Origin of the sequence: Streptomyces hygroscopicus subsp. hygroscopicus, from assembly GCF_030269125.1 — a bacterium.
Classification (GTDB): domain Bacteria; phylum Actinomycetota; class Actinomycetes; order Streptomycetales; family Streptomycetaceae; genus Streptomyces; species Streptomyces hygroscopicus_C.
On record NZ_BSSM01000017.1, the window covers coordinates 1 to 55,821 of the forward strand.

At 72.2% G+C, this 55,821-nt stretch carries 54 protein-coding genes and 1 rRNA gene (1 of these 55 only partly in view); 33 read left to right on the forward strand and 22 right to left on the reverse strand.

All coding sequences use genetic code 11. The features are described 5' to 3' along the window. The 10 genes from rrf to QSK45_RS30395 form a co-directional block, all read left to right on the forward strand. A 5S ribosomal RNA gene (gene rrf, locus QSK45_RS30350) occupies window positions 1–102 on the forward strand; the annotation flags it as partial. A 66-nt stretch (window positions 103–168) separates the two neighbouring features. Next, entirely contained in the window at window positions 169–825 is a 657-nt protein-coding gene (locus tag QSK45_RS30355; protein WP_285562094.1) for an HAD family hydrolase, read from the forward strand. A 116-nt stretch (window positions 826–941) separates the two neighbouring features. After that, a complete protein-coding gene (locus tag QSK45_RS30360) occupies window positions 942–1,733 on the forward strand; it encodes a VC0807 family protein (RefSeq protein ID WP_285562095.1) in 792 nt (263 codons plus the stop codon). Between the two features lie 23 nt (window positions 1,734–1,756). After that, window positions 1,757–2,968: an MFS transporter gene (locus QSK45_RS30365; RefSeq protein ID WP_285562096.1), complete on the forward strand. Its 1,212-nt coding sequence runs from the start codon at window positions 1,757–1,759 to the stop codon at window positions 2,966–2,968. After that, the gene (locus tag QSK45_RS30370; protein WP_285562097.1) at window positions 2,919–4,091 is read left to right on the forward strand and encodes an acetoin utilization protein AcuC; all 1,173 of its coding nucleotides are present in this window, start codon (window positions 2,919–2,921) and stop codon (window positions 4,089–4,091) included. The genes QSK45_RS30365 and QSK45_RS30370 overlap by 50 nt, the downstream gene beginning before the upstream one ends. A gap of 76 nt (window positions 4,092–4,167) precedes the next feature. Continuing rightward, window positions 4,168–4,965 carry a phosphatase gene (locus QSK45_RS30375; RefSeq protein ID WP_395483505.1) on the forward strand — a complete coding sequence of 266 codons (798 nt, stop codon included), beginning with the start codon at window positions 4,168–4,170 and terminating at the stop codon, window positions 4,963–4,965. A gap of 129 nt (window positions 4,966–5,094) precedes the next feature. Beyond that, a complete protein-coding gene (locus tag QSK45_RS30380; protein WP_046417307.1) occupies window positions 5,095–5,307 on the forward strand; it encodes a helix-turn-helix domain-containing protein in 213 nt (70 codons plus the stop codon). Window positions 5,308–5,440: 133 nt separating this feature from the next. Further along, window positions 5,441–5,539, forward strand: coding sequence for a 30S ribosomal protein bS22 (locus QSK45_RS30385; protein WP_003948845.1), 99 nt, complete (start codon window positions 5,441–5,443; stop codon window positions 5,537–5,539). Between the two features lie 238 nt (window positions 5,540–5,777). Continuing rightward, the gene (locus QSK45_RS30390) at window positions 5,778–6,836 is read left to right on the forward strand and encodes an NAD-dependent epimerase/dehydratase family protein (protein WP_285562098.1); all 1,059 of its coding nucleotides are present in this window, start codon (window positions 5,778–5,780) and stop codon (window positions 6,834–6,836) included. A gap of 24 nt (window positions 6,837–6,860) precedes the next feature. Next, complete coding sequence (locus QSK45_RS30395) at window positions 6,861–7,928, forward strand: lysophospholipid acyltransferase family protein (protein ID WP_285562099.1); 1,068 nt, start codon at window positions 6,861–6,863, stop codon at window positions 7,926–7,928. A gap of 74 nt (window positions 7,929–8,002) precedes the next feature. Here QSK45_RS30395 and QSK45_RS30400 read toward each other — a convergent pair whose 3' ends face one another. From QSK45_RS30400 to QSK45_RS30410, 3 genes are all read right to left on the reverse strand, one after another. Further along, window positions 8,003–9,262, reverse strand: coding sequence for a DUF5667 domain-containing protein (locus QSK45_RS30400; protein ID WP_285562100.1), 1,260 nt, complete (start codon window positions 9,260–9,262; stop codon window positions 8,003–8,005). Between the two features lie 247 nt (window positions 9,263–9,509). Next, a complete protein-coding gene (locus QSK45_RS30405) occupies window positions 9,510–10,298 on the reverse strand; it encodes an ECF subfamily RNA polymerase sigma factor, BldN family (protein ID WP_285562101.1) in 789 nt (262 codons plus the stop codon). 379 nt (window positions 10,299–10,677) lie between these two features. Further along, entirely contained in the window at window positions 10,678–11,604 is a 927-nt protein-coding gene (locus tag QSK45_RS30410) for an HAD family hydrolase (protein ID WP_285562102.1), read from the reverse strand. Window positions 11,605–11,713: 109 nt separating this feature from the next. Here QSK45_RS30410 and QSK45_RS30415 point away from each other — a divergent pair, with 109 nt between their 5' ends. From QSK45_RS30415 to QSK45_RS30435, 5 genes are all read left to right on the forward strand, one after another. Continuing rightward, complete coding sequence (locus tag QSK45_RS30415) at window positions 11,714–12,004, forward strand: glutaredoxin family protein (RefSeq protein ID WP_285562103.1); 291 nt, start codon at window positions 11,714–11,716, stop codon at window positions 12,002–12,004. A gap of 282 nt (window positions 12,005–12,286) precedes the next feature. Beyond that, on the forward strand, window positions 12,287–13,054 hold the full coding sequence (locus tag QSK45_RS30420; RefSeq protein ID WP_285562104.1) for a redox-sensing transcriptional repressor Rex: 768 nt from the start codon (window positions 12,287–12,289) through the stop codon (window positions 13,052–13,054). After that, a complete protein-coding gene (locus tag QSK45_RS30425; protein ID WP_285562105.1) occupies window positions 13,051–14,721 on the forward strand; it encodes a glutamyl-tRNA reductase in 1,671 nt (556 codons plus the stop codon). Before QSK45_RS30420 ends, QSK45_RS30425 begins: the two co-directional genes overlap by 4 nt. Further along, the gene (gene hemC / locus QSK45_RS30430; RefSeq protein ID WP_285562106.1) at window positions 14,718–15,677 is read left to right on the forward strand and encodes a hydroxymethylbilane synthase; all 960 of its coding nucleotides are present in this window, start codon (window positions 14,718–14,720) and stop codon (window positions 15,675–15,677) included. The genes QSK45_RS30425 and hemC overlap by 4 nt, the downstream gene beginning before the upstream one ends. Then, a complete protein-coding gene (locus QSK45_RS30435) occupies window positions 15,674–17,377 on the forward strand; it encodes a bifunctional uroporphyrinogen-III C-methyltransferase/uroporphyrinogen-III synthase (protein WP_285562107.1) in 1,704 nt (567 codons plus the stop codon). Before hemC ends, QSK45_RS30435 begins: the two co-directional genes overlap by 4 nt. A gap of 74 nt (window positions 17,378–17,451) precedes the next feature. Here the strand turns inward: QSK45_RS30435 and QSK45_RS30440 are convergent, their stop codons facing one another. Both QSK45_RS30440 and QSK45_RS30445 read right to left on the reverse strand, forming a co-directional pair. Beyond that, entirely contained in the window at window positions 17,452–17,634 is a 183-nt protein-coding gene (locus QSK45_RS30440) for a DUF397 domain-containing protein (protein ID WP_285562108.1), read from the reverse strand. After that, the gene (locus QSK45_RS30445) at window positions 17,631–18,464 is read right to left on the reverse strand and encodes a DUF5753 domain-containing protein (RefSeq protein WP_285562109.1); all 834 of its coding nucleotides are present in this window, start codon (window positions 18,462–18,464) and stop codon (window positions 17,631–17,633) included. The genes QSK45_RS30440 and QSK45_RS30445 overlap by 4 nt, the downstream gene beginning before the upstream one ends. 187 nt (window positions 18,465–18,651) lie before the next feature. Between QSK45_RS30445 and QSK45_RS30450 the strand changes: the two genes are divergently transcribed. Both QSK45_RS30450 and QSK45_RS30455 read left to right on the forward strand, forming a co-directional pair. After that, on the forward strand, window positions 18,652–19,137 hold the full coding sequence (locus QSK45_RS30450) for an ATP-binding protein (protein WP_285562262.1): 486 nt from the start codon (window positions 18,652–18,654) through the stop codon (window positions 19,135–19,137). Between the two features lie 21 nt (window positions 19,138–19,158). Then, window positions 19,159–19,587, forward strand: a complete 429-nt coding sequence (locus tag QSK45_RS30455) for a DUF5959 family protein (protein WP_285562110.1) — start codon at window positions 19,159–19,161, stop codon at window positions 19,585–19,587. 57 nt (window positions 19,588–19,644) lie between these two features. On the opposite strand, the gene QSK45_RS30460 is transcribed toward QSK45_RS30455, so the two are convergent. After that, on the reverse strand, window positions 19,645–20,730 hold the full coding sequence (locus QSK45_RS30460; RefSeq protein WP_285562111.1) for a lytic polysaccharide monooxygenase auxiliary activity family 9 protein: 1,086 nt from the start codon (window positions 20,728–20,730) through the stop codon (window positions 19,645–19,647). A gap of 194 nt (window positions 20,731–20,924) precedes the next feature. Further along, on the reverse strand, window positions 20,925–21,923 hold the full coding sequence (locus tag QSK45_RS30465; protein ID WP_285562112.1) for a phospholipase D-like domain-containing protein: 999 nt from the start codon (window positions 21,921–21,923) through the stop codon (window positions 20,925–20,927). A gap of 215 nt (window positions 21,924–22,138) precedes the next feature. Between QSK45_RS30465 and hemB the strand changes: the two genes are divergently transcribed. From hemB to QSK45_RS30480, 3 genes are all read left to right on the forward strand, one after another. After that, entirely contained in the window at window positions 22,139–23,131 is a 993-nt protein-coding gene (gene hemB, locus QSK45_RS30470; protein ID WP_285562113.1) for a porphobilinogen synthase, read from the forward strand. Between the two features lie 756 nt (window positions 23,132–23,887). Beyond that, window positions 23,888–24,910 (forward strand): LLM class flavin-dependent oxidoreductase, encoded by a 1,023-nt coding sequence (locus QSK45_RS30475; RefSeq protein ID WP_285562114.1) that lies wholly within the window; start codon window positions 23,888–23,890, stop codon window positions 24,908–24,910. Between the two features lie 26 nt (window positions 24,911–24,936). Continuing rightward, window positions 24,937–25,572 (forward strand): NAD(P)-dependent oxidoreductase, encoded by a 636-nt coding sequence (locus QSK45_RS30480; RefSeq protein WP_285562115.1) that lies wholly within the window; start codon window positions 24,937–24,939, stop codon window positions 25,570–25,572. 38 nt (window positions 25,573–25,610) lie between these two features. Here QSK45_RS30480 and QSK45_RS30485 read toward each other — a convergent pair whose 3' ends face one another. After that, a complete protein-coding gene (locus tag QSK45_RS30485) occupies window positions 25,611–26,384 on the reverse strand; it encodes a DUF4232 domain-containing protein (RefSeq protein WP_285562116.1) in 774 nt (257 codons plus the stop codon). Window positions 26,385–26,561: 177 nt separating this feature from the next. On the opposite strand from QSK45_RS30485, the gene QSK45_RS30490 reads away from it, so the two are divergent. After that, complete coding sequence (locus QSK45_RS30490; RefSeq protein WP_285562117.1) at window positions 26,562–28,094, forward strand: helix-turn-helix domain-containing protein; 1,533 nt, start codon at window positions 26,562–26,564, stop codon at window positions 28,092–28,094. Between the two features lie 28 nt (window positions 28,095–28,122). Here QSK45_RS30490 and QSK45_RS30495 read toward each other — a convergent pair whose 3' ends face one another. Next, window positions 28,123–28,950, reverse strand: a complete 828-nt coding sequence (locus tag QSK45_RS30495; protein WP_285562118.1) for a DUF4253 domain-containing protein — start codon at window positions 28,948–28,950, stop codon at window positions 28,123–28,125. A 306-nt stretch (window positions 28,951–29,256) separates the two neighbouring features. Between QSK45_RS30495 and QSK45_RS30500 the strand changes: the two genes are divergently transcribed. Both QSK45_RS30500 and QSK45_RS30505 read left to right on the forward strand, forming a co-directional pair. Further along, window positions 29,257–30,267 (forward strand): glycoside hydrolase family 11 protein, encoded by a 1,011-nt coding sequence (locus tag QSK45_RS30500; RefSeq protein ID WP_285562119.1) that lies wholly within the window; start codon window positions 29,257–29,259, stop codon window positions 30,265–30,267. A gap of 25 nt (window positions 30,268–30,292) precedes the next feature. Next, complete coding sequence (locus QSK45_RS30505) at window positions 30,293–31,264, forward strand: polysaccharide deacetylase family protein (protein WP_285562120.1); 972 nt, start codon at window positions 30,293–30,295, stop codon at window positions 31,262–31,264. Between the two features lie 10 nt (window positions 31,265–31,274). On the opposite strand, the gene QSK45_RS30510 is transcribed toward QSK45_RS30505, so the two are convergent. Continuing rightward, complete coding sequence (locus QSK45_RS30510; protein ID WP_285562121.1) at window positions 31,275–31,655, reverse strand: VOC family protein; 381 nt, start codon at window positions 31,653–31,655, stop codon at window positions 31,275–31,277. A 73-nt stretch (window positions 31,656–31,728) separates the two neighbouring features. On the opposite strand from QSK45_RS30510, the gene QSK45_RS30515 reads away from it, so the two are divergent. Beyond that, window positions 31,729–32,682: a helix-turn-helix transcriptional regulator gene (locus tag QSK45_RS30515; protein WP_285562122.1), complete on the forward strand. Its 954-nt coding sequence runs from the start codon at window positions 31,729–31,731 to the stop codon at window positions 32,680–32,682. Between the two features lie 58 nt (window positions 32,683–32,740). Here the strand turns inward: QSK45_RS30515 and argS are convergent, their stop codons facing one another. Beyond that, window positions 32,741–34,516: an arginine--tRNA ligase gene (gene argS / locus QSK45_RS30520; protein WP_285562263.1), complete on the reverse strand. Its 1,776-nt coding sequence runs from the start codon at window positions 34,514–34,516 to the stop codon at window positions 32,741–32,743. Window positions 34,517–34,726: 210 nt separating this feature from the next. On the opposite strand from argS, the gene lysS reads away from it, so the two are divergent. Next, entirely contained in the window at window positions 34,727–36,466 is a 1,740-nt protein-coding gene (lysS, locus tag QSK45_RS30525) for a lysine--tRNA ligase (protein WP_285562123.1), read from the forward strand. A 70-nt stretch (window positions 36,467–36,536) separates the two neighbouring features. On the opposite strand, the gene QSK45_RS30530 is transcribed toward lysS, so the two are convergent. The 6 genes from QSK45_RS30530 to QSK45_RS30555 form a co-directional block, all read right to left on the reverse strand. After that, window positions 36,537–37,400: a MauE/DoxX family redox-associated membrane protein gene (locus QSK45_RS30530; RefSeq protein WP_285562124.1), complete on the reverse strand. Its 864-nt coding sequence runs from the start codon at window positions 37,398–37,400 to the stop codon at window positions 36,537–36,539. A gap of 13 nt (window positions 37,401–37,413) precedes the next feature. Further along, window positions 37,414–38,022: a cell wall protein gene (locus QSK45_RS30535; protein ID WP_285562125.1), complete on the reverse strand. Its 609-nt coding sequence runs from the start codon at window positions 38,020–38,022 to the stop codon at window positions 37,414–37,416. 12 nt (window positions 38,023–38,034) lie between these two features. Beyond that, complete coding sequence (locus QSK45_RS30540) at window positions 38,035–38,457, reverse strand: RlpA-like double-psi beta-barrel domain-containing protein (protein ID WP_285562126.1); 423 nt, start codon at window positions 38,455–38,457, stop codon at window positions 38,035–38,037. 183 nt (window positions 38,458–38,640) lie between these two features. Further along, window positions 38,641–40,017: a DUF2637 domain-containing protein gene (locus QSK45_RS30545; RefSeq protein ID WP_285562127.1), complete on the reverse strand. Its 1,377-nt coding sequence runs from the start codon at window positions 40,015–40,017 to the stop codon at window positions 38,641–38,643. A 119-nt stretch (window positions 40,018–40,136) separates the two neighbouring features. Further along, window positions 40,137–40,979 carry a DUF3558 domain-containing protein gene (locus QSK45_RS30550; protein ID WP_285562128.1) on the reverse strand — a complete coding sequence of 281 codons (843 nt, stop codon included), beginning with the start codon at window positions 40,977–40,979 and terminating at the stop codon, window positions 40,137–40,139. Between the two features lie 140 nt (window positions 40,980–41,119). Further along, window positions 41,120–41,932: a DUF3558 domain-containing protein gene (locus QSK45_RS30555; RefSeq protein ID WP_285562129.1), complete on the reverse strand. Its 813-nt coding sequence runs from the start codon at window positions 41,930–41,932 to the stop codon at window positions 41,120–41,122. 228 nt (window positions 41,933–42,160) lie between these two features. Here QSK45_RS30555 and QSK45_RS30560 point away from each other — a divergent pair, with 228 nt between their 5' ends. From QSK45_RS30560 to QSK45_RS30570, 3 genes are all read left to right on the forward strand, one after another. Then, complete coding sequence (locus QSK45_RS30560) at window positions 42,161–43,354, forward strand: RtcB family protein (protein WP_285562130.1); 1,194 nt, start codon at window positions 42,161–42,163, stop codon at window positions 43,352–43,354. Between the two features lie 92 nt (window positions 43,355–43,446). Next, a complete protein-coding gene (locus QSK45_RS30565; protein ID WP_285562131.1) occupies window positions 43,447–43,737 on the forward strand; it encodes a hypothetical protein in 291 nt (96 codons plus the stop codon). Further along, entirely contained in the window at window positions 43,725–44,036 is a 312-nt protein-coding gene (locus tag QSK45_RS30570; protein WP_285562132.1) for a hypothetical protein, read from the forward strand. Before QSK45_RS30565 ends, QSK45_RS30570 begins: the two co-directional genes overlap by 13 nt. A 59-nt stretch (window positions 44,037–44,095) precedes the next feature. On the opposite strand, the gene QSK45_RS30575 is transcribed toward QSK45_RS30570, so the two are convergent. Genes QSK45_RS30575 through QSK45_RS30585 form a run of 3 tightly spaced genes read right to left on the reverse strand, consistent with a single transcriptional unit; the run spans window position 44,096 to window position 45,439 of the window. Continuing rightward, the gene (locus tag QSK45_RS30575) at window positions 44,096–44,275 is read right to left on the reverse strand and encodes a hypothetical protein (protein ID WP_285562133.1); all 180 of its coding nucleotides are present in this window, start codon (window positions 44,273–44,275) and stop codon (window positions 44,096–44,098) included. Then, window positions 44,275–45,051, reverse strand: a complete 777-nt coding sequence (locus QSK45_RS30580) for an SDR family NAD(P)-dependent oxidoreductase (RefSeq protein WP_285562134.1) — start codon at window positions 45,049–45,051, stop codon at window positions 44,275–44,277. The genes QSK45_RS30575 and QSK45_RS30580 overlap by 1 nt, the downstream gene beginning before the upstream one ends. 49 nt (window positions 45,052–45,100) lie before the next feature. After that, window positions 45,101–45,439: a YnfA family protein gene (locus tag QSK45_RS30585; protein WP_285562135.1), complete on the reverse strand. Its 339-nt coding sequence runs from the start codon at window positions 45,437–45,439 to the stop codon at window positions 45,101–45,103. Window positions 45,440–46,086: 647 nt separating this feature from the next. Here QSK45_RS30585 and QSK45_RS30590 point away from each other — a divergent pair. The 4 genes from QSK45_RS30590 (at window position 46,087) to QSK45_RS30605 (ending at window position 50,042) form a co-directional block, all read left to right on the forward strand. Further along, the gene (locus QSK45_RS30590; protein WP_285562136.1) at window positions 46,087–47,187 is read left to right on the forward strand and encodes an LLM class flavin-dependent oxidoreductase; all 1,101 of its coding nucleotides are present in this window, start codon (window positions 46,087–46,089) and stop codon (window positions 47,185–47,187) included. Next, the gene (locus QSK45_RS30595; protein WP_285562137.1) at window positions 47,184–47,783 is read left to right on the forward strand and encodes an FMN reductase; all 600 of its coding nucleotides are present in this window, start codon (window positions 47,184–47,186) and stop codon (window positions 47,781–47,783) included. The genes QSK45_RS30590 and QSK45_RS30595 overlap by 4 nt, the downstream gene beginning before the upstream one ends. Before the next feature lie 129 nt (window positions 47,784–47,912). Continuing rightward, window positions 47,913–48,629 (forward strand): response regulator transcription factor, encoded by a 717-nt coding sequence (locus QSK45_RS30600; RefSeq protein WP_285562264.1) that lies wholly within the window; start codon window positions 47,913–47,915, stop codon window positions 48,627–48,629. Between the two features lie 18 nt (window positions 48,630–48,647). Continuing rightward, window positions 48,648–50,042, forward strand: a complete 1,395-nt coding sequence (locus QSK45_RS30605) for a sensor histidine kinase (RefSeq protein ID WP_395483520.1) — start codon at window positions 48,648–48,650, stop codon at window positions 50,040–50,042. A gap of 35 nt (window positions 50,043–50,077) precedes the next feature. Here the strand turns inward: QSK45_RS30605 and QSK45_RS30610 are convergent, their stop codons facing one another. After that, window positions 50,078–50,248 (reverse strand): hypothetical protein, encoded by a 171-nt coding sequence (locus tag QSK45_RS30610; RefSeq protein WP_285562139.1) that lies wholly within the window; start codon window positions 50,246–50,248, stop codon window positions 50,078–50,080. A 179-nt stretch (window positions 50,249–50,427) separates the two neighbouring features. On the opposite strand from QSK45_RS30610, the gene QSK45_RS30615 reads away from it, so the two are divergent. Then, on the forward strand, window positions 50,428–54,873 hold the full coding sequence (locus QSK45_RS30615; protein ID WP_285562140.1) for a wHTH domain-containing protein: 4,446 nt from the start codon (window positions 50,428–50,430) through the stop codon (window positions 54,871–54,873). On the opposite strand, the gene QSK45_RS30620 is transcribed toward QSK45_RS30615, so the two are convergent. Next, on the reverse strand, window positions 54,842–55,821 hold the 3' portion of the coding sequence (locus QSK45_RS30620) for a phosphatidylglycerol lysyltransferase domain-containing protein (protein WP_285562141.1). It continues 832 nt past the right edge of the window; the window shows 980 of its 1,812 coding nt (coding positions 833–1,812); its start codon lies off the right edge, out of view — the gene reads right to left on this strand; its stop codon occupies window positions 54,842–54,844. The genes QSK45_RS30615 and QSK45_RS30620 overlap by 32 nt on opposite strands.

Genomic DNA, 55,821 nt, shown 5'->3' on the forward strand with positions numbered 1-55,821 from the left:
GTTAGGGAAACGCCCGGTTACATTCCGAACCCGGAAGCTAAGCCTTTCAGCGCCGATGGTACTGCAGGGGGGACCCTGTGGGAGAGTAGGACGCCGCCGAACAATTTTTGGGGAAACCCCCGCACCACTGGTGCGGGGGTTTTCTGCGTTTGCTCTTAGGGTTGGTCCATGCGCTATGACCTGATCATCTTCGACAACGACGGCGTCCTGGTCGACAGCGAGCCGATCTCCAACCGGCTCCTGGCGGCCCATCTGACCGAGCTGGGCGTCCCGACGTCGTACGAGGACTCCCTGCGCGACTACATGGGTTCGGCGATGCACCGGATCCACGATCTCGTCCTGGAGCGCACCGGGCGCCGGCTGCCGGAGGACTTCGACGACGTCTTCCACGCACGGGTCTTCGCCGCGTTCGAGCGGGAGTTGAAGCCGGTCCGGGGCGCGGCCGAGGTACTGGGGAAGCTGGCCGCGGACGGGGTCCCGTACTGCGTGGCCTCCTCCGGAAGCCATGAGCGGATCAGGGTGGGACACCGGACCACCGGCCTCGACCGGTGGTTCGAGGAGGAGCGGATCTTCAGCTCCCAGGACGTCGGCAAGGGCAAGCCGTCGCCCGACCTCTTCCTGCACGCGGCCGAGCGGATGGGCGTCGCCCCCGAGCGGTGCGCGGTCGTGGAGGACTCGCCGCTGGGCGTCCAGGCGGCCGTGGCGGCCGGGATGGACGTGTACGGGTTCACCGCGATGACCCCCGCCGAGCGCCTCACCGGGGCGACCCGGCTGTTCGCCGCCCTGCGGGAGCTTCCCGACCTGCTGGTACGACCCCTGATCTGAGCCCGCTCCGGGCCGTGGCGTGACCCCTGCCATCCCCCGGCGCCTGACATCCGTCATGCCGTCGTCCGGACGATCGTTTCTACCGGGGGACCCCCGCCGGCCGCGACGCTGAGGGCATGACGAAGAACACGGGGGCCCGGGGCCGGAGCACGCGGAAGAACCGGAAGCAGAATCCCGGCGTGCTGGACCACCTCAGACCGCTCCTCCTCGACGTGGCCCTGCCCCTCGGGACGTACTACCTGCTCAAGGACGGCTTCGGTGCGAGCACTCTCGCGGCGCTCGCCTGGAGCAGCGTGGTGCCGGCGGCGCGGACCGTGCGGGGCCTGGTGCGCGAGCGCCGGGCCGACGCGCTGGCCCTGCTCGTCCTGGCGGTCAACGTCGTCTCGCTGCTGGTGAGTTCCGTCGTCGGGGACCCCCGGCTGATGCTCGCCAAGGACGGCGCGGTCAGCAGCACCCTCGGCATCGGCATCCTGCTCTCGGTCCGGCTCGGGCGACCGATGATGAGCGCCGCGATGATGCCCTTCCTGGTCAAGGGAGACCCGGCGAAGGAGGCCGCCTGGCAGCGGCTCGTCTCCGGCGCCTCGGCCCGGTCCGCGGCCTTCCGGCAACGGGAGAAGGCGTTCTCCGCCGTCTGGGGCCTGGCGCTGCTCGCCGAGTGCGTCGCCCGGGTCGTCGGCGCGTACACCGTGCCCGTGGACACCATGGTCTGGCTCGGCACCGTCTTCCTGGTCGCCGCGATGGCGATCGCGTTCGTGGCCGGCGGCGCGCTGGCCGCCGAGCCCATGGCGAGGATGCTCGCCGCCGAGGTGACGGAGACGGCGGACGGCACGGCGCGCGAGGCGACCGCCTGCTGGAACTCCCGGGAAGCTGAAGGAAATTCATCTTTGGCGGTGTCTACCCACAAGTAGTGCGGGGCCCTACGCTCGCCGCCATGACAGATGTGCTGCGGCGCGGCAGGGCCTCGCTGGCGTTCGCGTTCTTCGCCCAGGGCGCCGCCTTCGCGCTGCTGGTGACGCGCATCCCCGCCATCCAGGACCGGTACGGCATCTCCGACGCGCTGCTGCCGGTCTTCCTGGCCGCCGTGCCGGTCCTCGCGGGCGTCGGCAGCGTCGTCACCGAGCAGTTGGTCAAGCGGGTACGGCCCAGCCGGCTGCTGCGCTGGTCCCAGCCGCTGGTGCTGCTCGCGCTGCTGGGCGCCGGTGCGGGCGGACGGGGGCAGCTGGCCGCCGTGGCCGTGGCGCTCGGGGTCTTCGGGCTGTCGGTGGGGGCGCTGGACGCCTCCATGAACATGCTCGGGGTGAGCCTGCAACGGGCCTACGGGCGCAGCATCATGCTCGGTTTCCACGCCACCTACAGCCTGGGCGGCATCGTCGGGGCGTCGCTCGCGTGGGCCGGGGCGCACTGGCAGCTCGCGCTGTGGGTCTCGTACCTGCCGGTGGTGGCCGTCCTGCTGCCGGCGACGCTCGTGGGCAGCCGGTGGTACGTCGAGGGGGACACGGGGGCGGCGGAGGGGAGCGAGGGCGGGGGCGTGGTCTTCCGGCTGCTGCTGCCGCTGTGCCTGGTGATGACCTTCGCCTACATCGGGGACTCCACGGTCTCCAACTGGAGCGCGAAGTACCTGAAGGACGTGCTGGGCAGCTCGGAGCAGCTGGCGACGGTGCCGTACAACGTGTACATGGTGACCACGCTCGTGGGGCGGGCCCTGGGGGACTTCGGGGTACGGCGCTTCGGCGCGGTGGCGGTCGTACGGCTCGGGGCGCTGGTGGCGGCCGGCGGATTCGCGGTGGTGGCCGCGGCGCCCGGGGCGTGGCCGGGGATGCTCGGGTTCACGCTTCTGGGCCTGGGGCTGTGTGTGCTGGTGCCGCAGACCTTCGCGGCGGCGGGGCGGCTGTTCCCGGGGGCCTCGGACGCGGCCGTCGCGCGCCTGAACGTCTTCAATTACGTCGGATTCCTGGTCGGATCGCCGTTGGTGGGGGCGGTGGGCGACGCATGGAGCTATCGCGGGGCGATGCTGCTGCCGATGGTGTTGGTGCTGGTGACGCTCGTGTACGCCAGGTCGTTCGCGACGAGTCCGGGCGGATACGGTGGCGGGCATGAGCGGCCGCGCACAGCTGATGTGGGACGAGGCAGTAACGGGCTATGACTTCGGCTCGGGCCATCCGATGGATCCGGTACGGCTGGCACTGACCCGGAAACTGGTCGGTGCCCTGGGCGTCGACCAGGAGCTGGAGATCGTCGCGGCGAAACCGGCCGGGGATTCGACGCTGCGGCTGGTCCACCGGGAGGACTACATCGACGCGGTGAAGGCGGCGTCGGCGGACCCGGCGGGGGCGGACGGGGAGTACGGGCTCGGGACGGTGGACGATCCCGCGTTCGCCGGGATGCACGAGGTGTCCGCGCTGATCGCCGGGCAGTCGGTGGCGGCGGCGGAGTCGGTGTGGCGCGGGGACGCGCTGCACGCCGTGAACTTCACCGGCGGGCTGCACCACGCGATGCCCGGGGCCGCCTCCGGGTTCTGCGTGTACAACGACGCGGCGCTCGCCATCGCGCGGCTGCTGGAACTGGGGGCCGAGCGGGTCGCGTACGTGGATGTGGACGTGCACCACGGGGACGGGGTGCAGGCCGCGTTCTGGGAGGACCCGCGCGTGCTGACGATCTCGGTGCACGAGCATCCCCGCACGCTGTTCCCGCAGTCCGGGTGGCCGCAGGAGACCGGCGGCGGGGCGGGGGAGGGGGCGGCGGTGAACCTGCCGCTGCCGGCCGGGACGGGAGACGCGGGGTGGGTGCGGGCGTTCCACGCGGTGGTGCCGGAACTGCTCGCGGATTTCCGGCCGCAGGTGCTGGTGTCCCAGCACGGGGCCGACACGCACTTCGAGGACCCGCTCGCACACCTCGCGGTCTCGCTGGACGCGCAGCGGGCGGTGCAGATGGCCTGCCATGAGCTGGCGCACGAGTACGCCGACGGGAAGTGGGTCGCGCTCGGCGGTGGCGGTTACGCGGTGGTGGACGTCGTACCCCGTTCCTGGACCCATCTCGTGGCCATCGCCGCGGGGCGGCCCGTCGCGCCGGAGACGGTGATCCCCGAGAGCTGGCGCCAGGAGGCCTACGCCCGCACCCGCCAACTCGGCCCCCAGCGGATGACGGACGGCCGCTGGCCGGTCTCCTGGTCCTCCTGGGAAGGTGGTTACGACCCCGCGGACCGCCTGGACCAGTCGGTCCTGGCGACCCGCCGGGCCGCGTTCCCGTTGCGGGGGCTGCTGCCCTAGGGGGCCGTTACGCCAACCGTGCGGAATACCCGGGTATCTCCCCTGCCCGGTCATCCCGTACGCCACCATCGCAAGCGTGTTGGCCTATCTGTCCGCCGCCCGGCTGGCCGGGGTCGTCGAGACCCCCCGGGAGCGGAGCCTGCGGAGGTACCGTCAGTTCGCGGCCCGCGATCCCCGCGCCCTGATCGGGATCGACCCGCGAGGGTCCTGGGGGCTGCCGGAGCTGCTCGGCCTGATGGCGGACAGGTGTGGTGTCTCGGCCGATCCCCGGTACCTTTCGGGGCCGGACGCGATCGACCCGGCACGGACGCTCGCCGCGCTGGACGCGTTCGCGGGGAGACTCGCGGTGGCAGCGCAGCGTCACGCTCCCGTGCTGTTCGGGACCGGCCACCCGCGCCCGCTGCTGGGCTTCTACGCCGCCCTCGCGGACGCCGTCTCGGCGGCGGGATGTGAGGTCCTCACCCCCGCGCAGGGTCGCTGTGTCGACATATTGACCCGGTTCGGTCTACGCACGCACCGCATCGACTACGTACGACGCGTCGCGTTGGTGCGGGAAACCGGCACCGGGCGCCCCGGTTGTGAGCCTGGCGCGCACTGTCATTCACCGCTGCCCGTGCGGGTCGTGCTGGAGGCCGCCGCGGCCGCCGGCGGCCCGCTGCCCGAGCTGGTCGTCGGTGATCACGGCTGGCTCTGCGGCGCAGGTCAGCTGGGGTTCGACGCGATCGGTCCGGCCGACGCCGACGATCCGGCGCCGTTCGTCGGCGAGGCGGAGGGCACCGTCGCCGTCGTCGTACCCCTGGACGACGGAGTCCGGTCTAGTCACTACCTGCCACTCACCCGCTACGTACTCAAACGCGCGTGTCTGTCACAGTAGGCCGCCGATGGGTGCACCTCTTCCCCACTCGCATCACCCGCCCCTAGTCTGGGGAGTGAGCACGCAGCGACGAAGAGTCACCGGAAGGGGAAGCCGGTGGCCGTCGAGTGCGGAAGGTGCAGGTGTGTGATGGCTGCAGCTGGCGAGAGGCCTCTGAACGAGGTCCAGTTCCTGACCGTGGCGGAGGTCGCCACGGTGATGCGAGTGTCGAAGATGACCGTGTACCGCCTGGTGCACAGCGGTCATCTGCCCGCGATCCGGGTGGGGCGGTCCTTCCGCGTCCCCGAGCAAGCGGTCCACGAGTACCTCCGCGACAGCTACGTGGGGGTGGAGACGGCCTGACGACCCCCTCCGGGGGATCCCGGAGACCCTCGATTACGACCTCGGCGCTCGGTTGGGTAGGCTAGCCCCTCGTAGGTCGTGTGGGCCCATGGCGCCCAAACAACCGAGTGATGAGAAGTGAGCGAGGGTAGTCGTGGGCTCTGTTATCAAGAAGCGGCGCAAGCGGATGGCCAAGAAGAAGCACCGCAAGCTGCTCAAGCGCACGCGCGTTCAGCGTCGCAACAAGAAGTAAGCACGGTCGCGTCCGCGCGGGCGCACCGTGAGCGACGCTCCGCGAGAGCGTGTCCTGTGGCCCTCCATCGGCAATGATGGAGGGCCACAGGCGTGTCCCGGGCCATCCGGCCGACTCCGGCCGGGGAATTTCCGTCACCTCGCGCATCGGGCAGTCACCGCAGTGCAACGTCCACCCGCTAAGTTGGCCTCCACGGGGAACGCGGAACGGGAGTCACGCGGGAAGGAAGGCGCTGATCTTGGGCAAGGTCGTGCTCGTCACCGGGGCGGCCCGGCAACTGGGCGGCCGGTTCGTACGGCGGATCCAGCGGGACCCGGAGGTCGAGCGGGTGATCGCGGTGGACGCGGTGGCGCCCGCGCACCAGTTGGGCGCGGCCGACTTCATCCAGGTCGACATCCGGCAGCCGACCATGGCCCGCGTCCTCGCCGAGACCGGCGCCGACACCGTCGTACACCTCGACGTGACGGGCACCGCGCTGGGCGGTGGCAGCCGGGCCACGGTCAAGGAGACCAACGTCATCGGCACCATGCAGCTGCTCGGCGCCTGCCAGAAGACGCCGGCGGTCCAACGGCTGGTGATCAAGTCCAGCACCAATGTGTACGGCTCCGCGCCGCGCGATCCCGCCGTGTTCACCGAGACCACCCCGGCCAAGTCGCTGCCCAGCGGCGGGTTCGCGAAGGACACCGTCGAGGTCGAGGGATACGTACGGGGGTTCGCGCGGCGGCGGCCCGACGTGGCCGTGTGCGTGCTGCGGTTCGCCAACATCCTGGGGCCGTCCGCGGACACCCCGCTCGCCTCGTACTTCGCGCTGCCGGTGCTGCCGACCGTGTTCGGCTACGACCCGCGGTTGCAGTTCGTGCACGAGGACGACGTGGTGGAGGTGCTGCGGCTCGCCTCGCACGAGCCGCGCCGGGGCACCCTCAACAGCGGGACGTTCAACATCGCCGGGGACGGGGTGCTGCTGCTGTCGCAGTGCTCGCGGCGGCTCGGACGGCCCACGGTGCCGCTGCTGCTGCCCGCGGTGACCTGGGCCGGCTCCCTGGTCCGTACGCTGGGTATGACGGACTTCTCACCGGAGCAGTTCCGGCTGCTCACCCACGGGCGGGTCGTGGACACCGTCCAGATGCGCGAGACGCTGGGGTTCACCCCCCGCTACACGACGGCGGAGGCGTTCGCGGACTTCGCCCGCGTCCAGGGCACGGGGCTGCTGCCGCCGGAGGCCGTCGCGGGAGCCGTCGACCGGATCGCCGCGCTGGCCCTGCGGGGCGGCCGGCCCACGACGCACAGCGCCGACTAGCGCCAACCGAGGAGCGCGGTAACGATGGCGGACGCCAAGGTCATTCCCTTCGACGACGACCGGTCCCGGGGGAGCGGGAGCGGTGGCGGCCCACAGCGGGCCGGGAGACGGCGGGGCGCGGGCGGCCGGCTCGGCGGTCGCGGCGACGCCGGGTCCGGGGAGATGGGTGAGGTGCAGCGGTTGCCGGTGCGGGAGGACGGGCCGGTGGGCGAGGACGACACGCCGGTGGAGCGGCCCGCGCCCCGTGAGGAGGGCGGCCTGGAGCGGTGGGTGGCGGCCGGGCTGGCGTTCCTGCGGCGACGGCTGACCGGGGACTACGAGGTCGACGACTTCGGGTACGACGCGGAGCTGACCGACCAGGTCCTGATGTCGATGCTGCGGCCGCTGTTCGAGAAGTACTTCCGGGTCGAGGTGAAGGGCGTCGAGAATATCCCGGACAAGGGCGGGGCGCTGATCGTCGCCAACCACTCCGGGACGCTGCCGCTGGACGGGCTGATGATGCAGGTCGCGGTGCACGACCACCATCCGGCCGACCGGCACCTGCGGCTGCTCGCGGCGGACCTGGTGTTCGTGCTGCCGGTGGTCAACGAGTTGGCGCGCAAGCTCGGGCACACCCTCGCGTGCGCGGAGGACGCGGAACGGCTGCTGGAGCAGGGGGAGCTGGTGGGGGTGATGCCCGAGGGGTTCAAGGGCATCGGGAAGCCCTTCAGTGAGCGGTACAAGCTCCAGCGGTTCGGGCGGGGCGGGTTCGTGTCGACGGCCATGCGGCAGGGTGTGCCGATCATTCCGTGCTCGATCGTCGGCGCGGAGGAGATCTATCCGATGATCGGCAACGCGAAGACGCTCGCGCGGGTGCTGGGCATCCCGTACTTCCCGCTGACGCCGACGTTTCCCTGGCTCGGGCCGCTCGGTGCGGTGCCGCTGCCGACGAAGTGGACGATCCAGTTCGGTGAGCCGATTTCCACGGACGGTTATCCGCCGGAGGCGGCCGAGGATCCGATGCTGATGTTCAACCTGACGGACCAGGTGCGGGAGCAGATCCAGCACACGCTGTACAAGCTGCTGGTCCAACGGCGGTCGGTCTTCTTCTGACCGGCTTCTGACGACCGGTCGTACGACGATGGGGGCGCCCACGCGGGATGGGGCGCCCCCTCGGTCGTACTGCCCTAGTTCGCCTCGTCGTCGTCGATCCCCAGGCCGGGTAGGAGGCCCGGCAGGAGCGGGGGAAGGGTGACGTCGGGGGCGGTGCTCGGGGGTTTGGTGGTGGACGGGGTACTGCTGTCGCCGCTGGACCTCGGCGGGTCCAGCAGACCGCCGGTGCTGCCGCCGAGCAGTCCGTCGCCCGTGCTGTCGGTGGCCGTGCCGGTGGGGTTGCCGGTACCGGTGCGACCGGCGGACGGGGTGCGGTGGCTGGGCTGGGTCGACCGGTGGGTGCCGGGGGACGCCGGGCCGGTGCCCCGGTGCGTGCCGTCGCCGCCCTGGGAGGGCTGCTGCGGCAGCAGGGACTGGAGCGGGGCGACCTCCTGGTCTATGGCGTCGAACACCGACGACACCTGCTGTTTGACGTCCCCGAGCTGCACCGGAAGCTTGTCGCTGAGCGCGCTCCACGCCTCGCGGTGGGACCGGGAGAACGTGGACAGCGCCTGGATCGGGCCCAGTTGGTCTGGGTCGGCCTCATAGGCCGCGTGCAGCAGCCGGTGGCCCTCGCTGACGTCGTGCTGCATCCCGGAGAGGGTGCGGCGGATCTCGCCGATGGACTCGTGGTCGAGGTGGCCGCCGCGGCCGCGCTCCATCAGCCGACGGGCCTCGCCGAGCCGGGTGGACGCCTGGTCGAGGTAGACCTGGCCGCGCTGGTCCTGGCCGTCACTGAGGTAGTTGAGCTTGAAGTCCTCGATGCCGCGTTTGAGTCCGTACAGCTGGTCGCCGGGCAGGGCGTGGGAGCTGGCGGCGGCGACCCCGCCGAAGGCCCCCGCGGCCACGCCCACGCTGAGCCCGCCGGCCGCGAGGCCCTTGGTCAGCCTGGACCGCGGCCGGAGCTTGCCCAGCGGGCTCGCCCGGTGTGCGCCCTTGCCCTTGCGCCCGCCCGTCTCCCGCCACCAACCTTGCGGGGAAGAGGCTTCGCTCCTTCTCTGCTCCGGTACGGTCGTGTCCGCCGCCCCGGTCCCCTCCTGGAGCATGGCCTCCATCGCGGCCACCAGCTGTGCGCGCTGGACGACCTTGACGTCGGGGTCGAGCTGCGGCCGGGGCAGCGCGCCGAGGCCGTCCGCGAGGGCCAGCAGCCGGCCCTGCTCGGTCAGTTCCTCGGTGGTCGGCGGGGAACCCGCCGGTTCGTCGGACTGCTCGGCCGCCGTGTCCCGGTCGGACTGCTCCTCCAGGGCCTGGGCGAAGGCGTTCGCCCGCCGGTGCGCCGATACGTTCGCGATCACTGGCGGCACCTCCTCTCGTCATGACGGTCGACTCCCCAGGGGGTCCTGAGGGTTGCACATCCCGACCGCTTCCACCCGATCGAGCGATGGGGCGGCAGGGACGTGACCACAGGGAGCCTGTATCCCGCTCAACGACTGGCGCGGCACTTGGGTTACGGACCCCGGATGATCCGTCCTGAAAGTCAACGCGCCTCAAGAGAAGGCGAGTTGGCGATCGCCCGGAGTGGTGGGGCGGGGACGGGTACTTTCAGCGGGCGTCGTCCGGCAGCAGCCGGGCGAGCGTGCGGACGGCGCGGTACTGGAGGGTCTTGATCGCACCCTCGTTCTTGCCCATGACCCGGGCGGTCTCCGCCACCGACAGCCCTTGCAGGAAGCGGAGCGTCACGCACTCCTGCTGCTGCGGGTTGAGGCGTCGTACGGCGTCCAGGAGCGCGGCGTTCGACAGGGACTCCAGGACGGAGTCCTCCGGGGAGCGCTCGACCTCGTTGGCGTCCAGCATCTCGCCGGTGGTGACCTCCAGGCGGAAGCGGCTGGACTTGAAGTGGTCGGCGACGAGGTTGCGGGCGATCGTCACCAGCCAGGCGCCGAAGTCGCGACCCTGCCAGGTGAAGGTGCCGATCCGGCGCAGGGCGCGCAGAAAGGTCTCGCTCGTCAGGTCCTCGGCGGTCGCGCGGCCCCCGACGCGGTAGTAGATGTACCGGTAGACGGTGTCGCTGTACTGGTCGTACAGCCGGCCGAACGCCTCGGCCTCGCCCGCCTGGGCGCGCTCGACCAGGTCCATCATCCGGGCGCTGTCGCTGTCGGCGGCCGGCCGGCGGGTGGTGGTGGCGCCGCTCGCCCCGGCGGGGCGCCCACGTCTGGCGACGGCGGCGCCGCCGTCGGCCAGTGCGTAGCACGGGCCCGTGGGTACGGCGGTGGCGAAGGCGGGGACGGCGAGCGCGGTGGGGACGAGGCCGCGCAGCGTCTCTTTGACCGTTGCGACAGATGCGCGCAGCGTAGCCAGGCCCGAGGCGTCAACCCCGACGTGTGGGTACACGGGACTCCCAGAGGCAGAGCTTTCATCACGTGCAGTGCGGAACCGTTCACCCGTCGTGGCGACGGAGGGGTACCGGTTTGCGTCTGAGGAGAATAACGCTTCGTGCAGGCGCTGCTACACCCAGTTGCTCAAATCACCGATTGCGTCGCATCTGTAACCGATTGTTGCCCTGTCTCGTTCCGCATCCTGATCATTTCTTGACCGAAAAAGGGCGTGTTTCGGTGAACTCCAGGACGAGTTGAAATGGCCGCGGCATAATCCGGGCGCGAGCCGAAGCGCGTGGCAGGGGCGCGGGGAACCGCGTGACCAGTCACGACGGTTCGCGTCCTGGGGGCGGCCCGAGCCCTGGGGCGGTGGTCCGCACCCGGCCGACCGATACTTATCGGCGCCGGCGACTCAAAGCGATCGCCGCCGCGGTGCCGCCGGCGACCGCGCCGACGCCCGCCGCCGCCGGGATGCCCACCTTCGCCGCCTTGCGCCCCGTGCGGTAGTCCCGGAGCCGCCAGTCCTTCTCCCGCGCGTGCCTGCGCAGCTTCGCGTCCGGGTTGATGGCGTAGGGGTGGCCGACGAGGGACAGCATCGGGATGTCGTTGTGGCTGTCGCTGTAGGCGGCGCAGCGGGCGAGGTCCAGGCCCTCCGCCGAGGCCAGCGCGCGCACCGCCTCCGCCTTCGCGGGCCCGTGCAGCGGTTCGCCCACCAGCCGGCCGGTGTAGACGCCGTCCACCGACTCCGCGACCGTCCCGAGCGCCCCGGTCAGGCCCAGCCGGCGCGCGATCACCGTCGCGATCTCCACCGGCGCCGCCGTGACCAGCCACACCTTCTGCCCCGCGTCGAGGTGTGCCTGCGCGAGGGCCCGGGTGCCCGGCCAGATCCGGTCGGCCATGTACTCGTCGTAGATCTCCTCGCCGATCGTCTGGAGCTCGGCGACGCGGTGGCCCTTGACGATGGACAGCGCCGAGTCGCGCGCGTCCTGCATGTGCTCGGGGTCCTCGACCCCGGCCAGCCGGAACCACGCCTGCTGCCAGGCGAACCTGGCCAGGTCGCGGGTCTCGAAGAACTTCCGCTTGTACAGGCCCCGCCCGAAGTGGAAGATCGCGGCGCCCTGCATGACGGTGTTGTCGAGGTCGAAGAACGCGGCCGCGCGGACGTCGCCGATCACCGGAAAGTCCGGTTCCGCGTCGGCCCGCGCGGTCTCCTGCGTCTCCTCCGAGGACTTGCGTGCGGCCTCCGCCGAGGCCTCGCCTGCCAACACGCTCCGCGCCGTGGCGGAGCGCCTACGGGGAGTGAGCCATCCGAGAGCGGCCATGCCGTGAGCATAGCCAGTCCGTCCGGTGCTTCCGGAGCCGAGAGGTTCGAAGCCCGTGAACTCTGGGTGAGGCGAGGGTTAAACCGGTTGCGCGGAGCGGCGCGCGAGAATGGCCGGTATGAGTGCACTCTTCCGACGCAAGAGCGAGAAGGCCGAGCCCGGCGAGCGGCTGGTCACGCTGATCCGCAAGCCGGGCTGTCACCTGTGCGACGACGCGCAGGCCGTGATCGAGAAGGTCTGCGGGGAACTCGGGGTCCCCTGGGACCAGAAGGACATCAGCGAGGACAAGGAGCTGTACGACCGCTACTGGGAGCAGATCCCCGTCGTCCTCGTCGACGGTGAACAGCACACCTTCTGGCGCGTGAACGCCGACCGGCTTCGTCGCGCACTGACCGAGTAGTCCAGCTGATCCCCAAAGTTCGCCTAGGATCTACGGGCGGTTTGGTCTCGGGGGCGGGATTCGTGAGGAGCGTGTGCGGTTTTGCCCCCAGTAACGAAGGTGCGCGGGTGGGTGCGCTCCGGTTCCCGCCACCGGCGCGAAAGGTGCGTGACCCCGGTCACTTCTGCCGGGCAAATCGGACACAATCTTTGTGCACGCGTTCACAAAGACATAGCCTGCATTCGACGGGGCGGTCTGGGGACGTATGACCGCCCGCAGCCCCGCTCTACCCGCAGGAGCACCGTGGCAACTGGCCGATCACACCGACCGGCGACCCGCAGCCGAGGGATTCCCGAGGCCACCGTCGCCAGGCTTCCGCTGTACCTCCGAGCCCTGACCGCGCTGTCCGAGCGCTCGGTACCCACGGTCTCGTCCGAGGAGCTGGCCGCGGCCGCGGGAGTCAACTCCGCCAAGCTGCGCAAGGACTTCTCTTACCTGGGCTCCTACGGAACGCGCGGTGTCGGCTACGACGTGGAGTATCTCGTCTACCAGATCTCCCGCGAACTCGGCCTCACCCAGGACTGGCCGGTTGTCATCGTCGGCATCGGTAACCTCGGCGCCGCCCTCGCCAACTACGGCGGTTTCGCCTCCCGCGGCTTCCGCGTCGCCGCGCTGATAGACGCCGACCCGGGGCTGACCGGAAAGCCGGTCGCGGGCATCCCCGTGCAGCACACCGACGACCTCGAGAAGATCATCAAGGGCGACCGGGTCTCCATCGGCGTCATCGCCACCCCCGCCGGCGCCGCGCAGCAGGTCTGCGACCGGCTCGTGGCCGCCGGGGTCACCTCCATCCTGAACTTCGCGCCGACCGTCCTCGCGGTGCCGGACGGCGTCGACGTGCGCAAGGTCGACCTGTCGATCGAACTCCAGATCCTCGCCTTCCACGAGCAGCGCAAGTCCGGCGAGGAGACCGCGGCCGGTGGCGCCAAGGCCACCGCCGCGGTCACCCCGCCCACCGACTCCTCCGACCAGGGGCCCGACGGGGACGTACCCGCCGTGATGCCGGCATGAGCCTCCTCGTCGTCGGACTGAGCCACCGCAGTGCCCCGGTCAGCGTGCTGGAGCGGGCGGCGCTGAGCGTGGACGCCCAGAGCAAGCTGCTCCAGGACACGGTCGCCGCCGAGCCCGCCACCGAGGCGTCGGTGCTCGCCACCTGCAACCGCATCGAGCTGTACGCCGACGTGGACAAGTTCCACGCCGGTGTCGCCGAGCTGTCCACGCTGCTCGCCCAGCACAGCGGCGTCGGCCTGGAGGAACTGACCCCCTACCTGTACGTCCACTACGAGGACCGGGCCGTCCACCACCTCTTCTCGGTGGCCTGCGGACTGGACTCGATGGTCGTCGGCGAGGGCCAGATCCTCGGCCAGATCAAGGACTCGCTGGCCCGCGCCCAGGAGCTGCACACCGCCGGCAAGCTGCTGAACGACCTGTTCCAGCAGGCCCTGCGGGTCGGCAAGCGCGCCCACTCCGAGACCGGCATCGACCGCGCGGGCCAGTCCCTGGTCACCTTCGGTCTCGAACAGCTGGCCACCGGCATCGCCGTACCCGCCTGGGCGCGGGGCAAGAAGGCGCTGGTCATCGGCGCCGGCTCGATGTCCTCGCTGGCCGCCGCCACGCTCGCGCGGGTCGGGGTCGCCGAGATCGTCGTGGCCAACCGGACCTTCGACCGGGCCGAGCGCCTCGCCGAGATCCTGGCGGCGGCCGACGACAACGCGGTGACCGCCCGTGCGGTACGGATGGACGCCGTGCCGGACGAGCTGACACGTGCCGACGTCGTCGTCTCCTGTACCGGGGCGACGGGCCTGGTGCTCACGGCGGAGTCGGTCGCGCAGGCGGTCGAGGGCCGCACCGGGCAGCCGCTCGTCGCCGACGCCGGTTTCGCGGCCGTGCGGGCCGGGGCCCCGCAGCCCGCGGCCGACGAGAACTGCCCCCTCGACCTGGCCGCCGCACAGCCCGGCTTCTCCGTCATGGGCGAGGCCGCCGTGGCCGGGATGGACGCGGCCACGCTGGAGCAGCACGCGACGTGGGCCGCGGGGGGCAACACGCGCCCGGCGGTCGGCCGTACCCCCGAGGCGGACGCCGAACTGATCACCGCGCTCGCCGCGACCGCCGCCACCGTGGGCCGCATCCCCGAGCGGCGCCGCCCCGAGCCGGTCGCCGAGCGTCCCGCGCCCGCCGTCTTCCTCCTCGACCTGGCCATGCCCCGCGACATCGACGCGGCCGTGCACCGCCTGGCCGGGGTGCGCCTGGTGGACATCGAGTCGCTCGCCGAGGCCTCCGCGGACGCGCCGATGGCGGCCGACGTGGACCAGGTCCGGCGTATCGTCTCCGACGAGGTCGCGGCCTTCGGGGCGGCCATGCGGGCGGCGCACATCACGCCGACCGTGGTCGCGCTGCGCACCATGGCCGCCGACGTCGTCGCCGCCGAGATCGGGCGCCTGCACGGCCGCCTGCCCGAGCTGGACGAACGCCAGCGCGGCGAGATCCGCCAAGCCGTGCACCGGGTCGTCGACAAGCTGCTGCACGCGCCGACCGTGCGGGTCAAGCAGCTCGCGGCCGAACCCGGCGGCGCCGGGTACGCGGACGCGCTGCGCACCCTGTTCGACCTCGACGCCGAGACGGTCGCCTCCGTCTCCCGGGCCGAGGACAGCACAGAAACGAAGGACCGACCGGCATGAGTGACAAGGCACTGCGACTGGGGACCAGGCGGAGCAAGCTCGCCATGGCCCAGTCCGGGCAGGTGGCGGAGGCCGTGCGCCGGGTGACCGGGCGACCGGTCGAGCTGGTCGAGATCACGACGTACGGCGACACCTCCCGCGAGCACCTCGCGCAGATCGGCGGCACCGGCGTGTTCGTCACGGCGCTGCGCGACGCGCTGGTGCGCGGCGAGGTCGACTTCGCCGTCCACTCGCTCAAGGACCTCCCCACCGAGCAGCCCGCGGAGCTGGTCCTGGCCGCGCTGCCGGTGCGCGAGGACCCCCGGGACGTGATCGTCGCGCGCGACGACCGGAAGTTCACCGACCTGCCGCGCGGCGCCCGCATAGGCACCGGCTCCCCGCGCCGCATGGCGCAGCTGAACGCGTACGCCCGCGCGCACGGCCTGGACATAGAGACGGTCCCGATCCGCGGCAACGTGGACACCCGCATCCGGTACGTCCGGGACGGCGAGCTGGACGCGGTCGTGCTGGCCGCCGCCGGGCTCAACCGGCTCGGCCGCATCGAGGAGGCGACCGACTTCCTGTCGGTCGACACGGTTCTGCCCGCCCCCGGCCAGGGGGCCCTGGCGATCGAGTGCGCGGCCCAGCGCGCGGACCTGATCGCGGCGCTGGGCGAGCTCGACGACCCGTTCACACGGGCCGCCGTGACCGCCGAACGGTCACTGCTCGCCGCCCTGGAGGCCGGTTGCAGCGCACCCGTGGGTGCGTTGGCCGACTTGTTGGGGGGCGGGCAGATTGTCAAGGAAATGCGCCTGCGCGCCGTCGTCGGGACCACCGACGGCACCCGCATGGTGCAGTTGTCCACCACCGGTCCCGTGCCCCAGACGCACGAGGGTGCGCTGGCACTCGGTAGCGACCTCGCCACCGAGATGCTCGCCCAGGGCGCGGCCGGTCTGATGGGGGAGCGAGCACATTGAGCCCCACCGCCCTTCCTGCCGCCGGTCCGGAACACGGGCACGTCACCTTCCTCGGTGCCGGACCCGGGGATCCGGGACTGCTGACTCTGCGCGCCGTGGAGGCACTGTCGAACGCGGACGTCCTGATCGCCGAGCCCGACGTGCTCGATGTGATCCGGACGCACGCACGGCAGGGCGTCTCCGTCGTGCACACCGACGGGGACCTGTCCACGTCGCCGCCGGGCACGCCGCAGCTCACGGTGGTTGACGGCACGTCAGCCACCGCCGCTGCCCCGTCTCCTGCCCGGGATGCCGCTCATCTTGTCATGGAGGCCGCGCGGGGCGGCAGGCGGGTCGTCCGTGCGGTGTCCGGTGACCCCGGGCTCGACACGGACGCCGCCGAGGAGATGCTCGCCTGCGCCGCCGCCGGGGTGCCCTTCGAGGTCGTACCCGGCGTCGCGGCCGCGGTCGGTGTCCCCGCCTACGCCGGTGTGCCGCTGCGGGACGCCGACGGCGCGGACGTCCGGTTCGTGGACGCCCGTACCGCCTCCGACCGCTGCTGGACCGAGGTGGGCGCCTCCGACGGCACGGTGGTCGTCTCCACGACCCTGGACGCGGTGGCCGCCGCGGCGGGCGAGCTGGTCTCGGCCGGCCGCAAGCCGGACACCCCGCTGACGGTCACCATCGCCGGCACGACGACCCGCCAGCGCACCTGGACCGCCACCCTCGGCACCATCGCGCAGACGCTGAAGCAGGCGAAGGTGCTGCCCTCGCCGGACGGCGGCCGCCCGGTGATAGCCGTGGTCGGCGAGCGCTCCGCCGCCGCCCGGCGCGACCAGCTGTCGTGGTTCGAGTCCAAGCCGCTGTTCGGCTGGAAGGTGCTCGTGCCGCGGACGAAGGAGCAGTCGGCCTCCCTCTCCGAGCAGCTGCGGTCCTACGGCGCGGTGCCGCACGAGGTCCCGACCATCGCGGTGGAGCCGCCGCGCACGCCCCAGCAGATGGAGCGCGCGGTCAAGGGCCTGGTCACCGGCCGCTACGAGTGGATCGCCTTCACCTCGGTCAACGCGGTGAAGGCCGTCCGGGAGAAGTTCGAGGAGTACGGCCTTGACGCTCGGGCTTTTGCGGGTATCAAGGTGGCTGCGGTGGGCGAGCAGACGGCTCGCGCGCTGGTCGCCTTCGGCGTGAAGCCGGACCTGGTGCCGTCGGGTGAGCAGTCGGCGGCGGGCCTCCTGGAGGACTGGCCCCCCTACGACCCGGTCTTCGACCCGATCGACCGCGTCTTCCTGCCCCGCGCCGACATCGCCACGGAGACGCTGGTGGCCGGCCTGATCGAGCTGGGCTGGGAGGTCGACGACGTCACGGCGTACCGCACCGTGCGCGCCTCGCCCCCGCCGGCCGAGACCCGCGAGGCGATCAAGGGCGGCGGCTTCGACGCGGTCCTGTTCACCTCGTCCTCCACGGTCCGCAACCTGGTCGGCATCGCGGGCAAGCCGCACAACGTGACGGTGATCGCGTGCATCGGCCCCGCGACGGCCAAGACGGCGGAGGAACACGGCCTCCGCGTCGACGTCATGGCCCCGGAGCCCTCGGTGCAGAAGCTCGCCGAAGCCCTGGCCGACTTCGGCGCGAAGCGCCGCGACGCGGCACTGGAGTCGGGGGACCCGGTGACGCGCCCGAGCGAGCGTCGGCCGGGTGCGCGGAGGCGTCGTTCGACGACCTGACGGTCCTCGCGGTCCATGCCGGCCCGCCCACCCCGAAGCCCTTGGCCGACGGGTGGGCGGGCGGCTTTCCGCCCTCAGTGCCTCGCCGCGTACGGCAGGAAGCTCGCCCAGGTGGTGGGGGTGAGGCTGAGGCGGGGGCCGGTGGGGTTCTTGGAGTCGCGGACGAGGATGTGGTCCGGGATGGTGGCCACCTCGACGCAGGACGGGCCGTCGGACGAGCTGTAGCTGCTCTTTATCCACTTCAGCTTGGGGCTCATGTCTCTCCAAGTACTTTGTCGATAAGGGCCAGTGACTCCCTTGGCGTGAGAGCCTGGGCTCGGATGATCCCATAGCGCATGTCGCCGAGGGTGGTCTCTTTCGGGCTGCTGAACGCACGGCTGATGAATGCGGCTTCACTCAGTGCCACGGTCGCCCCGTCCTTGAGCTTGAGCAGTCGGAAGGGGCCGTCGAGGCCCGAGTTTTCCTCGCTGCCGAGAGGGAGGATTTGCAGGTCGACGTTGGGTAACCGGGCCACCTCCAACATCCGTTCGAGTTGCCCGCGCATCACCATCTTGCCCCCGATCAGCCGCCGCAGCGTCGACTCGCACAGCACAAAGCTGAAGAGTGGCTCGGCTGTTGCGGGGTTGATGATCTCCTGGCGAGCCAGTCGTGCGTCCACCTGCCGTTCCAACTCTTCCACGGTGAACGGCGGTCGCCGAGCGCCGATGACGGCTCGTGCGTACTCCCGGGTCTGAAGCAGGCCATCCACAATCGAGTTGTTGTAGGAGCAGATCTCCACCGACTCGGCTTCCAGGCGCTTTACGTCCCGTACCTTCTTCGGATAGCGGACCTCCTCCAGGTCGGTCTTCATCGCGGAGATCCTGCCGTCGGCCCCCAACGCCTCGTCCGCCGCGTCGAGATACTCGGGCCGGGGGATGCGCCGCCTGCGCTCCACGGAGGAGACGAGTTCCTCCCCGTACCCGATCAACGCTCCGAACTCGGGCTGGGTGAGGCCCGCCGCCTCGCGCCACAGCTTCAGCTGCCGGGCGACCGTGCGCATCACGGCCCCGGCCTCCTCGTCCTCCAGCTCCGCGTCCCAGTCGCTCACATCTGCCGCCCTCCCGTCGCTCCCTCTCGGGCCCAACCGTGGATGCCCGTGCCCGGTCACGCCGTACAGGCCGGACGGAACCGGACGGCTCACGGACAGGCACTGGTCGCACGGGCCACGGATGTTCACAGACTACGCAGGTACGGACACGCTGCGTGATGTGAATCAGCGAAGTCAGCAGACCGTGATGGCGCGGACACCACCGCACCAGTTCTCCGTGCCGCTGTCGGCCACCCGCCGCGGCGCCCGCCTGGCCCGGCTCCTCGCGGCCGAGCAACTGGAGTCGTGGGGCGTCCCGTTGGACCCGGCCCGCCTGATCGTGGCGGAACTCGCGACGAACGCGGTGCTGCACGGCAGGGTCCCGGGCCGCCTCTTCCGCCTGACCCTGACGGTGCCTGTCGCGGGCCTCCTGCGCGTCGAAGTCACGGACACCCGCGCCGAGGCCCTCCCCCTGCGCGCGTCCGCCCCCGCCGTCCCGTCCGAGTCCGGTCACGGCCTCCTCCTGGTCGAGAACCTGTCCGACCGCTGGGGCGTCCGCCTGGGCCCGGTCCCGTGCAAGACGGTGTGGGCGGAGTGCGCGTTCGCTCCGCTCGGGCCCACCGCCGGCCGGTCGGCGCGGGGCGGCGGAAACCTGGTGGAAGCCGCCCCGCGGACGGGCGAGGATCGCTCATGACGCGCCGACGAAGGGGCAGCCATGGGCGACGGTCCGCCGAGGGAACTGATCCACCTCGCCGATGACGAGGGGAACAGTGTCAGGGCCGACGTGCTGGGGCGCAGCCCCCGGTGGACCGCCGGGCTCGACGCCGAGATCGTCGTCAGGACGCCGTTCGTGTCCGGCCGTCTCGGCCTCGGGTTGTACGTCTCGCGGCTGGAGTGCTGGGGCGAGGTGCTGGACCGGCTCGACGCCGGGCAGGACGCGGCCTGGATGGAGATGAGCAGGGGGCCGTCCCTGTTCGTCCGGCTCGACGGTGAGCGCGGGTGCCCGGAGGTGGTGGTGGAGGACGAGTCCGGGTCCATGGTCACCGTGTGCGTCCCGGTCGTCCCGCCGGACGACTGGATCGCCGACCACCGCCGACGGCTGCGCCGGGTGATGGACCACTGGGTTCCGCCGATGCCGGGGTGAGCGGACGCCGTCCGGGGCCTGTGGGCGTCCGTGGGGGCGCCCACAGGCCGAAGTGCCTTACGGGGTCGTGCAGCTGAGGGTGCCGGACGGGAGGTTGTCGCCGGACGACGACGTCGCGGTGGAGCCGAACGTCGTACTACCGTCAGCCGGGATCGTGCCGTTGTAGTCGGCGTTGGCGACCGTCACCGAGCCGCCCGAGCCGGTGGACAGGACGCCGTTCCACACGCTGCTGATCGTCGTGCCGCTGCCGGGGGTCCAGCCGACGTGCCAGCCGCTGATCGGCGCGGTGCCGTGGTTCATGACAGTGACCGTGCCCTGGAAGCCGCCGCTCCAGGAGCTGGCCACGGCGTACGTGGCCATGCAGGAGCCGCTGCCGGTCGGGGGAGGCGTGGTGCCGCCGCCGTCCGGGGGCGGGGTCGTGCCGTCGCTGCCGCGGATGCCGGTGACCTCGCCGTTGCCGCCGTCGAAGACGATGTCGGAGCAGGAGAAGAAGTTCTCGTTGCTGTCCGAGCGCACCCACTGGATGAACATCATCGCGTCGCCCGAACGGCCGGAGGGCAGCGCCTGGTTCCAGTAGTAGTGGCCGCCGTCCGTGCCGGGCGATCCGGACGCGGGCGGGTTGGTGACCGTGGAGGCGAGCTGGAGGTCCGACCAGGCGAGCGGGGTGGTCGGCGACCAGCCCTGCTTGGTGAAGTAGACCCGGAACTCGCCGGGGTGCTGGGCCCAGTTGCTGTACTGGAGCTGGATGGTCGAGCCCGAGGTCAGGTGTGTCTTCGGCCAGTCGTCGCGGGCCAGGTCGTAGCCGCTGAAGTCGTACGGCGACTTGTCGCCCGCGCTGCAGATGGTGCCGTCCGGGACGTAACCCTCGCCCCGGCCGGCGGCGTTGGAGTCCAGCACCGCGAACCAGTTGTAGAGAGAGGTCGAACCGCTCTGCGCGATGGCCGCCGCACAGGCCGGGTTGGTCGGGTCGACCGCGCCGGTGCTGGTGATGGCGTCCTTGTAGCAGAGGTAGGTGCGCGAGCCGGGGAACATGGCGACGCCGTGGGCCGACGCGGTCCCCGAGCCGAGGAGGATCAGCCCGAGGGCGGAGACCGTGGCGGCGACCGCGGCCAGCAGCGCCGCCGTTCTGCTGCGTCTGATCATGGGGGGAGGAGACCTTTCGCAGATCGACTTGTGCATGACAGGTGCGTGTGCGAAGTGCCGTGGGAGCGCTCCCACTCTTGGGAGGATAGGGTTGCGTAAACCGTATGTAAACGGCCTGGACAAAGTACGGGCCCGAGCGGGGCGGCTTGGCCGTCCCACCCGGGCCGATCGAGCGCGGCCGGTATCCGCGGTCGTTACGCCGCCGTGCCGCCCGCGTAGTCGCCGCTGAACGTCGTCTCGATGGTCTGTGCCACCGGCTGGGCCACGCCCGTACCGGTCAGGATGATGCCCAGCTCCCGGTTGTTGCTCAGGGAGTTGCTGCTGATGTTCATGGAGCCGGCCTCCACCGCCTGGGTGGACAGGCCGTAGTCGGCGACCATGTCCTTGGCGTGGATGTAGAAGCCGTTCGGGTCGGAGTAGCCGACCACCGTGCCGCCCGCGGCCTTGATCGCCGAGACCTGGCTGGCGTAGTTGGAGGGGTTCTCCAGTACGACGCGGACCTTCACGCCGGCCTTGGCGCGCGCCACGATCGCGTTGACGACCGTGCTGTCGCTGAACTCCAGCTCCTGTACGTCGAGCGTCTTGGTCGCGGCGTTGATGAAGGACACCAGCCGGCTGCGGGAGTCGTTGGGGGACCACAGGAGGTGGTCGCCGTCGGTGGGGGTGACCGAGGTGCCGGCGTAGTCGGCGTCGAAGACCTTCTCGATCGCGGCGACATCGCGGGTGTCGTCGGTGAAGACGCCGTAGTCGCGGCTGGTCGTGTAGTACTGCGAAGTCAGGTTGCCGGTCATCACCAGGGACTTGACGCCGTCCACGGTGATCGTCTTCTGGTGGGTGTAGACGTAGGCCGTCGAGGACCACGCCACGCCCACGCCCGCGTTCGTCAGCGTCGTGTACGCCGAGCTGTTGGCGGTCTTGTGCGCCTGGTCCAGGACGACCCGGACGGTGACGCCCTTGTTCTCCAGGGCCACGAGGTCGTTGACCGCCGTCGTGTCCTCCAGCTCGTACATCGTCATGTCGAGCTTGGTGGTGGCCGAGTTGATGAAGTCGTAGATGGTCGGCTGGCCGGTGCCGGCCTGGGAGAAGGCGAACGCCGAGTAGCTGGCCGCGTTCGCGGGGACGGCGGCGACGGCGACGGTGGCGGCGCCGGCGGCGAGGGCGACGGCGGCGCGGGTGAGGGCCTTCCGCAGCATTGCGTGACTCCTTGTGGGATGCGGGAGTGGGGGGCGGGTGGGTGTCGGGTGCATGACACCACGCGCGTAGAACGCTGGGGAGGCGTGCGCATCCAGAGATGACCAGGGGGGCGCAAAGACTCGGTATCGGGGTCCCGGTTTGCCCTCAATGCCCGGCCGCCGGCCCGACAGGTCGTCGGTAAAGGAGGGGCGCGGGCGGGCGTAGCGTAGGAGACATGACGAAGTACGGATCTTTCCCCGGTACGCGTCCCCGGCGGCTGCGCACCTCGCCCGTCATGCGGCGGATGGTCGCCGAGACGCGACTGCACCCCGCCGACCTGATCCTCCCCGCGTTCATCCGCGAGGGCGTCGGCGAGCCCGTGCCGATCGCCGCGATGCCCGGCGTCGTCCAGCACACCCGGGACAGCCTGAAGAAGGCCGCGCTGGAGGCCGTCGAGGCCGGAATCTCCGGGATCATGCTGTTCGGCGTGCCGGAGGACGGCAAGAAGGACGCCCAGGGCACGGCGGGGACCGACCCCGAGGGCATCCTCCAGGTCGCCCTGCGCGACGTACGCGCCGAGGTCGGCGACGACCTGCTCGTCATGTCCGACCTGTGCCTGGACGAGTTCACCGACCACGGGCACTGCGGTGTGCTGGACGCCGAGGGCCGGGTCGACAACGACGCGACCCTGGAGCGGTACGCCGAGATGGCCCAGGTGCAGGCCGACGCGGGCGCCCACGTCGTCGGCCCCAGCGGGATGATGGACGGTCAGGTCGGCGTCATCCGCGACGCGCTGGACCAGATCGGCCGCGAGGACGTGGCGATCCTCGCCTACACGGCGAAGTACTCCTCCGCCTTCTACGGCCCCTTCCGCGAGGCCGTCGCCTCCTCGCTCCAGGGCGACCGCCAGACGTACCAGCAGGACCCGGCCAACTGGCGCGAGTCCCTGCGGGAGCTGGAGCTGGACCTCGCCGAGGGCGCGGACATGGTCATGGTCAAGCCGGCCGGGCCGTACCTCGACATCCTCGCGCGGGTCGCGGACGCGGTGGACGTGCCGGTCGCCGCGTACCAGATCTCCGGCGAGTACTCGATGATCGAGGCCGCGGCCGAGAAGGGCTGGATCGACCGGGACCGGGCCATCTTCGAGACCCTGACGGGCATCAAGCGGGCCGGGGCGCGGAACATCCTCACGTACTGGGCGACCGAGGTGGCGCGGAAGCTGCGCTGAGGCGCGGAAGTCTCCGAGGGGTGAGCGGCCGGGGCTTGGGCGGCCGTCGGGCTGAACGGCTGAGGCCGAGCGGTCGTCGGGTCGAGTGGCCGGGGCTTGGGCGGCCGTCGGGTCGAGTGGCTGAGGTAAGGGGCCGTCGGCCGAGCGGTCGAGCAGCCGAGCGCCTGACGGGCCGGTCAGCGGAGGTCGAGCGGCCGGGGGGTCGAGCGGCCGTCGGGTCGAGAGGTCGGGGCTTGGGCGGCCGTCGGGCTGAACGGCTGAGGCCGGGCGGTCGTCGGGCCGAGTGGCCGGGGCTTGGGCGGCCGTCGGGTCGAGTGGCTGAGGTAAGGGGCCGTCGGCCGAGCGGCCGAGCGGCCGAGCAGCCGAGCAGCCGAGCGGCTGACGGGCCGGTCAGCCGGGGGTCGAGCGGCCGGGGGGTCGAGCGGTCGTCGGGCTGAGGAGCCTGGGGGGCGAGGGGCCGGGGCTCGGGCGGCCGTCGGGTCGAGGGGCCGAGGGTTGGGCGGTTCGCGGGCCGGACGTTCTGGTCGGGGTCAAGCGCGGCGTGCCCCGGGCGAAGCTGTCCGAGCCGCGGCGGCGCCGGGTGCGGGCCGCCCCGGCCGCCGAGGTGGCCGAGCGCCCGGAGGAGGGGCACGTCCGCTCCGACGGCGCCACCGGCAACCCCGTGCCCGCACCGCCGTTCCCGAGCGGCCGTGGCGACGGGACGCGGACGGGTGATAGTTGAGGAATCAATTAGTTCGGTCCGCTGTTCACGGCGGTATGAAACGCATCGGATTCCTCTCCTTCGGCCACTGGGCCGACAGCCCGCACTCGAAGACCCGCAGCGCCTCGGACGCCCTGCTGCAGTCCATCGATCTCGCCGTGGCCGCCGAGGAGCTGGGCGCCGACGGGGCCCACTTCCGGGTGCACCACTTCGCCCGGCAACTGGGCTCGCCCTTCCCGCTGCTCTCCGCGATCGGCGCGAAGACCTCGCGCATCGAGATCGGCACCGGCGTGATCGACATGCGCTACGAGAACCCCATGTACATGGCCGAGGACGCCGGCGCCGCCGACCTCATCTCCGGCGGCCGGCTCCAGCTCGGCGTCAGCCGCGGGTCACCGGAGCAGGTCATCGACGGGTGGCGGTACTTCGGATACGCGCCGGGCGAGGGCGAGACCGACGCCGACATGGCCCGCAAGCACACCGAGGTGCTGCTGATGGTGCTCCAGGGCAAGGGCTTCGCCGAGCCGAACCCGCGCCCGATGTTCGCCAACCCGCCGGGACCGCTGCGCATCGAGCCGTACTCCGAGGGCCTGCGCGAGCGCGTCTGGTGGGGCGCGGGCTCCAACGCCACCGCCGCCTGGGCCGCCGGGCTCGGCATGAACCTCATGAGCTCGACCGTGAAGGACGACGAGGGCGGCGCGCCCTTCCACGTGCAGCAGGCGGCGCAGATCCGCGCCTTCCGCAAGGCATGGGCCGAGGCTGGCTGGGAGCGCGAGCCCCGCGTCTCCGTCTCGCGCAGCATCTTCGCGCTGACCGACGACCGCGACCGCGCCTACTTCGGCCGCGACGGCGACAGCGGCGACAGCATCGGCTACCTCGACGCCGACACCCGGGCGATCTTCGGCCGCACGTACGCCGCCGAGCCCGACGCCCTGATCGAGCAGCTGGCCGGGGACGAGGCGATCGCCGAGGCCGACACGCTGCTGCTGACCGTGCCGAACCAGCTCGGCGTCGACTACAACAGTCACGTCCTGGAGAACGTCCTCACCCACGTCGCACCGGCGCTCGGCTGGCGCTGACCTGGCCATGACCCGCGGGAGTCGCCGTGCGCAAGATCCTGATCGTCGGTGGGACCGGCTACACCGGCACCAACATCGCCACCGAGGCAGTCGCCCGGGGCCACGAGGTGGCGTCGTACGCACGGTCGGCCCCCAAGGCCCCGGTCGACGGGGTGACGTACACGCAGGGTGAGGCCGACGACGCCGCGCGGCTGGTCCCCGGCCAGGACGCGGTGGTCGCGGCGCTGTCGCCGCGCGGCGACCTGGTGGGCCGGCTGCTCGGCCTGTACCAGGACATCGCCGCCGCGGCGGACGCCGCCGGCGCCCGGCTGATCGTGATCGGCGGCTTCTCCTCGCTGCGTCCCGCGCCGGGCGAGCCCCGGTTCGCCGAGGGGGACCTCCCCGAGCAGTTCCGGTCGGAGGCGCGCGAGATGGACGCGGTCCGGGAGTGGCTCACCACCGCCGCGCCCGCCTCGCTCGACTGGACCCTGGTCTCTCCCGCGGGCGGCTACGGCGCCTGGGCCGCGGGCGAGCGGACCGGGACCTACCGCGTCGGCGGGGAGGTCGCCCTCCTCGACGAGCAGGGCAGGTCGGAGATCTCCGGCGCCGACTTCGCGCTGGCCGTCGTGGACGAGATCGAGCGGGACGCGCATCCCCGGGCGCACATCTCGATCGCCTACTAGGCCGTCGTTCCCGAGGGCGATCCGGGGGGCCGCCCGGGTCACCAGCTCGCGATGTCGGACGCGTCCCGCACCCAGTAGGTGACCTTCAGGGTGCTGTCGTAGTAGACGCCCTTCGAGGGCAGCGCGACGTTCGCCGTGGCGCCGCCGTCGCTGTGCGGTGTCCTGCCCTGGAAGTACACGGTCAGCTTGTGGCCCGTCTGCCCGCCGTCGCCGCTGCCGTCGGCGGCGGACAACAGCACGCCCGCGTAGCCGGACTCGCCGGGGGCGAGGGTCGTGACCGCCTGCGGCCGGGTCGACTCGTCGGCGGCGGGCGCCCACTGCATGCCGTCGAAGCGGAGCACCGGGTAGTACGTCAGGTCGCAGTACTTCGAGCCGGTGTTCTTGACCGTGAGCAGCATGTGGTTGAGGGGACGGGACAACGTCCGCGCGGTGACAAGGGTGTTGGAGCCGTTGCACAGGACGCGGTGGGCGGGGTCGGCCGGGTCGGGGTTCCCGCCGTCCGAGCCCTTGGAGCCGCCGGTGCCGCCGGAGCCGTGGGTGCCGCCGGTGGTGTGTCGGGTGCCGGCCGAGGTCTGCTGCCCGCCGGTGGTGGCGCCGGTCGTTGCCTGCTGTGCCCTGGCGTCCCCGGCCGGCTTGTCGGCGCCGGGCGTCGCGGTGCCCGCGCTCGCGTTCGCCGACGGGGTGTTCCGGGCCGCGCCCTCGTCCTTCGTCCCCGTGCCGTTCTCGCACGCCGTGAGGGCGAGGGCGGCGAGGGCGGCACCGGCCGCGGCGAGCAGGGGGGTACGGGCGCGGCGAATACGGCGGTTGCGCATGGCGCTTCTCGCTTCCGGTTCGTTGAGTGCTTGGATGTCCACAGCCTGCGGGGCGTTTTGTCCCGCCCGCCAGCCCCGGCGGACGATCCGGGACGCTGGAACGGTCAAATGGGCTATGACCTGCAAGAACGTCCCGTCCCTGGAACGGGGGAACGGGACAGGGGGAGGGGAAGGACAGTGCCGGAAAGCACCGGGGGGACCGGATTCGCCGAGCGCTTGCGGGAGTTGAAGGAGCGCTCCGGGCACAGCTACGGGATGCTCGCCAAGCGCCTCCACATGAGCACGTCGACGCTGCACCGCTACTGCAACGGGGATGCCGTGCCGACGGATTACGCCCCGGTGGAGCGGATGGCGCGGCTGTGCGGGGCGTCGGCGGAGGAACTCGTGGCGCTGCACCGGAGCTGGGTGCTGGCGGACGCGGGGCGGGGGCGGAGGCTCGCGAGTGGCGAGGCGGCGAACGGGGCCTCGGGGGGCGGGAGTCCGGGGGGACGGGGAGCCGCGGCCGGGGCCGCGGCGACCGGGGGCGTGATGGCCGAGGAGGCGAGTGCCGGGGGCGCGGAGGCCGGCGAAGCGGGTGCCGGGGGTGCTGAGGACGAGGAGGGTCGTCCGGGGCGCCCGGAGGGGACCGCGGCCGCGTCGCGCCCGGCACCGGTGACGGCGGCGAGTCCGGGGGGCCGGGGAGCCGCGGCCGGGGGCGCTGTGGCCGAGGAGGCGGGTGCCGGGGGCGTGGAGGACGAGGAGGGTCGTCCGGGGTACCGGGAGGGGGCGGCCCCGGCGCCGGTGACGGCGGTCCGCCGCTCACCGCGCCGCCCCGTCCTCGTCGCCGCCGTCGCCACGGCCGCCGTACTCGGTGCCGTGGCCCTCGCGATCGGTCTGCCCGGCGGCGGGGACCGTCACCGGGACACCGCCTCCGCGGGAGCCACCGCCTCCGCACCCGGCCGGTCCGCGGCGGCCGGCGCCGCACCGCGCACCCGGGACAGCCGCTCACCCTCCCCCTCGGGCTCCGCCCGGCACCCCTCGGCCTCCGCCACCCCGGGGAACGCCGAAGGGCCGGACGCCGCCGCGAGCGGGCCGCCGGACGCGAGCGGCGCGGCCCCCGTCACCGGCGTCCCCCTCACCGTCACCACCCACCCGTACTCCTGGGAAAGCCCCTGCTCCCAGCACTACCTGATCGACCGGCCGCCCACGGAGGTGTCACCGCCGCCCATCGAGAACGACGCGCCCGCGTGGGTGGCCGTGCACCAGGCCGTCTCGGCGGGGGAGCAGTTCGTCACGCTCACGGTGCAGGGGAGCGGGAAGGACACCGTGGTGCTGGAGGGGATGTCGGTGCGGATGGCGGGCAAGCGGGCCCCGCTCGCGTGGAACGACTACGCCATGGGCTACCCCGGCGTCGGCTGCGGCGGCGGGGTGCCCACCCACTCCTTCACCGTCGCGCTGGACGCCCTGCGGCCGGCCGTCCAGCCGGTGGCCGGACAGCGCGGCTTCCCCTTCAGCGTGAGCGAGTCCGACCCCGAGGTCTTCTACGTCACCGCGGACGCCTCGGCGTACGACGTCAGCTGGTACCTGGAACTGTCCTGGTCCAGTGGCGGCCGGCACGGCACCGTACGCATCGGCGACAAGGGCCGGCCCTTCCGCACGAGCGGCGACAACGGGCGCCCGTCCTACGCCTTCCCGCTGGGCGGCGAGAAGTGGGCGCCCGCGCAGGGGTGACCGCGGACCGCCCCCGTCCGTTCCCTCCTCAGTCCCACCAGAAGAACCAGGTGGTCTCGCCGACCAGCTCCTTCGCGTAGGCGTGGAGGGTGTCCGCCCCCTGCGTGATGTTGTCGGGGCAGAAGGCGAAGTGCTCCGCCGCCACCGCCTCGGCCTCGGCCAGGTCGGTCGGCGGGGCCGCCACGGACAGCAGCAGGGCGTCGAACCCGAGCGCGACGACGCGTATGCCGAACCGGTCCTCCCAGGAGCGCAGGACCGCGCACAGGCGTGCCACGTCGTTCTCGTGGTTCAGCGGGCCGGTCCAGCCGATCGCGGCCGGGACGTCGGCGGAGCGGCGCGCGGGGACGAGGGCGAGGTGGGGGGCGGGGAACACGGACTGGCCCTGGTCGCCGGTCAGTTCGTCGGCGGCCCGCGCCGCGCGGGTCGCCGGATCGACGGTGAACTTCCTGGCGGGGGCGAGTCCGGGCCATTCCGCCCCGAACGGCGCGAGCAGATCGCCGGGTTCCTCGTCCTCGCCGTCCTCCCCGTCCCCCTCCCAGTACTCGGCGAGGACGTCCTCCGGGTCGTGGTCCCCCGGGTAGGACATGTCGTCCGGCATCAACTCCCACCGCTCCGGACCCCCTTGCGGGCCACCCGTTTCCACCAGCACCGGCAGCAGCCCGGCGCGCGCGGCCGGGGCACCCAGGGCGGCCCAGGTGCCGGGGGCGGCCGGCTTGTCCGCGAGCCAGAGCAGAGGCTCGCGGTGCGGGCCGTCTTCGGTCGTGTCGAGCAGCCTGCCGGGCGGCAGTCGGAGCCCCAGGCTGCGGCCGCTGGGATCGGTGGCCAGCCGGGGCAGCGGGTTGGGAAGAGTCGCCATGGGAGTGACTGTAGGGGGAGGGTCTGACAACGCCTTCCCACGGACCTCGAAACTTTCGAAGGGCCCGCGCCCCGGCTCGACCCCAGTGTTCTGGGTGCCTCGGAGGAGTCTGCGACTCCCTTCCGTGAGCGCCGTTTACCAGCCAAAACCCTTCAGGGTACGGGACTTTGATGACCCGAATGTTTCGAAATAAGTACCGAAACCATTGACTGTCCCGGTGCGCGCCCCAACACTGAGGCACCATCGCGCAGCGCGTCGCTCCACCCTCATCCGGCTCCATCCGATCCATGAGGAGGAAGCACGTCCATGAAGATCCGCAGCCGTAGGAAGACCGGCCCGGGGGGCCGCCTCACCTCGCTCCTCAGAGGTGTCTGTGCCATCGTCCTGCTCGCCGTGGGGGCGCTGACCCTGCCCGGCGCGGGCATCGCCAGCGCCGACACGGTCATCACCTCGAACCAGACCGGCACGAACAACGGCTACTACTACTCGTTCTGGACCGACGGTGGCGGCACCGTCTCCATGAACCTGGGGTCGGCCGGCAACTACAGCACCAACTGGAGCAACGTCGGCAACTTCGTGGCCGGCAAGGGCTGGAGCAACGGCGGCCGCCGCTCGGTCACGTACTCCGGCAGCTTCAACCCGTCCGGCAACGCGTACCTGTCGCTGTACGGCTGGACCTCGAACCCGCTGGTCGAGTACTACATCGTCGACAACTGGGGCACCTACCGGCCCACCGGCACCTTCAAGGGCACGGTCACCAGTGACGGCGGCACGTACGACATCTACGAGACGACCCGCACCAACGCCCCGTCGGTGGAGGGCACCAAGACCTTCAACCAGTACTGGAGCGTCCGGCAGACCAAGCGGACCGGCGGCACCATCACCACCGGCAACCACTTCGACGCGTGGGCCGGCCACGGGATGAACCTGGGCAGCTTCAACTACTACATGATCATGGCGACCGAGGGCTACCAGAGCAGCGGCAGCTCCAACATCACCCTGGACAGCTCGGGTTCGGGCGGCACGGGCGGTGGCACGGGCGGCGGTACCGGCAGCTGCACGGCGACCGTCACCGCGGGTCAGTCGTGGGACGACCGGTACAACCTCAACGTCTCGGTCAGCGGCGCCGGCAACTGGACCGTCACCGCGAACGTCCCGTCCCCGGAGAAGGTCATGGCGACCTGGAACGTGGACGCGAGCTATCCCAGCGCCCAGGTGCTGACCGCCAAGTCCAACGGCAGCGGCAACGACTGGGGGCTGACCATCCAGAAGAACGGATCGACCACCTGGCCGACGTTCACCTGTACAGCCAACTGACACAGCCGCGAGAAGGAGCACACGCGTGCGCACCGCCAGACTCGCCGTCGCCGTCGCCGCCGCCCTCGCGGCGGCGACGGCCGGCACCCTGACCGTCGGGGCCGCCCCTTCGGGGGCCGCCACCTGCAACGGGTACGTCGGACTCACCTTCGACGACGGCCCGTCCAACGACCACACGCCCGCCGTCCTCGACGCGCTGAGGCAGAACGGGCTGCGGGCCACCATGTTCAACGAGGGCCAGTACGCGGCCTCGTACCCGGCCCAGGTCAAGGCCGAGGTCGACGCCGGGATGTGGGTGGGGAACCACAGTTACACCCACCCGCACCTGACCCAGCTGAGCCAGGCCCAGATCGACTCGGAACTCTCCCGCACCCAGCAGGCCGTCGCGAGTGCCGGCGGCGGGACGCCGAGGCTCTTCCGGCCGCCGTACGGCGAGACCAACGCGACGCTGAAGAGCGTCGAGGCCAAGTACGGCCTGACCGAGGTGATCTGGGACATCGACTCGGGGGACTGGAACGGCGCCAGTACGGACGCCATCGTCCAGGCCGCCTCCCGGCTCGGCGACGGCCAGGTCATCCTCATGCACGAGTGGCCCGCCAACACCCTGGCCGCCATCCCGCGGATCGCCCAGAACCTCGCGAGCCGCGGGATGTGTTCCGGGATGATCTCCCCGCAGACCGGCCGCGCCGTCGCCCCCGACGGGAGCGGTGGCGGGGGAGGCGGCGGTACCGGGGGCTGTACGGCGACCGTCACCGCGGGGCAGGTGTGGGACGACCGGTACAACCTCAACGTCGCGGTGAGCGGTTCCGGTAACTGGACCGTCACCGCGAACGTCCCGGCGCCCGAGAAGGTCATGGCCACCTGGAACGTGACCGCGAGTTATCCCAGCGCCCAGGTGCTTGTCGCCAAGCCCAACGGGAGCGGGGACAACTGGGGCCTGACCGTGCAGAAGAACGGCTCCACCACCTGGCCGACGTTCAGCTGCACGTCGAACTGACGCGAGGCCCCTAGGCCAGGGTCGTGACGCAGAACGGGTGTCCGGCCGGGTCGAGGAGCACCCTCCACCGCTCCTCGCCCGGCTGGTGCTCGGGCTTCGTCGCGCCGAGTTCCACGGCACGCCGCTCGGCGGCGTCCAGATCGTCCACGCCCAGCTCGATGTGGGCCTGCTTCCCCCGGGCGGGGTCCGGCCACGTGGGCGGGAGGTAGTCGTCGATCCGGGTGAAGCCGAGGCCGGGGGCGCCCTCCTCACCGAGCAGGATGAAGTCATCGGTGGCGAAGAGGGTTCGGTAGCCGAGCAACGCGCCGTAGAAGCGGGCGAGTTCAGCGGGGTCCGCGCAGTCGAAGGTGACGGCGGCGTAGCGGAACGCGGGAGTGGTCTGCGTAGTCATGGAGGCGACGCTACGACGTGACCCGGACAGTTACGGTCCTGGTCATGGACCGGGGTGTGCCAGACTTCCGGCCGTGATCGCCGCGTCCGCCCGTCTGCTGGGGTTGCTGTCCCTCCTGTCCTCCCGCCCCTCGTGGACCTGCGCCGAACTGGCGGAGTCCCTGAAGATCACCGACCGCACGGTCCGCCGGGACATCGCCCGCCTGCGCGAACTCGGCTACTCCGTCGACTCCGAGGCGGGCCCCTGGGGCGGCTACCGCCTGCGCGCCGGCTCCCGCGTGCCCCCGCTGATCCTGGACGACGAGGAGGCGCTGGCCGTGGCGGTCGGCCTCAGCGAGGCGGCCCTGAACCGCGCCCTGGGCAGCGACCAGGCCGCGCTCTCGGCCTTGCTGAAGCTCCGCCAGGTCCTGCCGCGCCGCGTCGCGGACCGCCTGGGCGAACTGGACGACGCCTTCGTACGCCTCCCCGGCGCCGACGGGTCCGGGGTCAGCCCCGGCCTGCTGCTGGAACTGGCGGGCGCGTGCCGGCGGGGGGAGCGGGCCCGGCTGTCGTACACGGACGCCGAGGGGCGCTCCACGGTCCGGGACATCGACCCGTACCGGCTGGTCCACACGGGCCGGCTCTGGTACCTGGTCGCCCGGGACGTCGCGCGCGGCCGGTGGCGCACCTTCCGGGCGGACCGCGTCGACCGCCTCCAGCCCACCGGCCACCCGGCGGACCTCACCGACCCGCCGGACCCGGCCCAGCTGGTCTCCCGCAACATCGCGAACGGCCCCTACCCCCTGTCCGCCACCATCCGCCTCCCCGTCCCCCTCGACCAGGCCCTCCGCCTCGTCCCCCCGACCATCGGCACCCATCGCCCCGACGGTCCCTCCGCGACCCTGGTCGACATCGGCGGCCCGGACGCGGACGGACTGGCCCGCTATCTGCTCACGCTGGGAACGCCCCTGCGGGTGCTGGAGCCGGAGGAGGTGCGGGCGGCCGTGGTGCGGCGGGCGGGGGAGCTGGCGGCCGAGAACTCGCGCTAGCCGTCCTTCGGACGGCGCACGCGCCAGTGCTCGGCCGACCGGACCAGGAAGTCCCCGGTCAGAGCTTCTCCGGCGTCCTGATGCCCAGCAGGGACATGCCCTGGTGGAGGGTGCGGGCCGTCACGTCGCAGAGGAAGAGGCGGTTCGCCACCTGGGCCGGGGTCTCGGCCTTCAGGACGGGGCACTTGTCGTAGAAGGTCGTGTAGAGGGAGGCCAGCTGGTAGAGGTACGCGGCCAGCTTGTGCGGGGCGTAGTCGGCGGCGGCCTCCGCCACCACCTCCGCGAAGGCGTCCGCGTGCAGGCCCAGCGCGCGCTCGGCGTCGTGGAGCGGCAGCTCCGGGTGCGCGGCGGGGCGGGCGTCGCCGGCCTTGCGGAGGATGGACCGGATACGGGCGTAGGCGTACTGGAGGTAGACGGACGTGTCGCCGTTGAGCGAGACCATCTGGTCCAGGTCGAACTTGTAGTCGCGGTTCGCCGACGTGGACAGGTCCGCGTACTTCACCGCGCCGATGCCCACCTGGGCACCGCGCTCGGCGATCTCCTCCTCGGAGAGGTCCTGGGCCTTCTCGCGGACCACGGCCGAGGCGCGGTCGACGGCCTCGTCGAGGAGGTCGACCAGACGGACCGTCTCGCCCGCACGCGTCTTGAACGGCTTGCCGTCCTTGCCCAGCACCGTGCCGAAGGCCAGCTGGATGGCCTTGACGTCGTCGTTCAGCCAGCCGGCGCGGCGGGCCGTCTCGAAGACCATGCGGAAGTGCAGGGCCTGACGGGCGTCGACCACGTACAGGAGGGTGTCGGCCTTGAGGTTGAAGACGCGGTCGCGGATCGCGGAGAGGTCGGTGGCCGCGTAGCCGTAGCCGCCGTCGGACTTCTGGACGATCAGCGGGACCGGGTTGCCCTCCGGGCTCAGGATGTCGTCGAAGAAGACGCACAGCGCGCCCTCGGAGCGGACCGCGACGCCGGACTCCTCCAGGAGGCGGCAGGTCTCGGCCAGCATGTCGTTGTACCCGGACTCGCCGACGATGTCGGGGTCGCGGATCTCCATGTCCAGCTTCTCGAAGACGGAGAAGAAGTAGATCTTCGACTCGTCCACGAACCTCTGCCAGATGGCGAGCGTGTGCGGGTCGCCGGCCTGGAGGTCGACCACCCGGCGGCGGGCGCGGGTCTTGAAGTCCTCGTCGGAGTCGAAGAGCTTGCGCGCGGTCTTGTAGAGGCGGTCCAGGTTGGACATCGCCTCCTCGCCGGAGGCCGCGCTGTCCTCGGCGGACGCCTTGTGGTCCAGCTCGTGCGGGTGCTCGTCCAGGTACTGGATGAGCATGCCGAACTGGGTGCCCCAGTCGCCGATGTGGTGGCGGCGGACCACCTTCTCGCCGGTGAACTCCAGGAGCTGGACCACCGAGTCGCCGATCACGGCGGAGCGCAGGTGGCCGACGTGCATCTCCTTGGCCACGTTCGGCTGGGCGTAGTCGATCACCGTGGTGCCCGGGTCCGCGGCGTACGGCACGCCGAGGCGGCCGGTCTCGTCCGCGTACCGCGCGGCCAGGTTCTCGGTGATGGCCCGGTCGGAGATGGTGATGTTGAGGAAGCCGGGGCCCGAGACCTCGACGTCCTCGATCACCGCGCCGGTGGTCACCCGGGAGACGACCTGCGTGGCCAGCTCCCGCGGGTTCGCCTTCGCCTTCTTGGCGAGGGCCAGGATCCCGTTGGCCTGGAAGTCGGCCCGGTCGCTTCGTCGCAGCAGCGGGTCCGCGCCGGCGGCCTCCGGCAGGGTGGCCGAGAGGGCGGACGCGAGCTGCTGCTGGACGGAGTCGCTGAGGGACGTGACCGAGGCCATAGGTGAGGTGCCGTTCTCCTCGTGGGGATGGATAGTCACGCCCAGTATCCCACGGGGGGTGAAGCGAATTTTCCGGTCCGCGGGTGAACGCGGGCCGCGGGAAGGCCGTCCAACGCGTTGAAAAGGCGTTTTCGCGGATGTGGTCCCGCCTGGGACAATGAAGCGGTCAGCCGTGCGACCGCAGCGGCTGCCCGATGGAGAAAGAAGGACGTGCCGATCGTGGCTCAGAGCACCGAGACCACCGACTGGGTCTCCCGTTTCGCGGATGAGGTCATCGAGGAGTCGGAGCGCCGGGCCCCGGGCAAACCCGTCGTGGTCGCGTCCGGACTCTCTCCCTCCGGCCCCATCCACCTGGGCAACCTGCGCGAGGTCATGACCCCGCACCTGGTCGCCGACGAGATCCGCCGCCGCGGGCACCAGGTCCGGCACCTGATCTCCTGGGACGACTACGACCGCTACCGCAAGGTGCCGAAGGGCATCGCCGGCGTCGACGACTCCTGGGCCGAGCACATCGGCAAGCCGCTGACCTCGGTGCCGGCCCCGAAGGGTTCGTCGTACCCGAACTGGGCGGAGCACTTCAAGGCCGCGATGGTCGAGTCCCTGGCCGAGATGGGCGTCGAGTTCGACGGCATCAGCCAGACCGCGCAGTACACCTCGGGCGTCTACCGCGAGCAGATCCTGCACGCGATGAAGCACCGCGGCGACATCGACGCGATCCTCGCCCAGTACCGCACCAAGCCCAAGGCGAAGAAGCCGCAGCAGAAGGCCGTGGACGAGGCCGAGCTGGAGGCCGAGGAGGGCTCCGGCGCCGCCTCCGAGGACGACGGCTCCGCCGGCACCGCCGGGTACTTCCCGTACAAGCCGTACTGCGGCGGCTGCGAGAAGGACCTGACGACCGTCACCTCGTACGACGACGACACCACCGAGCTGTCGTACGTCTGCAACGAGTGCGGGTTCACCGAGACCGTCCGGCTCGCCGAGTTCAACCGCGGCAAGCTGGTCTGGAAGGTCGACTGGCCGATGCGCTGGGCCTACGAGGGCGTGGTCTTCGAGCCGAGCGGTGTCGACCACTCCTCCCCCGGGTCGTCCTTCCAGGTCGGCGGGCAGATCGTCGGCATCTTCGGCGGCCGGCAGCCCATCGGCCCGATGTACGCCTTCGTCGGCATCTCCGGCATGGCCAAGATGTCGTCCTCGCGCGGTGGTGTGCCGACCCCGGCCGACGCGCTGAAGATCATGGAGCCGCAGCTGCTGCGCTGGCTGTACGCCCGGCGCCGGCCCAACCAGTCCTTCAAGATCGCCTTCGACCAGGAGATCCAGCGGCTCTACGACGAGTGGGACAAGCTCGCCGCCAAGGTCGCCGACGGCTCCGCGCTGCCGGGTGACGTGGCCGCGTACACCCGCGCGGTCGGCACGGCCGGCGCCGAGCTGCCGAGGACCCCGCGCCCGCTGCCGTACCGCACGCTCGCGTCCGTCGCCGACATCACGGCCGGCCACGAGGACCAGGCCCTGCGCATCCTCTCCGAGCTGGACCCGGAGCGGCCGCTGGCCTCGCTGGCGGAGGCCCGGCCGCGGTACGACAAGGCCGAGGCGTGGATCAACACGTACGTGCCCGCCGACCAGCGGACCATCGTGCGCGAGGAGCCGGACGCCGAGCTGCTGAAGTCGCTGGACGAGGCGTCCCAGCGGTCCGTGAGACTGCTGCTCGACGGCCTCGCCGAGCACTGGTCGCTGGACGGGCTGACGCACCTCGTCTACGGCGTGCCGAAGGTGCAGGCCGGGTTCTCGGCGGACGCGACGCCCAAGGAGCTGCCGCCGGAGATCAAGACCGCCCAGCGGACGTTCTTCGCGCTGCTGTACCAGCTGCTGGTGGGCCGGGACACCGGTCCCCGGCTGCCCACGCTGCTGCTCGCGGTGGGGCAGGACCGGGTGCGGGCGCTGCTCGGGGAGTGACACGGGCGGCACAGGACGAGGGGCCCTCCGGACGAACGGAGGGCCCCTCGTCCTGTGCGGTCCCGCCGGGTCAGGCGAGCAGGTCCACCGCGACCGGTTCGTCGGTGCGGTCGTCGACCAGGGTGACCCGGACCGCCGGTCTGTCGGTGGTGTCCTTCGTCGCGCGCGGGTCCACCGCGAACAGCACGGTGACCGGGCGCGCCGCGCCGTCGGGGTCGTGGACCCCGGCGAACTGGAGGAAGCGCCAGCCGTCGGCCTCCCAGTGGTCGATCAGCCCGGAGCGGACGACCGGCGCGGCGGCCACCCAGGCCAGCGAGCGCTCCAGCAGCTCGACGGAGGCGGCCACCGGCACCTCCTCGTCCCTGCCCGGGACCAGCGGGTGGCCGAAGATCCTCAGCCGGGTCCTGCGCAGCGGAACCAGCCACAGGTGGTCCAGGTCGCTGGAGACCGCGGCCAGGACGGCCGTGGTGACGACGAGGAAGGCGAGCGACGCCGACGGGTGCCGGACGCCCTGGGTCCACCAGGGTGTCCGGGCCCCGGCGGCCGCGGCGCCGCCCACCACGACCAGGCCCGCGCGGACGAAGGCCCGCCAGGTGATCGGGCCGTCGCTGCGGGCGGTGCAGCCGCAGGACGACTCCGGGGCGGTCGCGCGGGCGTACCCGAGGTAGCCGAGGAAGCCGACGCCCAGGGCGGCCGCCGCGATGCCGGGGACCGTGGTGGTCGGCGCGGCCAACAAGCCCGCGGCCACGACGAGTTCCACGGCGCCGGTGGACCGCAGGACCCGGGTGGCGCGGCGGCCGTCGTTCAGGACGCGGACCAGTACGGTGCCGGCCGCCTGCCCCGCGACCTGCCTGCCGAACGCCTTGCCCGCGCCGGTGGCGGCGAGCAGGACGCCGAGCAGCAGGGGCGCGAGGTCCGTGGTGAGCGATGCCATCACATTCCCCTCGTCAGTGCCCGACGCTGATGCGGGCGATGTCCACGCTGTCGTCCGCGGGCCGCCAGGCGCCCAGCACCTGGGCGTGGTGCCCGATCTTGAGCTGCGAGAGGTTGGAGGTGAGGGCGCCGCCGCGGAAGGACGCGGTGGTGCGCTTGTCCACGATGTTGCCGACCAGGGTGGTGCGGCCGTGGCTCAGGTGCAGCCGGGTGCGCTCGATGCCGCGGACGGTGACGTAGAGGTTGACGATGTTCACCCAGACCGCGTCGGCGGCCACGCTGCCGTCGGGCATCTCGACGCCCCGGGCGTACAGGCCGTCGCCGGTCTCGATGGCCTCGGCGGTGACGGTCTCCAGCTTCCAGACGCTCGTGGCGTTGGTGAGCCGGATGAGCCGGTGGGTGCCGTCGGCCTCGACGACGTCGAGGGTGCTGCCCTTGATCCGGCCGACGCGGCCGTCGACGAACGACGACCGGGAGATCGCCGGGTCCAGGGAGGGCATGGGGGCGGCGAACGCGGCTTCCGCGTCGAGGCCGCCGAGCGCGGAGGCGCCCACGATGGTGGCGCCGCCGAGGGCGGCGCTGGTCAGGAGTCGGCGGCGGTCGATGCCGTTACGTCCGGTCATGGTGGTTCCCCCTCACTCGTAGATGTAGACGGGAAGCAGGCCGGAGCTGAGGCTGCCGATGGCCGAGAAGGCCGCCGGGGTCAGGTCGATGACCCGGTGGGTACGGCACGAGCCGTTGCAGCAGGTCTGCTCGCTGCACCACATCTGGGTGTTGGGGCCGCAGTCGGCGAGGGTGACGCAGACGGCCGCGCCGGAGCACTGGTGCTTGACGTTCACGACCGAGCCGCAGCCGCGTCTGGGCATGTTCTCCCCGCAGGCGGCCGGATCGGTGACACTCCAGCAGGCCGAGGAGAGGTTGGGCCAGGCGGCCATGTTCTTGCCGGACTGGCAGGTGCCGCAGGCGCCGGTGCCGGTGCTGCCGCAGGGGCCCCAGGAGCTGCCGCAGCAGAACCAGGAGGTCTCGCCTGCCCACAGGCTGGTGGATCCGCAAGCCATTGCTGTTCCCTTCGTCGGACGGTTTTGACCGGTGCATGACAAAAGAGACGCGAAAACACTGTGCGGGTTGGTGCGTTGGCGAAAGCCATGATGCTCGTTGCTACGCGCGTTGGCCAGGGGGTGTGGAGGGGGGTGTCCTCCGTGGCGCCCCGTGGGCCGCTCCGGGGAGCGGCCCACGGAGCGTCAGGCGATGTGGTCCTCCTCCAGTTCCGCCGAGTGGCGCTGCTGGAAGCGGGCGGTGAGGTTCTTCAGCTCGGCGGGGCTGAGCTGGGTGCCGTACGTCGCCTGGATGTTCTCGCCCAGGATGTGGGGCGTGGGGTAGCTGCCGTCTATCGACTGACGGAAGACCTGGTAGTAGGCGTCCTCGTCCGGCTCGGTGGCGGGGAGGCCACCGCCCTCGCCCAGCTCGCGGGTGCGGTTCGGGCCGACGGGGATGGGGAAGCTGCCGGTCTCCTCGGGGGAGGGCTGCTGGAACCGCTCCGGGGGCTGACCCTCGTACCAGTCCTCGTACTGCTCCTCGGGGTCGTACTGGGGGTCCGGGGGCGGCTCGAAGGAGGGGTCGTACCCGCCGTGGTACTCGACCTCGCGCGGAGCCTGGAACCAGGGGCTCTGCTCCTGCGGCGGGGGGCCTTCGGGGTGCCGGGCGCCGTGAGGCGCGGGGGCGGCAGCGGCGTGCGCGGGGGCGGGAGCGGCGGCGGGGGCCGCCGCGGCGGCCGGACCCGCCGGGGCCGCGACGGGGGCTGCCGCGGCGGTGGCCGGGTCCGTGGCGGGGGGCTGGGCGGCGGTGGCCGGGTTCGTTGCGGGGGCCGGTGTGGCGGTGGCCGGGTCCGTGGCGGCCCCCGCCGGTATCGCCGCCGTCAGTTGCGGCGTCGCGGGCGCCGGCGGCAGCAGCACCGGCTCGATGCCCGCGGCCAGCAGGCCCGAGGGGGCCGTCTCCGCGAGCGGGACGCCGTAGCGCGCCAGGCGCAGCGGCATCAGGGACTCCACCGGGGCCTTGCGGCGCCAGGCGCGGCCGAAGCGGGAGCGCAGGCGGGCCTGGTAGACGAGGCGTTCCTGTTCCAGCTTGATGACCTGCTCGTAGGAGCGCAGTTCCCAGAGCTTCATGCGGCGCCACAGCAGGAACGTGGGCAGCGGGGAGAGCAGCCAGCGGGTGATCCGGACGCCCTCCATGTGCTTGTCGGCCGTGATGTCGGCGATCCGGCCGATGGCGTGGCGGGCCGCCTCGACGGCGACGACGAAGAGGATCGGGATCACCGCGTGCATGCCGACGCCGAGCGGGTCGGGCCACGCGGTGGCGCCGTTGAACGCGATCGTCGCCGCCGTCAGCAGCCAGGCGGTCTGGCGCAGCAGCGGGAAGGGGATGCGAATCCAGGTCAGCAGCAGGTCCAGGGCCAGCAGGACGCAGATACCCGCGTCGATGCCGACCGGGAACACGTAGGCGAAGTTCCCGAAGCCCTTCTTCAGGGCCAGCTCGCGGACGGCCGCGTACGAACCGGCGAAGCCGATGCCCGCGATGATCAGGGCACCGCCCACGACCATGCCGATGAGTATCCGGTGCATCCGAGTCAGCTGCGGTGGCGCGGCCACTCGTACTCCCCTCCCGTTGCCTGTTGTTGCGCGCAACAGGGTGGCACACGTGTGCGGCGCACGTGGTGCCGGTCGTGCCCGAGCCCGTTCGGTCAGCTCTTCTTCGCGGACGCGGACGGCGAGGCGCTGCCGGAGGGCTTCGCGGACGAGCCCTGGGACGAACCTCCGGGCGCGGAGCCGCCGTTGGCCGACGACACCGAGGCCACCGCCTCCTTGAGGGCCTTCTCCGCGGACTTGGCGAGGTCCTCGGCGTCGGGCGTCTTGTCGCCCGCGAGACCGGCGCCGTTGAAGTCGAGGGTGACGACCACGTTCTCGACCCGCGCGACGATGGTCTCCTGCTTGAAGAGGCCCTCCTTCTTGCTCAGGTCGTAGCGCACGGACGTCGCCTCGTCGCCGGCGCCGGACACCGGGACGACCTTGGCGTTCTTGGCGCCGCCCACCGACTGGGCGTCCTTGACCTGGTTGGTGAAGTACGCGTGGGCCTGGGTGTCGGCCGAGCCGCGGGCCGTGTCGGAGTCGAAGCGCAGCAGGGAGACGTTCAGCCAGCGGAACTGGGAGCCCTTGACGCCGTTGTTGCTCAGGCTGCTCCAGGAGCAGGAGGAACGGGACGAAGGATCGTCCGAACTGCCCTTCTTGCCCGAGGTGTCGGCCTTCGGCACCATGTCGCCCAGGGTCTTCGCCGACAGCGCCTTGCAGGGGTTCGGCAGCGTCTTGTACGCGGCCGGCGCCACGGTCGGGGAGGAGCCGGTGGACGGCGTCGCGCTGTCGGTCGCCGGCTTCGTGGCGCTCGCGCCGTCGCTCTTGGGCTTGGAGTCGCCGGAGTCCGAGGAGCAGGCCGCGGTGATCAGCACCGCGGGAACGGCTGCCGCGCAGACAAGGGCACGGCGCAGACGCCTGGTTCGCTGCCGGTCCGGCTGGGCACGGTCGTCTCGCATGGCTCGCTGCATGGTTCCTTCACTCATGACGCTCGGTGTTCGTGCGGGTTCCTGCGGGGCCCCACCGTACGCGGTGAAGGAGGTGCGCGGTTTCCGTTCGGGAGCTTCGCGGGCGGGGGCGGACGGGGTGCGGAAGTGGATCAGCCGCCCAGCGCGTCGTCCAGCTCGGTGGCCAGATTCCGGGCCCTGTCCTGCAATTCCTTGCTGTCCGGTACCGCGCCGGCGGCCATCGGCTGCTCCTCGTACTGGATGGTGACGACGACGTTGGACGTGCGGAACACCACAGTCACCGTGCGCTGCGCGGCGGTCGAACCGGACGTACCGAGCCGGTCGTCCAGGTACGCCTCGTCACCGAGGTCGGAGAGGGTGCGCGACGGGAGTTCGGGGGCCGCGGCGCCGGAGGGGGAGGCCGAGGAGGGAGCGGAGGCGCCGGGCGACGGGGAGCCCGAGGGGGTGCCGCTCGGGTCCTCGCTCCGCGTCGTCGCCGGCGGGGTGCCGCTCGGCGCGGGGAGGTCGGCGGCCGTCTCCTTCTGCTCGAACAGCTGCCGGGCCTGGTCGTCGTCGCTGACCGTGTTGTCGTACGACACCACGCGCTCCAGGTCGACCGAGAGGCGGTCGGTGGCGTCGGTGGAGGCGACCTTCCAGCGGCAGCCGACCTTGCGGTCGGTGTCGTACGTCAGCTCGGCCTCGCCCTGGTAGGCCTTGTCCCGCTGGTCGGGGTCGGGGATCTGCCGGATGCCGGGCAGCAGCGCGTCGAGGGTGCCGTGGCTCACCGCGCCGCAGGGCTCGGGGAGGGTGCGGTACCTGCCGGGCTGGGCGGCCACCGCGGAGGTCCCGGCGTCCCCTGGGTTGGCGTCGTCCGCGCTGCCGGAGCCGCCGGAGCCGCCGGAGCAGCCCGCCAGCAGCGCCGCGAGCAGGGCGGCGGTGCCGGTTACGTACGCCTTCCGCTGCACGGGCGGACTCCTCTCGACGGCTGCGCTCCGACGGATGCGCGCGATGGTCGCTTCAGTGTCCCCGCTGGTTATTCGCTTGCCGCGGCGGGGGCGGGCCTGGAGACAATGTGTATCGCACGCGCCGCCGTGGATGCCGGTCCGCGATCCTCTTTCAACGGCCTTGGCGCCGCTTTTCCTTTTTGTTGCTTTCAAGCCTTTTGTTGTCGTTTTCGGGGGGACGAGGAAGTCATGTCGTACGTGGAGATGCCGGGCGCCCGGGTACCGATCCGGATGTGGACCGACCCGGCGACGGTCGAGGACGGCGCCCTGCGCCAGTTGCAGAACGTCGCGACCCTGCCGTGGATCAAGGGCCTGGCCGTGATGCCGGACGTGCACTACGGCAAGGGCGCCACGGTCGGCTCCGTGATCGCGATGCGGGGCGCGGTGTGCCCGGCCGCGGTCGGCGTGGACATCGGCTGCGGGATGTCCGCGGTGAAGACCTCGCTGACCGCGAACGACCTGCCGGGCGACCTGTCCCGGCTGCGCTCGAAGATCGAGCAGGCGATCCCGGTGGGCCGCGGCATGCATGACGACCCGGTTGACCCGGGCGGCTTCCACGGGCTCGCGACCAGTGGCTGGGACGCGTTCTGGGCGCGGTTCGACGGGGTGGCCGAGGCGGTCCACTTCCGCCAGGAGCGGGCCACCAAGCAGATGGGCACGCTCGGCAGCGGCAACCACTTCGTGGAGGTCTGCACCGACACCACCGGCGCGGTCTGGCTGATGCTCCACTCCGGTTCCCGCAACATCGGCAAGGAGCTGGCCGAGCACCACATCGGGGTGGCCCAGAAGCTCCCGCACAACCAGGGCCTGGTCGACCGCGACCTCGCCGTCTTCGTCGCGGACACCCCGCAGATGGCGGCGTACCGCAACGACCTGTTCTGGGCGCAGGAGTACGCCAAGTACAACCGCACCCTGATGATGGCGCTCCTGAAGGACGTGATCCGCAAGGAGTTCAAGAAGGCCAAGCCGCTCTTCGAGCCGGAGATCTCCTGCCACCACAACTACGTGGCGGAGGAGCGGTACGACGGCATGGACCTGCTGGTCACCCGCAAGGGCGCGATCCGCGCCGGCGCGGGCGACTTCGGCATCATCCCGGGCTCCATGGGCACGGGCTCGTACATCGTGAAGGGCCTGGGCAACGACAGTTCCTTCAACTCGGCCTCGCACGGCGCGGGTCGGCGCATGAGCCGGAACGCGGCCAAGCGGCGCTTCACGGCGAAGGACCTGGAGGAGCAGACGCGGGGCGTGGAGTGCCGCAAGGACTCCGGCGTCGTGGACGAGATCCCGGGCGCCTACAAGTCCATCGACCAGGTCATCGACCAGCAGCGGGACCTGGTGGAGGTCGTGGCGAAGCTGAAGCAGGTCGTCTGCGTCAAGGGCTGAGGCGGGCGCGCCGACGGAGGGGGCCGGAACCGGGTCGGCCCCCTCCGCTGTCCTCCTGGTGCAGGCACCGACTGGGTGGGAGGGGACGGCCGATGAGCCGAATGCGCACAAACGGGGCGATCCGCGCCGCGGGTCTGGTGGTGGTCGTGGCGGGGCTGCTCGTGGGGTGCTCGCAGAGCTACAACGACGAGCGCGGCAAGGGCGACGCGCCCGTGCGGGGCAGGGCGGGCGACAACACGCCGGCCGAGGTCTACAACATGCCCGACGGATTCGGGAACCTGGCCACGAAGTGCGTGGGGCACGGGTTCCGGGCGTACGTGACCACGAACGCCGGCGGTCCGTCGAACGTGCAGATCGTGGAGGACAAGGCGTGCGCCGGCTGAGCGCGGGGTTCGCCGTGGCGGGCCTCTGCGCGGCGCTGCTGCTCGGCGGCTGCTCCCGGCAGCACTACGAGGAGCGCGGCAAGGCGGACGCCCCGGTGGCGGGCCGCGCCGGGGAGGACTCGCCCGCCGAGGTCTACAACTTCCCCGACGGGTTCGGGAACCTCGCCACCAAGTGCGTCGGTGAGGGCAGGCGGGCGTACGCCACGACCAGGTTCGTGCAGGCCGAGGACAAGGACGACGTCACGATCATCCCCGCGCACGCGGTCGTCGTGGACGACCCGACGTGCCACGCCAAGTGACCGCGACGTGCCACGCCAAGTGACCGCGACGTGCATCGCCAAGTGACCGGGCGAGCCGGTTACTTGGCGTGCCGTACGGCGTAGATCATGACGAACGCCACCAGGTGGATGCCGAAGAGGAAGTAGCCGAGGAAGTACCAGACCTTGCGCTCGTCCCGCTTCTCCTGGGCGAGGCGGCGCCGGTCGAACTCCTCCTCGGGGGTGAGCGGCGCCGGGGTGCCGGCGGTGTCTTCGGCCATCACAGCTCCCGGTGGACCTTGGTGTTGGAGGCCTGGGCGCGCGGGCGGACGACCAGGAGGTCGATGTTGACGTGGCTGGGCCGGGTCACCGCCCAGGTGATGGTGTCCGCCACGTCGTCCGCGGTCAGCGGCTCGGCCACGCCCGCGTAGACCTTCGCCGCCTTCTCCGTGTCGCCGCCGAAGCGGGTCAGGGCGAACTCCTCGGTCCTGACCATGCCGGGCGCGATCTCCACGACGCGTACCGGGCTGCCGACGATCTCCAGGCGCAGGGTCTCGGCGAGCACATGGGCGCCGTGCTTGGCGGCGACATAGCCGGCGCCGCCCTCGTAGGTGGCGTGCCCGGCGGTGGAGGAGACGACCACCACGACGCCGTCGCCGCTCGCCTCCAGCTTGGGCAGCAGGGCCTGGGTGAGGTTCAGGGTGCCGATGACGTTCGTCTCGTACATCGTGCGCCAGTCGGCCGGGTCGCCGGTGGCCACCGGGTCGGCGCCGAGCGCGCCGCCCGCGTTGTTCACCAGGACGCCGACGGTGTGGAACGCGGTCGCGAACTCGTCCACGGCGGCGCGGTCGGTGACGTCCAGCGGGTAGGCCGTCGCCGAGTGGCCCGCCGCGTTGATCTCCTCGGCCAGGGCCTCGATGCGGTCCTTGCGGCGGGCGGTGAGCACCACCCGGTAGCCGGCCGCGGCGAGCTGCCGGGCCGTCGCGGCGCCGATTCCGCTGCTCGCACCGGTGACGACGGCGATGCGGGAGGCGGCGGATGGGGCGGACGGGGCCATGGGCTGCTCCTCGGGTGGGTCGGCGGGCTCCCACCAATGTAGGCGAGGCTCAGCCGCCGTTCCTCGGCGCCCACATGATCAGCGCCATCCCGCCGAGGCAGACGAGCGTCCCGGCGACGTCCCAGCGGTCCGGCCGGTAACCGTCCGCGACCACGCCCCACAGGATCGAGCCCGCCACGAAGATCCCGCCGTACGCCGCCAGGACGCGCCCGAAGTGCGCGTCCGGCTGGAAGGTCGCGACGAAGCCGTACGCCCCGAGCGCGAGCACCCCGCCGGTCGCCCACCACCAGCCCCGGTGCTCCCGCACCCCCTGCCACACCAGCCAGGCACCGCCGATCTCCAGGACGGCGGCGAGGACGAACAGGGCGGCGGAGCGGAGGATCGGCATGGCCGCAGCTTGGCACGGGGGCCCTGAGCGGCCGGGGGGAGGGCGCTCACCTGCCGGAGGGCGCCTGGGCGGGGGCGCGGGGGCGCGCATCGGTACGGCGGTCCCGACGACCGCCGTGCCGGCCGCCGGGCCCGAGGCGGATCGCGCCGTCCACGGCACCGCGACCCATGGACGGGGACCGGGTGGACGTCCGGATCACCCCCGTACCGCCGGGGACCCGTCCCGTCGGCGACGCCGGCGGACGCGCGGCGGCTGCCCGCGCGGTGCGGGGCCGCCCCGGCCCCGCGGGGCGGAGCAGGGTCGGGCCGGGCGGGGGCCGGACGGCCGGTGGCGGCAACCGCTGCGACCCGGCTCCCGGCGCGGGAGGACGGGCGGGCGGCGCTGTGCGGGACGGGGGTGCTGCCGGGGGAGCGGCCGCCGGTGCCGGTGCCGGTGCCGTGCGGCTGCGGGAGTGGGTCGCGGAGGCGCCCGTGGCGGTGGACACCGTGGGGGCCGGGGGTGCGGCGGACCGGGACCGTACGAACGACCGGGTGCCGGCGCTGGAGACGGAAGCGCGTACGCCTTCCGAGGCCGCCGGAATATCCGGCGAGGGGGCACTGTTGGCCGCGATATAGTTGAACCGTCAACAACTTGGAGGGTGAGCGACCATGCAGTTCGGGATCTTCACGGTCGGTGACGTCACGCCGGACCCCACCACGGGGCGCACGCCGACCGAGCGCGAGCGGATCAAGGCCATGGTCGCCATCGCGCTCAAGGCCGAGGAGGTCGGCCTGGACGTCTTCGCCACCGGCGAGCACCACAACCCGCCGTTCGTGCCGTCGTCGCCGACCACGATGCTCGGCTACATAGCCGCGCGGACCGAGAACCTGATCCTCTCCACGTCCACCACGCTGATCACCACCAATGACCCGGTGAAGATCGCGGAGGACTACGCGATGCTCCAGCACCTGGCGGACGGGCGGGTGGATCTGATGATGGGCCGTGGCAACACGGGCCCGGTGTATCCGTGGTTCGGCAAGGACATCCGCGAGGGCATCAACCTGGCGGTGGAGAACTACGCGCTGCTGCGCCGGCTGTGGCGTGAGGACGTCGTCGACTGGGAGGGCAAGTTCCGCACGCCGTTGCAGGGCTTCACCTCGACCCCGCGGCCGCTGGACGGCGTGGCGCCGTTCGTCTGGCACGGCTCCATCCGCTCGCCGGAGATCGCGGAGCAGGCCGCGTACTACGGCGACGGCTTCTTCCACAACAACATCTTCTGGCCGGCCGAGCACACCCGGCGGATGGTCGAGCTGTACCGCAACCGGTACGCCCACTACGGGCACGGCACACCCGCGCAGGCGATCGTCGGCCTCGGCGGCCAGGCGTTCATGCGGAAGAACTCGCAGGACGCGGTGCGCGAGTTCCGGCCGTACTTCGACAACGCGCCGGTGTACGGCCACGGGCCCTCGCTGGAGGACTTCACCGAGCAGACGCCGCTCACGGTGGGCTCCCCGCAGCAGGTGATCGATCGGACCCTGTCGTTCCGGGAGACCGTCGGCGACTACCAGCGCCAGCTGTTCCTGATGGACCACGCGGGGCTGCCGCTGAAGACCGTGCTCGAACAGCTGGACATGCTCGGCGAGGAGGTCGTGCCGGTGCTGCGGAAGGAGTTCGCCGTCGGACGCCCGGCGGATGTCCCCGAGGCGCCGACCCACCGGTCGCTGCTGGCCGCGAAGGCGGCGGAGGAGAAGGAGGAGAGTGCCGTATGAAGCTCGTCGTCGTATCGGCGGGGCTGAGCGTCCCGTCGTCCACCCGGCTGCTGGCCGACCGGCTTTCGGCGGCGGTGGACCGCGGGACCCCCGTGGACACCGAGGTGATCGAGCTGCGTGACCTCGCCGTGGAGATCGCGCACCACCTCACCAGCGGGTTCCCGGGCAGGGCGCTCGCCGCCGCGCAGGACGCGGTGGCGGGGGCGGACGGGCTGATCGTCGTCACGCCGGTGTTCAGCGCGTCGTACAGCGGGCTGTTCAAGTCCTTCTTCGACGTGCTGGACAAGGACGCGCTGGTCGGCAAGCCGGTGCTGATCGCCGCGACCGGGGGTACGGCACGGCATTCCCTGGTCCTCGACCACGCCCTGCGCCCCCTCTTCTCCCACCTCCGTGCCGTCGTCGTCCCGACCGGCGTCTACGCGGCCTCGGAGGACTGGGGCGCGGAGGGACTGCCGGACCGGATCGAGCGGGCGGCGGAGGAACTGGCCGCGCTGATGCCGAAGGCGCGGCGGCGCCAGGAGGAGCCGGTGGTGCCCTTCGCCCAGCAGCTGGCGGCCCTGGGGGCCCGGCCCAGGGAGCAGGCCCCCGTTCGGTGAGAAGACGGTAGGTGACCGGACGCGGTTGCCCGTTCGACGGTGAGAGACCGGTAAAAAGGGTGATCGTAGGCCCAACCACCCCGGCCGAACCCCCGGCGGCCTTGGCAGACTGGGTGCGTGTCCCAGACTGTGCTCCTCGCCGAAGACGACCGTGCCATCCGCCACGCCCTCGAACGTGCCCTGACCCTGGAAGGGTACGAGGTGACGGCGGTCGCCGACGGCGTCGAGGCGCTCGCACAGGCCCACAAGACCCCGCCGGACGTCCTCGTGCTCGACGTGATGATGCCCGGCATCGACGGTCTCCAGGTCTGCCGCGTGCTGCGCGCCGAGGGCGACCGCACCCCCATTCTCATGCTCACCGCCCTCGTCGAGACCGCCGACCGCATCGCGGGCCTGGACGCCGGCGCCGACGACTACGTGGTCAAGCCCTTCGACGTCGAGGAGGTCTTCGCCCGGCTGCGCGCCCTGCTGCGCCGCACCAGCCCGGTTCCGGCCGGACCGGCCGGCGGCGACGGCGGCGGCCGGGGCGAGCCCCAGCTCTCCGACCGGCAGGTCGAGGCCGCCGGCATCCGCATGGACCTCCAGGCCCGCCGGGCCTGGCGCGGCAGACGGGAGCTGGAACTGACCCGTACCGAGTTCGAGCTGCTCGAACTGCTGGTGCGCAACGCCGGCATCGTGCTCGACCACTCCACGATCTACGACCGCATCTGGGGCTACGACTTCGGCCCCGGCTCCAAGAACCTCGCCGTCTACGTCGGCTACCTGCGCCGCAAGCTGGACGAGCCCGGCGCCCCGCAGCTGATCCACACGGTGCGGGGTGTGGGTTACGTGCTGCGGGAGGACTGAGTGGGCCGCCTGCGCCGGATGATCGCTCGGCGTCGGCCCAAGCTGGTCTCCCTGCGCACCACCTTCGCCGTCTCCTTCGCCGCCGTCACCGCGACCGTCGCGATCCTCGTCGGCATCGTCTCGTACGGCTCGGCCGCCCGGCTGGTCCGCGTCGACCAGCAGTCGGTGTTCAGCCAGGTCGTGCAGGACGTACGGGACGAGGTACGGCAGCACACGATGGTGCCGGAGGACTTCTCCTCCTCCCGGCCCGGCCACGACCTGGTCCGGCCCGCCCGTACCGATGTGCAGGTGCTCGGCGCGCACGGCCAGATCGTGGACCACGGCGACCCCTCGCTCCCCGTCACCTCCCGCGACAGGGCGATGGCGCTCGCGCGGTCGGCCGGGAAGGCGGTCGAGCACAAGGACGTGCAGGTCGGCGACGACCTCTACCGCATCGCCACCGTCTCGCTCGGCGACGGGCGGGGCGCGGTGCAGGTGGCGCAGGAGTTCAGCGACACCGAGGACCTGCTGCGCACGCTCCAGCAGCGGACGCTGATCCTGATGGCGGCGGTGGTGGTGGCGGCCGGACTGTTCGGCTGGTGGCTGGCCCGCCGGATCACCCGGCGCCTGGTGGTGCTCACCTCCGCCGCGGAGGACGTCGCCCGCACCCGCCGGCTGGGCATCGAGGTGCCGGTCGCCGGGCTCGACGAGGTGGGGCGGCTCGGGCGGGCCTTCGACCGGATGCTGGGGCGGCTCGCGCAGTCGGAGGAGGACCAGCGGAGGCTGGTCCAGGACGCGGGCCATGAGCTGCGCACGCCGCTCACCTCGCTGCGCACCAACATCTCCCTCCTCCGCCGCATCGACGAACTACCCCCCGACACCCGCGACGAACTCGTCGCCGACCTCACCCAGGAGGCGCGCGAACTCACCGATCTCGTCAACGAGCTGGTCGATCTCGCGGCCGGGCAGTCCGACACCGAGCCGCCGCAGCGGGTGGACCTCGCGGACATCGCGGAGGACGTGGTGGGGCTGGCGTCGCGGCGCACCGGACGGCAGATCGTGCTGCGCGTGAGCGGCGACACGACGACCGACGGGCGGCCCGGGATGCTCCAGCGGGCCATGTCCAACCTGGTCGAGAACGCCGCCAAGTTCGACCGCGGCGGGAAGGCGCCGATCGAGGTCCACGTCAAGGGGCCGGCGCGCCCGGGGACGGTCCGGGTGGAGGTCCTGGACCGGGGCCCCGGGATCGCGGAGGGCGACCTGATCCGCATCTTCGACCGCTTCTACCGGGCCGCGGACGCGCGCTCCCTGCCGGGGTCGGGGCTCGGCCTGTCCATCGTGCGGGAGATCGCGATGGCTCACGGGGGCGCGCCCTTCGCGTACCGGCGGGAGGGCGGGGGCGCGGTGATCGGCTTCACGGTGGGCGGGGGTTAGCGGGTCCGGGCCGCCCGCACCCGTGCCCCGCGCCCTCACCGCTTCCCCCGCAGCGCCCTCACCACCTCCGCCACCGCGCCCAGGATCGACGCCCGGTCCTCGGAGTCGGTGTCGGTGAGGGCGGAGCGGACGATCAGGACGGCGGCCGCCGCGATGATCAGGAGGGTGAGGAGGGCGGAGGCGGCGGTGAGGAGGAGGGGGTCCATCGCGGGTCCTTTCGGCGCTGCTCGGAGGGAACGGCGACGACACTGCCCGAGCGGACCGGCCCCGGAGCCGGCAGATCCGCGGCACGCCCGGTGAAGGCGCAGGTCAGCCGGTAATCTGCGCCTTCCCGAGTCGTACGAGTCGTACGATTCGCGGGAGTCGGGGCGGAGGGGGCGGCGCGATGACGGGACGGAAGCGGTACGAGGACGAGCTGAAACGGCTGCACCGGGCAGCCGGCTCACCCACTTCGAAGAGGCTCGCCCACGAGATCAAGGCGCGGTGCGCGCAGGACGTGCCGGTCCAGACGCTCGAAGGCTGGTTCGAGGGCAACGGCGTTCCCCGCCGGACGGAGAAACTCACCGCTTTCTGGCGCACGTTGGCCCTCCTGGCGCGGGAGCGGAACCCGCGCGTGCCCGTCCCCTCGGCCGAGGAGTGGAACGTCCTGCTGAAGGAGGCCCGCAAGCGGCGGGACGAGGAGTCGCGCCCCGACGGGGGCGACGGCGGCCCCGCACCGGCCGCCGCCTCCGAACTCCAGCGCGCGTGGCGGGAACTGGCCGAAGGCTCCGAAGCCTGGTCGCTCGTCCCGCCCGCCGCCGGCGAACGGGCCGCGAGCCTCAGGGCCCAGGCCGCGGACGCCGCGAGCAGACTCGCCGGACTCTACGACGGGAAACGGGGGGTACTCGCCGACGACCCCTGGCACGACCCCGGACTCGCCCGGCGCACGGTCCGCTGGACGAACCTGCGGCTGGACGGCATCCGGGGCGCCATCGAGTCCCCCTCGCTGTCCGCCGCCGAGGCCGCGCTCATCGCCCTGCTCCCCTTCCTGCTCCAGGTGCAACACGCCTGGACCGTCGCCGACCTGTGCGTCGTGGACCCGGCGGACCTGGAGGAACGGGCGGACGGCAGCCGGGAGCGCGCCGGTTTCGAGACCGTGCTGACGAACCACAAACGCCTCGTCAGAGCGGCGAAACTCGGCACCACCCTGCCCGACCGCGGTGACGGCCGCGCGGCGGTCGGCTGGTGGCTGTTCCACCAGTGGATCAAGTCGCAGGCCGCGCAGCCGGAGCGCCTGGGGAAGGTGCTGGACGCCCTCGGCCGGACCGGTGCCGACCTCGCGACCGTACTCGAACAGCCCCTTCTGCCCTGGCTGCTGTCCTGCGCCCACCTCGGCCCGCGAGAGCTGTTCCGCAAGCCGCCCGACGGGTCGTCGTACGTCGACTTCGGCGGCCACGACGCCCAGCCGGTCCGCGCCCTCCTCGTCGGCCCGCTCTTCGCCATCGGACATGCCATGGCGATCGAGGTCACGGACCTCTCGTCGGCCGTCGCCGAGCACGTCGGCATCCCCGAACCCCTCGTCCCCGCCCAGCTGCTGGCCCGCCTGGACAAGGCGAAGTGGACCCCGGTCGGGGACACCCTCGCCCTGGACGCCCCCTGCGACCACCCCGCCGCCGTGGCCGCGCTCACCGAGCACGCCGGGCACGTGGACGCCCTGCTGCGCGAGGCCCGCCGCACCCGGCCCACCCCGGAGATCGGCGCCCTCCCGGTGTACGCGCACGCCGACGGGGTCCGCGAGGTGGACGAGCGGAACCAGCCCCGGCAGGCCGGCGAGGTGATCCGGTTCCGGCTGGACGAGGAGCGGATCCAGGAACTCCTCATGGGCGAGAACCTGTACCGCGACCGGGGCCTCGCCATCCGCGAGCTGTACCAGAACGCGCTGGACGCCTGCCGCTACGGCCGCGCCTACCAGTACCGGATCTACGGCCGCGACGCCTTCCAGGGCCGGATCACCTTCCGCCAGGGCTGGGACGAGGACGAACAGCGCCACTACCTCGAATGCCAGGACGAGGGCATCGGTATGGACGAGACCGTGCTCGCCGAGGTGTTCTCGCGGGCCGGCGTCCGCTTCCGCGACCACCCGCGCTCCCGGGACGGCGCCTGGGACTGGGCGGAGGAGGGCGGCGGGTTCGCCGTGCGGCCGAACAGCCGCTTCGGCATCGGCGTGCTCAGCTACTTCATGCTCGCCGACGAGATCCGGGTCACCACCTGCCCGATGGACACCCGCGAGAGTCCCCGGCAACAGCTCACGGTGCTGATCACCGGCCCCGGGCACTACTTCCGGGTGCGGCGCACGGGGAAATGGGGCCCGGTCGGCACCACGGTCCGCCTCTACCTCCGGGACGGCGAGAACGCGCCCTCCTGTGTGCGGGAGCTGCGCCGGCTGCTGGGCATCGCGGAGTTCCCGGTCATCGTGGAACGGGACGGCGGCCAGGAGCCCGCGCCCTGGGAGCCGGGCGTGCTCAAGGCCCGGGAGGGCACCGCGGGCCGCTCCGACGGCTTCGTCGCCCACGGACGCACGGTCCCCTGGCCCGAGGGCGACGCGCGCGCCGACGGCCAGGTGATCTGGTGCGAGCACGGCGGCGGTCTCCTCGCCGACGGCATCTTCATCGAACCCCGGGTGCGGCGGGGCGTGCTGGGCGGGCCGGAGGACGCGGGGCGGCTGCGGGGGGTCGTGGTCAACCTGACGGGCGCGAGCCGGCCCCGCGATCTGTCGGTGGACCGGGCGGAGATCCTGGACCCGGATGTGGACCAGGTGGTCGAGAAGCTGATCAAGAAGGCTCTGCCCGCGCTGCTCGCGGCCGACCCGCCGCTGCTGACCGGCGAGTGGCTGGCCGACGTGGCCCTGCGCAGCCCCCGCCTCGCGGACCTGGTGACGGAGGCGGCGGGGGAGGCGGGCGTCGATCTGGAGGTGCACGGGCACCCGGCGAAGGTGGCGACGGTGGGATTCTTCGCGCCCGACGTCCACCTGGTGCACCGCGCCGACGAGGAGGAGGGCTGGGGCGCGCCGCTCCACGGGGTCACCGGACGGATGGACGACGCGCTGCTGCTGTGGCGTGTGCTCGCCCACGCGCCCAACGCGGAACTGACCGCGCTGACCGCCCTCGTTCCCGAGCTGGCCCGGGTACGGGCGGTGCTGCCCGCGAGGCCGTCGGACGCACTGCTGTGCTCCAAGGAGGGCCGGGTCTGGACAGACCGGTCGTGGATCGACATCCAGGACGACCACGAGCCCGTACGCCCGGGGCATGTGCTGTCGGCGGCCATGGCCTGCGGGATGTCGTACGAGGAGACACTGGCCCGGATGGCGGCGCTCGGCCTGCCCGTGCCGGCGCGGCCCGTCGGCGCCGTGGCGCTCGACGCCACGACGGCCGCGCTGCTCGCCGGCGGACTGGGCGGCGTCGCGCGCGCGGACCAGTGGTTGCTCGTGGGGAACCCGGTGCCGCCGGGGCACCTCGTCAAGGCGTATCTGACGCTGAACATCAGGTTCGAGGAGGCGGTCGACCGGCTGCGGGCGCTGGGCTTCCGGATACCCGGGCGTGCCCTGCCGGCCGTGACGCCCGAGGACTGGGTGGTGCGCCTGCTCAGCCGGCGGCTGGACGGCGAGAGCCCGTGGCTCCCGCCGGACGAGCCGGTCAAGGCCGGGTGGCTGCTGCGGGCGATGCGCGACCTGGGCCGCCCCCTGGACGAGGTGGTGGGGACGCTGACCGACTACGGCCTGCGTCCCGAGCCGGGCCCCCTGGACGACCGGTCGGCGCGGGAGCTGCTGCGGCTGAGCGCCGAGTGGGGCTGGGACGACCCGATGCTGCTGAGCCTCGACGCGCGCGAGCCGGTACCACCGGGCTACCTCCTCCACACGTCCCTGCGGTCCGGCGAGGGACTCGCGGGCGTCGCCGGCCGGTTCCGGGAGCTGGGCATCCCCGTCGGGGATCTCCCGGACCGGGTCGAGGACACGGACGCGGTGCTTCTCAACGTCCACCAGCGCGGCTACCGGACCCTCGGCGCGGAGCCGATCCTGTCGGATCTGGTGGAGCGGGCCGTCGAGAGCGGGCTGTCACCGGTCGCGGCGGCGGCTCGCCTGCGCGCCTACGGTCTGCGGCCGCGGTATGTGACGCTTCCCGGGCGGGCGGCCCTGAACGACGGACGGACGCTGCGCGAGGTCTACCAGCAGTTGCCCGCGGGAGCGGACGACCTCACCGTCCGGACCGTGCCCATGCTGGTGATCCTCCGGTCGGCCCAGCAGCTCCGCCTGCCCCCGCAGGCGGTCGTCGACTGCCTCCGGCGCTATGGCGTCCGGGTCGAGCGGACCACGGCCCCGGCGACGGCGAGCATGTACGACGACGAGCTGGTCCGGTTGAAGCGGCACAGCCGGGATCTCGACTGGGACCGGCCGGTGCCGCTGTTCCATCTCGTCACCGTCCCGCCCCAGTTGCTGCTGGAGCGGGAGGACGTCGTGCGCCGGCTCTGCGAGTCCGGGCTGGAGGTGCCCGTGCGGGAGCTGGACGGGCTGGGCATGGCGGACCTTCGGCTGTGCGGGGAGGGGTTCGGGCCCAACCGCGGGGACCTGCCGCTCGAACTGGACGACCCGATCCCGGAATTCCTGGAGATCGTCCGCCACGCCGGTCTCCCCCTGGCCGAGTTGTCCACCCGGCTCACCCGCCTCGGGGTCGACCTCCCCCGGGTCGCCGACGCGGTCCGCACCGCCCTGCCCCGGGTTCCCGGTCTCGTCATGGCCCCCGAGGGCGAGCCGGACGAGGGGGAGGTCACGACCGCCCGCCCATCCCCGGCAGCGTGAGGAACCCCTCCGCCCGCGCGCTCGCCAGCCCGATCCGCGGGATGTCACCGGACTTGGCGAAGAGCAGGAACCGCGGCTCCCACACCGGCCGGTACTTCGCGTTCGCGCGGTAGAGGGACTCGATCTGCCACCACCGGGAGAAGAAGGTGAGGACCGAGCGCCACAGCCGCAGCACCGGGCCGGCGCCGAGGCGGGCGCCGCGTTCGAAGACGGACCGGAACATGGCGAAGTTCAGCGACACCCGCTGGACGCCCAGCTCCTTCGCCCGCAGCAGGAGTTCGACGACCATGTACTCCATCAGGCCGTTCTCGCAGTCCCGGTCGCGGCGCATCAGGTCCAGGGAGAGGCCGTGCTCGCCCCAGGGCACGAAGCTGAGCAGGGCGCGCGGCCGGCCGTCGCCGTCGCGGCACTCCAGCATCACGCAGCGGCCGTCCCGCGGGTCGCCGAGGCGGCCCAGCGCCATGGAGAAGCCGCGCTCGGTGGCGCCGTCGCGCCAGTGGTCGGCGCGGTCGATGAGGTGGGCCATCTCCTCGGCCGGGATGTCCTCGTGGCGGCGGATGCGCACGGTGTAGCCGGCCCGCTTGACCCGGTTGTGGGCCTGGCGGACCACGCGCATCGGGCGGCCTTCGAGGGTGAAGTCGGCGATGTCCACGATGGCTTCGTCACCGAGTTCGAGCGCGTCCAGGCCGTGCCGCGCGTAGACGGTGCCCGCCTCCTCGCTCGCGCCCATGACCGCGGGGATCCAGGCGTGCCGACGGGCCTCGGTGAGCCAGGCGTCGATGGCGCCGGGCCAGGCCTCGGGATCGCCGATCGGGTCGCCGGAGGCCAGCGAGACGGCGCCGACGACGCGGTAGGTGATCGCCGCCTTGCCGCTGGGGGAGAAGATCGCGGCCTTGTCGCGGCGCAGCGCGAAGTAGCCGAGGGAGTCGCGGGCGCCGTGCTTGTCGA

Coding starts and splice junctions, on each gene's coding strand:
- QSK45_RS30475 (WP_285562114.1), top strand. CDS start 23,888: ATGAAACGCATCGGATTCCTCTCCTTCGGCCACTGGGCCGACAGCCCG.
- QSK45_RS30530 (WP_285562124.1), bottom strand. CDS start 37,400: ATGGCATCGCTCACCACGGACCTCGCGCCCCTGCTGCTCGGCGTCCTG.
- QSK45_RS30590 (WP_285562136.1), top strand. CDS start 46,087: ATGCAGTTCGGGATCTTCACGGTCGGTGACGTCACGCCGGACCCCACC.
- QSK45_RS30615 (WP_285562140.1), top strand. CDS start 50,428: ATGACGGGACGGAAGCGGTACGAGGACGAGCTGAAACGGCTGCACCGG.
- QSK45_RS30550 (WP_285562128.1), bottom strand. CDS start 40,979: ATGCGAGACGACCGTGCCCAGCCGGACCGGCAGCGAACCAGGCGTCTG.
- QSK45_RS30370 (WP_285562097.1), top strand. CDS start 2,919: ATGAGCGGCCGCGCACAGCTGATGTGGGACGAGGCAGTAACGGGCTAT.
- QSK45_RS30510 (WP_285562121.1), bottom strand. CDS start 31,655: ATGACTACGCAGACCACTCCCGCGTTCCGCTACGCCGCCGTCACCTTC.
- QSK45_RS30605 (WP_395483520.1), top strand. CDS start 48,648: ATGATCGCTCGGCGTCGGCCCAAGCTGGTCTCCCTGCGCACCACCTTC.
- QSK45_RS30365 (WP_285562096.1), top strand. CDS start 1,757: ATGACAGATGTGCTGCGGCGCGGCAGGGCCTCGCTGGCGTTCGCGTTC.
- QSK45_RS30360 (WP_285562095.1), top strand. CDS start 942: ATGACGAAGAACACGGGGGCCCGGGGCCGGAGCACGCGGAAGAACCGG.
- QSK45_RS30535 (WP_285562125.1), bottom strand. CDS start 38,022: ATGACCGGACGTAACGGCATCGACCGCCGCCGACTCCTGACCAGCGCC.
- QSK45_RS30595 (WP_285562137.1), top strand. CDS start 47,184: ATGAAGCTCGTCGTCGTATCGGCGGGGCTGAGCGTCCCGTCGTCCACC.
- QSK45_RS30565 (WP_285562131.1), top strand. CDS start 43,447: ATGAGCCGAATGCGCACAAACGGGGCGATCCGCGCCGCGGGTCTGGTG.
- QSK45_RS30425 (WP_285562105.1), top strand. CDS start 13,051: ATGAGCCTCCTCGTCGTCGGACTGAGCCACCGCAGTGCCCCGGTCAGC.
- QSK45_RS30580 (WP_285562134.1), bottom strand. CDS start 45,051: ATGGCCCCGTCCGCCCCATCCGCCGCCTCCCGCATCGCCGTCGTCACC.
- QSK45_RS30545 (WP_285562127.1), bottom strand. CDS start 40,017: ATGCACCGGATACTCATCGGCATGGTCGTGGGCGGTGCCCTGATCATC.
- QSK45_RS30560 (WP_285562130.1), top strand. CDS start 42,161: ATGTCGTACGTGGAGATGCCGGGCGCCCGGGTACCGATCCGGATGTGG.
- QSK45_RS30440 (WP_285562108.1), bottom strand. CDS start 17,634: ATGAGCCCCAAGCTGAAGTGGATAAAGAGCAGCTACAGCTCGTCCGAC.
- QSK45_RS30485 (WP_285562116.1), bottom strand. CDS start 26,384: ATGCGCAACCGCCGTATTCGCCGCGCCCGTACCCCCCTGCTCGCCGCG.
- QSK45_RS30540 (WP_285562126.1), bottom strand. CDS start 38,457: ATGGCTTGCGGATCCACCAGCCTGTGGGCAGGCGAGACCTCCTGGTTC.
- QSK45_RS30575 (WP_285562133.1), bottom strand. CDS start 44,275: ATGGCCGAAGACACCGCCGGCACCCCGGCGCCGCTCACCCCCGAGGAG.
- hemC (WP_285562106.1), top strand. CDS start 14,718: ATGAGTGACAAGGCACTGCGACTGGGGACCAGGCGGAGCAAGCTCGCC.
- argS (WP_285562263.1), bottom strand. CDS start 34,516: ATGGCCTCGGTCACGTCCCTCAGCGACTCCGTCCAGCAGCAGCTCGCG.
- QSK45_RS30455 (WP_285562110.1), top strand. CDS start 19,159: ATGGGCGACGGTCCGCCGAGGGAACTGATCCACCTCGCCGATGACGAG.
- QSK45_RS30410 (WP_285562102.1), bottom strand. CDS start 11,604: ATGGCCGCTCTCGGATGGCTCACTCCCCGTAGGCGCTCCGCCACGGCG.
- QSK45_RS30395 (WP_285562099.1), top strand. CDS start 6,861: ATGGCGGACGCCAAGGTCATTCCCTTCGACGACGACCGGTCCCGGGGG.
- QSK45_RS30460 (WP_285562111.1), bottom strand. CDS start 20,730: ATGATCAGACGCAGCAGAACGGCGGCGCTGCTGGCCGCGGTCGCCGCC.
- hemB (WP_285562113.1), top strand. CDS start 22,139: ATGACGAAGTACGGATCTTTCCCCGGTACGCGTCCCCGGCGGCTGCGC.
- QSK45_RS30495 (WP_285562118.1), bottom strand. CDS start 28,950: ATGGCGACTCTTCCCAACCCGCTGCCCCGGCTGGCCACCGATCCCAGC.
- QSK45_RS30585 (WP_285562135.1), bottom strand. CDS start 45,439: ATGCCGATCCTCCGCTCCGCCGCCCTGTTCGTCCTCGCCGCCGTCCTG.
- QSK45_RS30465 (WP_285562112.1), bottom strand. CDS start 21,923: ATGCTGCGGAAGGCCCTCACCCGCGCCGCCGTCGCCCTCGCCGCCGGC.
- QSK45_RS30500 (WP_285562119.1), top strand. CDS start 29,257: ATGAAGATCCGCAGCCGTAGGAAGACCGGCCCGGGGGGCCGCCTCACC.
- QSK45_RS30450 (WP_285562262.1), top strand. CDS start 18,652: ATGGCGCGGACACCACCGCACCAGTTCTCCGTGCCGCTGTCGGCCACC.
- QSK45_RS30610 (WP_285562139.1), bottom strand. CDS start 50,248: ATGGACCCCCTCCTCCTCACCGCCGCCTCCGCCCTCCTCACCCTCCTG.
- QSK45_RS30380 (WP_046417307.1), top strand. CDS start 5,095: ATGGCTGCAGCTGGCGAGAGGCCTCTGAACGAGGTCCAGTTCCTGACC.
- QSK45_RS30355 (WP_285562094.1), top strand. CDS start 169: ATGCGCTATGACCTGATCATCTTCGACAACGACGGCGTCCTGGTCGAC.
- QSK45_RS30415 (WP_285562103.1), top strand. CDS start 11,714: ATGGCCGGTATGAGTGCACTCTTCCGACGCAAGAGCGAGAAGGCCGAG.